This window comes from Ponticoccus sp. (in: a-proteobacteria), from assembly GCF_048381735.1.
In genome coordinates this window covers 1-56,081 of record NZ_JBLXGL010000010.1, presented here as the reverse complement: position 1 = coordinate 56,081, position 56,081 = coordinate 1, and the positions used below count along the sequence as shown (strand labels likewise).

Below are 56,081 nucleotides of genomic sequence, written 5' to 3'. Positions count from 1 at the left end.
AGACCCGGTCGCTGCCCTGCTGCCCGCAGGCCATATCGGCCTGCGAGGTCACCAGCGCGTCAAGGTCCAGGTCATCGCCGTCCAGCTGCCGGGGCAGGATGACGCGGCGGGGATGCAGGGGCGCGAACTGGCGCCGCACGCGGGCGACAAGGCGCGGATCGGGGGCATAGTCGGCACGCGGGGTGGCCTCGGCCTCCAGCACGCGGGTGTGATCCGGCATGTAGGTGCCGGTGCGGCGGTTCCATTCGGGATAGGTGAACCGGCCCGCCAGCCGTTCGTGATCGGCATCCTGCGGCGACAGGTCCAGCGACAGGCGCAGGCGCGTGGCGGCGCGTTTGACGTTTTGCGACAGGGTCAGGTGGTCCTGATCCTCGGCGGCCTTGGCGGCATTGTCCTGATCGTCGTCATCGACCATGCGGTTGATGTTCAGGCTTTCGGCCCAGGACATGATCGACTCGAACCGGTGCACGATGAAGCTGTCGTTGCGGTTGGCCTGATCGCGATCCTCGCGGCGGGCTTCCTTGCGGGTCGGCAGGGCCATGGCCGGGGCGGTGGCCTCGTCGCTTGCGCTTGCCGCCTGATCGCTGCGGATCCGCTTCCGCAGGCGCGGCCAGATCGGCAGGGGGGCAAAGGTCCGGTAGCCGCGCGGGGCAGGGCAGCTCAGGCACTCGCGCTGCGAGGCCTGCCCGCAGAGCTGATCCAGCAGCATCCGCTCGATCCCGGCCTCGCAACGGGGCAGACCCCTGCGGTGGCGGTGCAGCAGGATGTGGGTGCAGAACTGTGCCAGCGCGTCACGCAGACCGGGGCAGGCGGCATAGGCGCGGTCCGAGGCCTGCGCCAGCGCGGCGATCTCGGCCCGGTCGGCGATCAGCGGGTCGGCCTGCGCCCCGGGCAGCGCGACAAACGCGGCCAGGGCGGTCAGCCACAAGTAGCAGGCACGATTCAGCGCGCGCGTCGGAAAGGCGTCGATCACCGGCGGCAGGCGCAGGCGGTCGCCGTCGAAATCCGCCACGTGCAGCCGGTCGCGCGGGGTGCCGATGCGGCGCAGCCGGTCGGGGCGGTGGTCCGAGGTGGCCAGCGGGGCCGGGGTGATCTCCACCCCCGCCGCGCCGCCAAGCGCCCGGAACAGCGCCAGCAGGGAAGGGCGCATGGTATCGAAGCGCACCGCGCGCTCTGCGTCCGTCTCCGTGGCGCCCCAGCGCGATGCCATATCGTGCCAAAGATTGCCGACCGTCTCTTCGGGCTCCATCAGGTCGAGAAGGTGGATCATGGGCTCACCCGTAGACCACGGCGGCCAGATCGCGCAGCGCCTGCTGCACGTCCGGCTCGTCCGAGAGCGGTTCGATGATGGCGGCCTCGATGGCGCGCTCCACGGCCATGCCGCCCGCGATCATCGTGGCGGCATAGATCAGCAGGCGGGTCGAGACGCCTTCCTCGAGATCCATGCCCGACAGCGCCCGGATCTTGCCCGCCAGCCGCACCAGCGCAGCGGCGCGCCCCTCATCCAGCCCGCTTTCCCGCATGACCACCGGGGTCTCGGCCTCCGGGGTCGGGAAATCGAAGCCGATGGAGACAAACCGCTGCCGTGTCGAGGGTTTGAGTTTCTTCAGAACGTTCTGGTAGCCGGGGTTGTAGCTGGCAACCAGCATGAAGGTTCCGGGCGCCTGCAACTCTTCGCCGGTGCGGTCGATGACCAGCCTGCGCCGGTCATCGGTCAGCGGATGCAGGACGACGGTGACATCCTTGCGGGCCTCGACCACCTCGTCGAGATAGCAGATGCCGCCCTCGCGCACGGCCCGGGTCAGCGGGCCGTCGACCCAGACGGTTTCCCCCCCTTTCAGCAGGTAGCGGCCGATCAGGTCCGCCGCCGACAGGTCGTCGTGACAGGCGACGGTGTGAAGCGGCAGGTCCAGCCGCGCGGCCATGTGTTCGACGAAGCGGGTCTTGCCGCAGCCTGTCGGCCCCTTCAGCAGAAGGGGCAGGCAGTTTTCGTGGGCCGTCTGGAACACCGCGCATTCATCGGATTGTTCATGGTAGAACGGCAGGTCGGGGTTGGTCAGGTCTTTCATGGTTCACTCTCCCGGGACGGCCACGGGGCCGGGTTTCACCACCTCGCGGCGCACCACGAGCATCGAGTAGATGAACAGCAGGGCACCCAGCACCACGGCGACGCCGGACCCGAAGCGCATCAGGTAGAACAGGCCCAGCTGGTCCTGCACGTCCATGTAGTAATCGCCCACGATGCGCTGCATGTGCGTCTGGATCGTGCCGGCGAAGGTCAGGGTGAAGGTCATGAAGGCCATGCCGCCGGTCATCAGCCAGAAGCTCGCCATGTTCAGCACCTGGTTATAGGGATCGCGGCCCCGCAGCATCGGCATCGCATAGGTGAACATCGCAAGGTTCAGAGCCACATAGGCGCCGTAGAAGGCAAGGTGCCCGTGCGCGGCGGTGATCTGCGTGCCGTGGGTGTAGAAGTTCACCCCGTGCAGCGTATGCAGGAAGCCCCAGACGCCGGCCCCGAAGAAGGCGACGGTGGAGGACCCCAGAGACCACAGCAGCGCGGCCTTGTTGGGATGGTTCTTGCGGCCCTTCCAGACCATGACGAAGGCAAAGGACATCATGGCAAAGAAGGGGATCACCTCGAAGGTCGAGAAGATCGAGCCGATCCACTGCCAGTAGCCCGGCGCGCCGATCCAGTAGAAATGGTGCCCGGTGCCGAGGATGCCGGAAAACAGCGCGGTGGCGACGATGACATAGAGCCACTTCTCGATGACCTCGCGGTCCACGCCGGTCAGCTTCAGCATCAGGAAGCCGAGAATTGCGGCCATGACCAGTTCCCAGGTCGCTTCGACCCAGAGGTGCACGACCATCCACCAGTACATCTTGTCGAGGCTCAGGTTGTCGGGGTTGATGAAGGCGAAGACCCACAGCAGGCACAAGAGCCACAGGCCCATGAGCAGAATGTTGGTGATCGCTGTCTTGCGCCCGGCAAGGAAGGTCAGCGAGACGTTCACAAGGAAGATGACCGCCGCGACGAGGATGCCGACCTTGACCCACAACGGCTGTTCGAGGAATTCGCGCCCGCCATGGATGCCGACAAGGTAAGAGCCCACCGCGCCCAGCGTGCCGACCACGAGGATCGCGAGCTGGATATAGGCAAGCCTGACCGAGAAGATCTCGCGCTCGCTTTCCTCGGGGACAAGGTAGTAGGCCGCCCCGAAGAAGCCCAGCAGCAGCCAGACGATCAGCGCGTTGGTGTGGATCATGCGCACGATGTTGAAGGGCAGCACCTCGGACAGCGTGTTGGGCGAGACATAGATCCAGCCCAGCAGCAACCCGCCCAGCACCTGAATGCCGAACAGCGCCATCGCCGCGAGGAAGTAGGCGTAAGCCACTTTCTGAGATTGGTATTTCATGGTTCTGTCTCCCTCAGCCCGCGTCGTTCGGCGGCCAGTTCTGGGTGTCGGTCTGATCGGCCCAGCGGAGGAATTCAGCGAGTCCGCGCATCTCCTCTTCGGTGATCTCGAAATGGGGCATCTGGCGGCGGCCCTCGATCCCGGAGGGCTGCGCGGCCATCCAGCCGTCTAGCATCTCGTAGGCGCCTTCGGGGTCGTCGGCGACGCCCCATCGGGTCATCACGTTGCCGACCTCGGGGGCGAAATAGGCGCCTTCGCCGTGCAGGGTGTGGCAATTGATGCAGGAGTTGCGCTCCCACACATGTTTGCCGAGCACGACCTCGTCGGTCAGGGGCATCCCGGCGGTCGCGGTGTCGACGATGTGCCGGTGGCTTTGCGCCGTCAGGGCGACGAACACGACGACGAAGAATATGGATCCCCCGTAAAACACGTTCCTCGCCCGCGATTTTGTTAGGAATTCAGACATGTCGCGGTCCTGTCGAATTGTTTTGGACAACCGCTGTCTAGCCGGGCTCGCCGGGCCGCTTGTTGTGCAAACGCAAAGAAGCCGACGAAAGGGGCGGGCACCATGTGCCTTTGAAAGGACCGCCCATGTCACAGCCTGACTTCGACGACCCGGACCTGCCGCTGGCCGAACTGTTCGCCGCCTGGCCGGAGATGGCAGGCGCTTTCATGGACAGGCGCATGCTGTGCCCCGGCTGCCTGATCGCGCCGTTTCACGCCATTACGGATGCTTGCCTGGAATACGATCTGGACGAAGACGCGTTTCGCGCGGAAGTGCAGGCCCGGCTGAAGTCCTAGGGGTCAGGCCTCGCTCAGCAGCACCAGGGCATGGGGGTCGGTGACCACGATATGCTTGCGGGTCGATTCGACGATGCCCGCCTTTTGCCAGGCCGACAGCAGCCGGCTGACGGTGTGCAATGTCGTCCCCGTCATGTCCGAGATATTCTGCCGCGTGACCGGAAAGGCGATTTCGACCCCCTTGTCGGACTTGCGCCCGCTTTGGTGAACCATCCGCAGCAGCGCACAGGCGACGCGTTTCTCCACCGCCTGCGTCGCCATTTCCGTCAGCGTGTCGTGAATCTGGCCAAGGCGCTGACCAAGCGTCTTGTAGCTTTCGGTGGCGAACCCGGGATAGCGCGTGGTGAAGTCGTCCCAAAGCCGCACGGGCCATGACAGTGCAATCGCCTCGGCAGCGGCGATGGCCGTCGCGGGATAGGTGTCGCGCTGCAGGGCAGGGGCGATGCCGAACAACTGCCCCGGGGAAATGTGCAGCACGATGATCTGATCGCCCCCCGGGGTCGAGCGGACCACCCGCAGGTAGCCGTCGAGCAGAAGGTAGAAGCGCTCGGCGTCATGCCCTTCGCGGAAGATCGCCGTGCCTTCATCGAAGCGGCGTGACACCGCCTGATCGAGGATCTCGCGGATCTGCGCCCGCTGCAGCAGGCAAAAGGGCGGCAGGCCGGTCAACAGGCTTTCGTCGAGCTTCGGCACGGTTTTGTTTCCGGAGTTTGTGCAAGGGCAACGTTCGGGTCGACCTTCTACGGCAAATCACGGGCAAGCGAAACAGACGGAAACGTAGAAAGGATGTTCCGATGTTCAAATCCCTGATGATGACTGCCGCCTTTGCCGTGATCGCCACCGCGGCCACTGCCGAGACCTTCGAGGTCAAGATGCTGAACAGGGGCGAGGCGGGTGTGATGGTCTTCGAGCCCGCTTTCGTGAAGGCCGAGCCGGGCGACGTGATCCACTTCCTGCCAACTGACAAGGGCCACAACGTCGAAAGCATCGACGGCATGCTTCCCGACGGCGTCGAGGGCTTCAAGACCAAGTTCAATGACGCGTTCGAGCTGACCGTGGATGCGCAGGGTATCTATGGCATCAAGTGCACACCGCATTACGCCATGGGCATGGTCGCGGTGATCCAGGTCGGCGACGCGGTGAACCTCGATCGTGCGGCAGAGGTCAAGCAGAAGGGAAAGGCCAAAGCCCGCATGGCGGAGCTTCTGACACAGGTCGAATGACGCATCGTCCCGCGTCAAACGACCTGTTCGGGCGACACGCGAGGGTCGCCCGAACTTTCCTGAAGGAGTTGACCCATGTCTTCGCGTGCAGCTTTTGACGGACCGGCCCTGCTGTCCTACGGCTTCAGACCCTTCTTCCTGGCCGCAACCCTGTTTGCATTGCTGGTACTGCCGCTGTGGTGGTCGGTCTGGCGCGGCGGCGTCGTGCTGGGCGGGCCATTCGCGCCGACCGACTGGCATGCCCACGAGATGATTTTCGGCTATGGCGCAGCCGTGGTCGCGGGTTTTCTCTTCACGGCGGTCCCGAACTGGACAGGCCGCCTGCCCACGCAAGGCTGGCCGCTGGCTGTCCTTCTGGCGCTCTGGCTGGCGGGCCGGTTGTCGGTGGCCGGGGGGATGGGCCTGGGGCCAGTGGCGGTCCTGCTTGTGGATCAGGTCTTTCTGCTGGCCGTGGCCGCGATGATCGCGCGCGAGGTTGTGGAGGGCAGGAACTGGCGCAATCTCAAGGTGCTGGTGCCTGTGTCGCTGCTTTGGCTTGCCAATGTCGTTTTCCACGTCGAAGCGATGGTGTCGGGTGACGCCGCCCATGGGCGGCGCTTCGGCATGGCGCTCTTGATCTTCCTGATCATGCTGATCGGCGGGCGTATCGTGCCGAGCTTCAGCAGAAACTGGCTGGTGCAGCGCGGTGCCAAATCCCTGCCAACCGCGTTCAACCGGTTCGATGCGCTTGGCCTTGTTGTCGGCGCCGTCGCCTTGGTCAGCTGGGTTGCAGCCCCTTCGGGCATGACCGTGGCGGTCTCGGCAGGCCTGGCCGCCATCCTGCATATGGTCCGGCTATTGCGCTGGCGCGGCCATGCAACCTGGCGGTCGCCGCTGCTGTTGATGCTGCATCTTGCCTACCTGATGGTGCCCTTGGGATTGGCGGCGGTGTCGGCAGCGGCGCTGGGGCTGATCGCGCCGAATGTAGGGGCGCATGTGCTGGGCATCGGGGCCGTGACGGCGATGACCGTGGCCGTGATGATGCGGGCGACCATGGGGCACACGGGCCGCGCCCTGATCGCCGGACGCGCTCTGGTCGTCGCATTTGCGCTTGTGCTGATCGCCATGGTGCTGAGGGTCATGGCGGGGCGGGTCGCGATCGGCGCCCTGGATGGTGTCGATCTTGCAGCCGGTGCCTGGACCGCGGCCTTTGCCATCGTGACCTGGCGGCTGGGGCCCTGGCTTCTGCAACCGAAACGCGCGCAGAAAGCGGTTTCCCGCGCTCCGCAATGACCTGTCCCGGACGGACTTGGCCCTGTCGCACAGGCCGGGGTCACTGCGCCGGTCCCCTGTCGCCGCAGGGGGGCTCTGCCAGCGGCAATCCCGCGATTGACGCCGGACGCGGGGCCGCCCCGATCCGCGGAACGGATGGGAAGGCCCGCTTGCGGGATGTCTGTGGCGCATGCAGCAGGGCCTGCGCAGCGCCTTGAATGGGGCGCCCACCCGTCGTTGACCGGCGGATGGGCGGGGTCTCAGTAGGCGTAGCGCTTGTCGAGATCGTCGAAGAGATCCTTGCGCACCACACGCTGGCGTTCGAGGAAGCCCGCAAGAGGGCCGTCTTCGTCCATCCGGCCCTGGTCGCGCAGCTGGGTCAGCGCGGTCTGCATGCCGTAAAGCGCCGACTGCAGCGCGACATTGGCATAAAGGACCAGCGAAAAGCCCATCTCGGTGAATTCGTCCACCGACAGGATCGGCGTCTTGCCCCCGACCACCAGGTTCACCAGCTGCGGCGTGCCCGGCAGCGCCTTGGGGATGGCGCGCAGGTCGTCCACGGTCTGGGGTGCCTCGACGAAGGTGATGTCGGCGCCGTCCTCGATGAAGGCCGCCGCGCGGTCGAGCGCCTCGGTCATGCCATCGGTGGCCGCCGCGTCGGTGCGGGCCACGATCAGCGTGTTCTCGTCCTGCCGGGAATCCACCGCCGCCTTGATGCGCGCGCGCGCCTCGGCCAGCGGCACCACGTCCTTGCCCGAGAAATGCCCGCAGCGCTTGGGGGTCTTCTGGTCCTCGAGCTGGATCGCCGAGGCGCCTGCCCGTTCCAGCGTGCGCACGGTGTGGCGCACGTTCAGCCCGTTGCCGAAACCGTTGTCCGCATCCACCACGATGGGCAGCTCGGTCGCGTCGCGGATGGCGGCGGTGTGTTGCGCGATCTCGGGAAGCGAGACGAAGGCAAGGTCCGGCATCCCGAGGAAGGTATTGGTCAGGCCCGCACCCGAGAGGTACACCGCCTCGAAACCCAGATCTTCGATCACCCGTGCCGCAAGGGCATTGGCCGCGCCGGGCAGCATCAGGGCACCGCCCGAGGCAATGCGATCCTTGAACCGTTTGTTCACTTCGTGATTCAGCATGGGGTTGCTCGCTTATTCTGTTGTCTTGGAAAGGGGTACGTAGACGCGGCCATCCATCAGCCGCCGCTGGGTGCGCAGAATGCGCGCGGCGGTGATCGTGCCGGTCTGCGGATCGCGGGTGGCACCGACCGAGACGATGCCCGACGGCGTGCCGATGCGAAGGGTCTGCGGATCGCCGCCCGGTGCGATCTGGCGCTGCACGACCGACCCGTCGACGGCGGCGGCGCAGGCCAGCGCAAGCGCGCCGGTGACGGGCACCGCGCGGTGGGCCTGCCCGGCAGAGATCATGCGGATCTGCAGATCGTGGCCTTCGGGCGCATGACGGTTGCCCGACAGATCGTCATAGGCGGCGGGCGGCGCGACCATGGCGACCTTGGGCGTGGCGATGCGCGCCTTCGCGGCATCGAGGCTGTCGGTCAGCCCCATGGCGACGGAGGCCTGCTGGCGGATCTCTTCCAGCCGCGCCATCAGCGCCCTGTCGGCGTCGATGGCGGCGGGGTGGGCGCCGGTGTCGCCCGAGACATCCGGGGCCGCCACGAAGACCGAGGGGACGGCGGCGTCGATCATCGTCACCGCGACCTCGGTGCCATCCGCCAGCGTCAGCCGGTCGACCCGCTGCCCGCTGGGCAGGGCGCCCTTGCCGTTGGTGTCCGTGGGGTCGAGGAAATCCAGCGCCACCGGCGCGCCGCTGCCATGGACGCCGGGGATGTGCAGATCGCCGCTGACCTCGGCGCGCCCGCCCGATACTGCGAAGCGCGCGGCGATGACCTTGCCGGAATTGGTGTTGTGGATGCGCACGACCGTCTCGCCGTCGCGGGGGCCGCCGACCAGCCCCTCGTCATAGGCAAAGGGCCCCATGGCCGAGCTCATGTTGCCGCAATTGCCGGAGAAATCCACGCTGTCATCGACCACGCCCACCTGCGCGAAGGTGTAGTCGATGTCGGCGTCGGGGCGCGTCGCGGGGCCGATGATGCAGATCTTGGACAGCGACGAGATGCCGCCGCCCATGCCGTCGAGCTGGCGCAGGTTGGGATCGGGCGAGCCGAGCATGGCCGCGAACAGCGCGGGCCAGCGGGTTTCGTCCGCAGGCAGGTCGCGGCGATGCAGCACAAGCGCCTTCGAGGTGCCGCCGCGCATGAAGACGGCGGGGATGGCGAGTTGGGTCACGGGGCGGGCTCCTCCGGGGTCGTGGTCAGCTGCGCCTCTAGCGCGTTCCAGCTGGCAAGGATGTGGCGGCGCATCAGCAGCGCGGCGACCTCGCCGTCACCGGCGGCGATGGCCTCGGCGATGCGGTGATGTTCCGACAGCGCCGCCTGACCGCGCCCGGTGACGTTGCGATGCTTGACGCGCAGCAGCGACAGCTGGGGGTACAGTTCGCGGGTAAGATAGCGCAGGATGATCGGGTTCCCGGCCATGCGGGCGATGACCATGTGGAAATCGCGGTCGCCGGGGGGTTGCAGGTAGGCACCCTGCGGATGGGCCGAGATCTCGCCCGCATGGTGCCCCAGCAGGCGGTCGAGCGCCTCTCTTGTCCCGGCCTCGGCATGGTTCGCGGCCAGCCGGGCTGCCTCTGATTCCAATGCGGCGCGCACCTCGTAAAGCGCGCGGGCGTCGTCGCGGCTCAGCTCGCGCACCCGTGCGCCGCTGTTGGGCACGATGGACACGGTGCCGGATTCGGCCAGATGGCCAAGCGCCGTGCGGACCGGGCCACGGCTGACGTCGAAGCGTTCGGCGATGGCGACCTCGCCCAGACGGGTGCCCGGAAGAAGCGCGCCGGACAGGATTTCCTCTTGCAGTGCACGGGCGATCCGCTCTGCGGCGATGCCTCGTGCCTCATCCTGTTTTGTTGACAAAATAAGGCCCCCCTCTGCCCAGTCGCTGCCATGAATTGTTAGCAATGACTCGCCTTAAACGCTGATATTGCGGCTAAATAGGCGGCAATCTCGTCTGATTGTCAAGAATTCTTACCATCTTGACAGTCGGGACTGGCCGGGCGTAAGTCTTGCCATCGGCCTTATTGTAGTACAATAACGCCAGAACATGAGACATTAGGGGAGGACTCGATGAAGCTCACCAAACGCGCCTTTTCCGCCGCCACGCTGGCTGCACTGCTGACCACCGCCGTTTCGCCGCTTGCGGTGTCGGCGGCAGAGAGCTGGCCGCCGCGCCAGATCACCTTCGTCGTGGCGCTCGGGCCGGGCGGCTCGGCCGACCGCACCGCACGCGCCCTCGCGCAGCGCCTGTCGGACGAGCTTGAGACCCCGATTACCGTCATCAACCAGGAAGGTGGCGGCGGCCACGTCGGGCACACCTATTTCATGAACATGCCCGATGACGGCAGCTACTTCCTTGCGACCTCGATCCACCCCTATGTGTCGAACGCGGTCCTGAACTTCGACGCGACCTACAGCCTCGAGGATTTCGCCTTCATCAACGGCCAGTGGAACGACTTCGACATCTTCGCGGTCAACGCCGAGACCCCCTATGAATCGCTGGCCGATTTCATGGCGGCGGCCAAGGAAAACCCCGGCAGCCTCAGCGTGTCGGTGGTGCCGAACTCCTCCGGTGCGATCAACCTCAGCCTCGCGCTCGAGGCCTTCGGCCTGACCGAGGACGACGTCAACGTGGTGACCTACGAATCCGGCGGCGCGGCGCGGACCGCCGTTGCGGGCGGGCAGGTCGACATGACCGTGCTTGCCGCCGACGGCACGCTGTCCATTGCCGAATACGTCCGCCCGCTGGCCTATGCCGCGGACGAGCGTTCGGACGACTGGGATGCACCGACCCTCGACGAGGCGCTGCAAGCTTCGGGCCACGATCCGGTGACCACCCTTGCCGGTTCCATGCGTGGCCTCGCGGCGCATGCAACCTTCAAGGAAAACCATCCCGAGGCCTTCCAGAAGATGGTCGATGCCTATCAGACCGTGATGCAGGACGAAGAGTTCGTCGCCAGCCTGAAGGCCCAGGACATGGGCGCGGAATGGCTTGGACCCGAGCGCACCACCGAGATCATCCTGTCCAACTTCGAGATCCTCAAGCGCTTCGCGGACAAGTGATCCTTTCGAACTGACCGGACGGGGCGCCGCGGCGCCCCGTCTTCGCAGGCGGCGCGTCCCGCCCTTGCCCGAGGGCACTGGGATCGGACGCGCGCCGCCCGCTTCCCCGCCCGCGCCCCACATCCCAAGAACGGCAGCCAAGACCGCAGGAGACCCTCGTGACAGGCAAATTCCAGGCCACCCACGCCGCGCTGATCGGCATCATCCTCGCCGTCTCCGCCTATATCACCCAAAGCGCGGTCCGCGCGCGGGCCAGCATGGACAACCTGATCGTCGTCGCCCCTGTGGCGGCGCTGATCGCGCTGATCTGCATCGTGCTGATCGTCGCCCCGCTGCTGAAGGCGCGCGATCCCGAGGCAAAGGCCAAGCCTGCGCCCGACACCGCCCTCTGGGGCGACATCCTTCTGCTCGCCGGCTTCGCGGCGTTCTGCTACGCGCTGACCCATATCGGCTTCGATCTTGCCACCTTCCTCTTCGTCTGGGGCGGCGTGGTGATGAGCGGGGGCCGGGGCTGGTGGCAGCCGCCGGTCTTCGCCGCGATCTTCACCGCGCTGCTGGTCTACGGGTTTGGCAGCCTCTTCCCCTATCCCATGCTGACGCTGGTGCTTTGAGATGATCGATCAATTCGCCCTCTCGCAGGCCTTCGACCTGCTGTTTTCCGGCTTCACGCCGTGGCTCTGGGTCATCCCCGGCCTGCTCATCGGCCTTGTCTTCGGCTCTATCCCCGGCCTTCAGATCTCCATGGCCATGGCGGTGTTCCTGCCGGTGACCTTCGGCATGGACTTCCTTCAGGCCATGCTGTTCCTCACCGCGATCTTCACCGGCGGCGCCTATGGCGGCGGGGTGACGGCGATCCTGATGAACATCCCGGGCTCGTCCTCCTCGATCGCCACCGCCTTCGACGGCTACCCCATGGCCCGGCAGGGCAAGCACAACGAGGCGCTTGGCATCGGGCTTGCGGCCTCGGTCGTGGGGGCCTTCGTGGGCTATATCCTGTTGATGCTGCTGATCCAGCCGCTGGCGGCCTTCGTGCTCAAGATCGGCCCGCTCGAGATGGTGGTGGTCGTGCTCTGGGGGCTGACGCTGATCGCGACGCTGAATGACAGCAAGATGTCCAAGGGGCTGCTGGCCGGGTTCTTCGGCCTGATGCTGAGCCAGATCGGCATGTCGACCACCGGCGTTATGCGGACGCAGGTGGGCATGCCCTACCTCATCGACGGCCTGCCGGTGGTGCCCGCGATGATCGGCATCTTCGCGGCCTCGGAACTGCTGCGTCTGCGCGGCGAGACCTATCTGGTGCGCGACGATGCGCAGCGTGACATCTCTTTCGGGCGTATCCTCAAGGGCGCGGGCGAGACCTTCAAGTACCCCGGCGTTCTGATCCGCGGCAGCCTTCTGGGTGCAGTGATCGGGGCGATCCCCGGCGTCGGCTCGTCGGTGGCGAACCTGGTGTCCTACGGCGAGGCCAAGCGCACCTCGAAGACCCCCGAGCGTTTCGGCAATGGCGCGCCCGAGGGTGTGGTCGCCGCCGAAAGCGCCAACTCCTCGTCCGAGGGGGGCTCGATGACGGCGCTGCTGGCGCTTGGTATCCCCGGCGGCGCGGCAACGGCGGTGCTGCTGGCAGCCTTCTCGTTCCACAATATCATCGGCGGACCCAGCTTCATCCGCAACCAGACCGACATTGTCTATTCGATCATCCTCGGCAACCTCGGGCAGGTTCTGCTGCTGGCGGTGCTGGGCCTGCTGAGCCTGCGCCTGCTGGGGCTGGTGGTGCGGGTGCCGCTGTCCTACCTGGTGCCCTCGGTCCTCGCCATGTGCGCCTGGGGCGGCTACGGCATCACCGGCACCATCGCGGGGCCGCTGACCGTGGCGGGCTTCGCGGCACTTGGCTGGCTGATGCGGCGCCACGACTACCCGGTGGCGGCGACCGTGATCGGCCTGTTGCTGGGCCGGATGATGGAAGGCGAGCTGGTGCGCACCATGCAGATCTCGCGCGGGAACCCGCTGGGCTACATGCTCGAACGTCCCATCGCGCTGGCGCTCTTTGCCGTCATGTTGCTGGTGCTCGTCTGCGCACCGCTGTTGAAGGCGCTGCGCAAGCGCCGGTTGGTTCAGGCCTGACCTGACCACCGCCTGATCGAGGCCATGCCCCGGCGCGTCGCGGCCTGATGACCCTTGTCATCGGTGCCGCGCGCTGCCGCCGCCGCGACATCTCCGATCTCCATTTCGTCGAAAATCAGCGGACTGCAAATCCTGGCCTTTGCCGGTGTTCGAATGCCGGGGTGTAGCTTGGCTGCGCAGACCGCCCCCGCCTAGGTGGCAACGACCGAGGGGGGTGGTTCATTGAAGGGGCGCAATGAATCCCCCCGTTGCGATACGCTTGTCGAACTGTTGCCCGTGGCAAAAGCGGGTGCCCCACTGGCCGCTCAGCACCAAGGCCCGTTTGAGGTAGAGATGGACATCGGTTTCCCAGGAATAGCCCATTGCGCCATGAACCTGCACCGCCACACGCGTCGCCCTGTCTGCAACATCGATGGCGCGCAGCCAGGCGTGTGAGATCTGCCCGCGGGAGAAATCGTCCTCGCGAGAGATCAGCGCGGCTGCGGCATAGACAACAGGTTTGAGAAAGGCGACCTGCACCTGCACCTCCGCCAGCATGTGTTTCACCGCCTGGTTGCTGCCGATGGGGCGGCCGAACTGCTGGCGGTCCCCGGCATAGTCAACGGCCAGATCAAGCGCCGCCTGCGCCACGCCGAGCAATTGGGCGGCGGCGAAAAGCGCGCCCCGCGCATTGGCACGGGCAAGCGCCGCCTCGGTCCGGGGAGAGGCGGCGAGCCGTCTGCTACCGCCGGTCACCTGGCAGGAATGCAGCAGGGTCAGCGGATCGGCCGTGGGCTGGGCCGTCAGATCAAAGGTCTCTGCCGGGCCGATCGAGATCTGTCCTTGGGTCGGTGCATGAATGACAATTCGGGCGGTATCCGCAGCCACCGCAAAGGGCTGCACGGGGGAAAACAACACCGTATGCCCATCCCCCTGCGCCATATCCGAGACCGGTTGAAGCAGGTCCGGCGCGGCGCAGGACCGGGCCAGTTCGGCCAGGAGGGGCAGCGCGACGCCGGCATGGTCCACCAATGGTTCGGGCAGCAGGGCCGCGCCGCAGGCCTGTGCCACCCGGCACATTGTCACCTCGTCCAGCGCCAGACCGCCCTGGGCCTCGGGCAAGAGAATGCCATTCAGCCCCAGATCCGCAAGCGCGGCCCATCGGTCGGCGTCATAGGTCTGGCCCGCCTTGTGCATCGCCCGCAGCTGCGCGGTAGAACAAAGATCCCGCAGGGCGTCCTGCACGGTCTCGGCGATCATGTCCTGCTCTTCGGTAAATCGAAAGTCCATCGCGGTGATCCTAGTTGCGAGGCAGGCCGAGCACGCGCTCGGCGATGATGTTTTTCTGGATCTCGTTGGAGCCGGCGTAGATCGGCCCGGCCAGCGCAAAGAAAAACCCGTCGAGCCAGGCGCCGGAGGCGTCTGCCGCGGGGGCGGCCCCGGTCAGGGCCGCGCGCGGTCCCAGCAGATCCAGCGCCGTGCGGTGCAGCGCAATATCCAGCTCTGACCAGAAAATCTTGTTGATCGAGGCTTCCGCGCCGATCGTGGCGCCCGCGTCCAGCAGCGATGCCGTATGGTAAATCGACAGGGCATAGGCATCTGCATCCATCGTGGCGCGCTGGACCGCCTCGCGCAGGCCGCCGGTCACTGTCGGCCCCTGTTGCTTGCACAGTGCGGCCAATCGTGCGGCGGCGGTCTGGTAGCGCGCCGGGCTGCGCAGCATGAGCCCGCGTTCGAAACCCGCGGTGGTCATGCAGATCTTCCAGCCCTCGCCCTCGGCGCCAAGCCGGTTGAAGGCGGGCACGCGCACCGCATCCAGCATGATCTCGGCAAATCCGGTGCGCCCGTCAATTTGCGCAATCGGCTGGACCGTGACACCGGGCGCATCCAGCGGGAAGAAAATCAAGGACAGCCCATGGTGCCGGCTCGACCCGGGATCGCTGCGGAAAAGACCAAAGCCCCAGTCGGCAAAAACCGCCCGGGACGACCAGATCTTGTGCCCTTTCAGGACATAGTCGTCGCCGTCACGTTGCGCGGTGGCCTTGACCGCGGCCAGGTCAGAGCCGGCCTGTGGCTCGGACCAGGCCTGCGCCCAGATTTCCTCGCCCGATGCCATGGGCGGCAGAAAGCGCGCCTTTTGCTCTGGCGTGCCGTAGTCCATCAACGTCGGCCCCAGCAGGAAGATACCGTTCTGGTTCACCCGGCCCGGCGCGCCGGCGCGGAAGTATTCTTCCTCGAAAATCAGCCATTGGATCAGGCTCAGCCCCCGGCCGCCATAGGCTTCGGGCCAGGTCACCATGCCCCAACGGCCCTGGTTCAGCGTGGTTTCCCAGGCGCGGTGGGCTTCAAACCCTTCTCGGGAGGCGTCAAAGGACGGCAGCGGGTCGGTCGGCACATTGGCGTTCATCCAGTCGCGCACCTCGGCGCGGAAGGCCTGGTCTTCGGGACGATAGGTGAGGTCCATCTTGTCTAGTCCTTTCGTCAGCCCGCGCGGGCCGCGATCAGGTCGGCGCGCAGGTTCTTCTTGCGAATTTTGCCGCTGTCCTCGCGGGGAAGCTGGTCGAACAATTGAAAGACGCGGGGGATCTTGAACCGTGCGACACGGCTCTCCAGCCCGGCGCGCAGGGTGGTCTCGTCCAGATCGGTCTCGACACAGGCGGCGATCACTTCCCCGAACTCGGCATCGGGCAGGCCAAAGACCGCGGCATCGCGCACGCCCGGAATGTCGACAAGCGCGGCTTCGATGTCATTGGGGTACACATTGACGCCGCCGCTGATGATCATATCCGTCTTGCGGTCGCGCAGGTGCAGATAGCCCTCGGCGTCCAGAAAGCCGATGTCGCCGGCGCTGACCAGATCGCCCCGGCGCATCCTGTCCGCTTCTCCGGGGCGGTTGCGGTATTCAAAGGCCGGGTAGTTGTCGATCTTCAGATAGATCTCGCCAACATAGCCGGTGTCACAGGGCGTGCCGTCGCGGTCGATGATCTCAAGCTGGGTCCAGGGCGTGGGGCGGCCCACGCTGCCGGGGTGATCGGGCGCTTCTTCGGGGGTGAGCACGACCCCGGGGCCGGTTTCCGATGCGCCGTAATATTCGCCAATGACCGGGCCGAACCAGTCGATCATCGCCTGGCGCACCTCTGGCGGGCAGGGGGCCGCCCCATGCACGACATGCCGCAGCGATGAAATGTCATAGGCCTCGCGCACCGCTTTCGGAAGCCGCAGCAGCCTGACCATCATTGTCGGAACCAGATGCAGATGGGTGATGGCGTGGCGCTCGATCAGCTGCAACAGCGCTTCTGCGTCGAAACGCGGCTGCAGCGTGACCAGGGCCCCGGGGGTGCGCACCGCATGCAGCGCATAGACGTTGGGGACGGAATGGTACATCGGCCCGGTGATCACGGTGCGGATCACCCGACCGGGGGCGATACCGTAGGCCAGCGCGACAACCTCGCGCACGCGGTCGGCCATCGCGCCCCGGGCCGGTTCGCGCACCACGCCCTTGGGGTTGCCGGTGGTGCCGGAGGTATAAACGATATTCGACCGCGGCGCGGCGGCGGGGCCGTCGTAAGGCGCGGCATCCGCGCACCATCTGTCCCAGTCCTGATCCGGGTTTGCGGCAACCGGGGCGAAGCCGTAGGCCTCGGCGATTTCCGGAGGCGTCGAGACCTGTCGCACCGCCACATCTGCCGAGAACCCGGGGGCGAACCGCGAAACAAGATCGGCATGGATGACGATCAGCCGCGCCCCGCTGTCCTTCAGGATATGCGCGGCCTCCTCGGCGGTCGCGTGCCAGTTGACCGGCGCGACATAGGCGCCGATCAGCGCGGCCCCCAGCATGACCTCCAGAAAAGCGACGTCGTTGCGCATGATCACCGCAACGCTGTCGCCTTCGCCAATGCCGATCGATTTCATCGCCGTGGCCGCGCGCGCCGCGCGCCGCGTCATCTCAGTTTGCGAGATCTGCCGCTCTCCGGCCAGGATCATGCCTTCGCGGGTCTGGGCATCGAGCGCCTTCATGCCTTGTCGCTCCGGTTCAGCCGCGCCATGTCGCGGCCGCTCAGCCCGGCGATATTGTCCCCTTTGGTCAGGCTGTTGTGGGCATGGGCAAGGTGGTGCAGCCCAAAGGCCATGTCCATGGCCGCGCGCTTGCCCTGAAGGTCTTCGGTGTTGTTGAACGCCTGACGCGTCAAGGTCAGCCCAAAGCCGGGCATCGAGGCAATCCGCGCAGCGACGCGCGTCGTTTCGGCCTGAAGGGCATCGCGGGCGACGACCTTGTTCACCATGCCCAGCGAATGGGCCCGCTCGGCGCCGATCGGCTCGCCCAGGAGAACCATCTCGCGGGCCACGCGGGGGGGAAGCTCGAAGGCGTGGGCAAAGTATTCCACCCCCGGAAAGCCCATATGCAGCACCGGGTCACCAAAGCGCGCATCCTCCGACGCGATGATCAGGTCACAGACCCAGGCCAGCATCAGCCCGCCCGCGATACAGGCGCCCTGGACCATCGCGACCATCGGTTTCGGTCCTTCGCGCCAGCGGCGACACATGCCGAGGTAGACTTCCATCTCGCGGACATATTGCATCTCGGCCCCCGGCTGGCCGACGTGATCGTGCCAATTGCTCTTGCGCTCGAAACTGACATGCGCATCGCGGCCCGGGCTGCCGATGTCATGCCCGGCCGAGAAATGCTTGCCCGCCCCGCGCAGGACGATCACCTTGATCGCCGGGTCCGCGTTCGCCTTGGCGATGGCCGCATCAAGCGCATAGGTCATCTGCGAATTCTGCGCGTTGCCGTAACGCGGGCGGTTCATGGTCAGCCAGGCTATCCCGTCGGAGGTCTCTGAAAGAACGGCGCTGTCGGTTTCATAGATGGGATCGGTCATGCGGGGCGTTCCTTATTCATCAGATGCCAGAGCATTATGGGTGTGAGACAGGCCAGCGCGGCGCTGAACAGATAGAGCGGCGGAAGGCCGGTCAGCGCGCCGCCCGGCAGGGCAAAGGCCAGCCCCGAGCAAAGGGTGGACAGGCGTAATAGGACGCCCAGGACCCCGCGGGGATAGCCGCCCAGCCCGATCAGCCAGCCCTGCGCCGCGCAGGAGATCAGGTAGACGCCGAGCAGGGCCGAGCCGAAGGTCAGCGCGACCTCCGCCGCCGGGCCGCGCATCAACAAGGCGGGGGCCACGACGAAGAAAAACGGCAGCAGATAGATCACGCCGCCCATGCGCATCGCTTCGATCCCGGTTTGCATCGGGTTGGCCTTGGCGATTGTCGCGGCGGCAAAGGCGCCGATGGCCACCGGCGGGGTGATGTAGCTGAGCATGCTCCAATACAGGATGAAGAGATGCACGGCGAGTGGCTCTAGCCCTGCCTCGATCAGCGCAGGGGCCAGGGCCACGGCCAGGAAGATATAGGCTGCGGTAACGGTCATGCCGATGCCGAGGACAAAGGCCGTGGCCGCCCCCATGAGCAAAAGCAGATAGAGGTTGCCGCCCGCAAAACCCAGCAGGTCGCTTGCGATATTGCCGATCTTGCCGGTCACAACCAGCGCACCGACGATCAGGCCGACAGCCGCGAGCAGCCCCGCCATCTCGGCAAAAAGACGGCCAACGTCTTCGAGAAAGGCGCCGAAGTCCGCCCAGCCCCATCGATGGGCCGGCAAGATCTGATTGATCGCCAGCAGCAGGCCGGTGGCAAACCAGGGGGCCCAGGATTCACGGTTGAGCACCAGAAGCATCCAGATCAGCAGGATGAAAACAGCAAGATACCACCAGCCATCGCGCATCACGGCGCGCAGCTTGGGCAATTCGGCTTCGGGCAGGCCGGACAGCCCCTGCCGCGCCGCCAGCGCGTCGATCTGGAAAAACAGGCCCAGGAAGTAAAGCAATGTCGGCAGGATCGCGGCCAAGGCGATGTCCTGGTAGGGGACGTTCAAAAAGGTCGCCATGACAAAGGCCGTCGCCCCCATCACCGGCGGGGCCAGCACCCCACCGGTCGAGGCACAGGCCTCGATCCCGCCCGCCGCCGCCGGGCGAATGCCGGTGCGTTTCATCGTCGGGATGGTCAAGGTTCCGGTGGTCAGGACATTGGTGATGACGCTGCCCGACATGGATCCCATCAACCCGGACGACAGGATCGCAACCTTCGCGGGGCCGCCGCGCACATGGCCGAGGGCCGCGAAGGCGAGGTCGAGGAAGAACTTCCCGCCGCCGGTCTTTTGCAGCGCCACGCCAAACACCAGAAAGCCCAGCACGAGGTTGATGAAGGCGCGCATCGGCACCCCGAGAATGCCTTCGCTGCTCATCGCATAGAACACGGCCGTATCGCGCAGCGGCATGGAAAACCCGTTGAAGATCGCCGGAAGCCGATCCGCGACCAGCGGGTAAAGAGAAAGCGGCGCGACCACCAGGATCATGGCCGTCCCCCCGATTCGCCGCCCCGCCTCCAGGGTCAGCGCCCAAAGCAGCAGCGCCATGGTCTGCGCCAGCCCCGGCGCGCCATACTCCCAGCCCTCCATGACGATCCGTTCCGAGACGAAAGCGAAATAGCAGCCCGCGGCAAAGGCCAGTGCCGCCAGCGGCAGGTCCAGCAGGCGCCAGCGCGGCCACAGCAGAAAGGCAAAGGGCAAAAGAACCGCGATGGCGCCGTAGATGAACTGGTTCGTCAGTGGCACAAAGCCCGTCAGATTGCCCAGATTGAACGTCTGATAGGCAGAGCCCGCCAGCATCAGCGCCGCCGCGACGCGCAGCAGAAAGGGGACAGAGGTCATGCGGAATTTCCCGGATTGGCGACAGGACGCGCCCGTGCGGACAGGCACGGGCGCGGGCGGTTTATCGGTCAGTCAAAGACAACCGGTTCACCGGCGGCCTTCAGCGCTTCGGCCCGGGCCTGCATCCAGGCCGCGCTGAAGTCCCCGTCGATGGCCCCACGGTCGAGCGCCTCCCAGGCTTCGGCCAGCACCTTCTGTCGGTCGATCAAGGCATTGTTGTGCGCCTCGATCTCATCCGTCCAAACGTTCGCTTCCTTGAAATAGCGGATCGCACCGGCGTGGTAGGGGATCACCCATTGCAGGTCCTGCACCTCAAGCGCCCAGCCGTCGGCCCCCGGTGCCGCGTCCTTGTAGCTGTCGAGGTTCTCGATCATGGCTTTCGTCAGCGCATAGGCTTCGTCTTCATCCTGTGCAGCGGTGGTCACGAGGAAGGGGTAGGGATAGCCTGCCCCTTCAAAGCTGTCGCCCTCGGCCAGACCGGAGGCCTGTGTCACGACCCGTTTCGCGATATAGGGGGCCGTGGCCTTCAGCCGCGCCCAGCCTTCGCTGTCGTCATGGGGCAGGGGGATCCAGTGGATCCCGTGATTGCTAGAGGCAAGCTGCGCAGAATTGGGCGTGAGGGTCGTGGCAAAGGCGACATCGGACTGACCGTTGATGACGCCTTCCCAACTTGCCGAAAAGCCGGAATATTCAACCGTTTCCACATCGTCGCGGGTGAGGTCGCCAAAGGCCAGCACAGAGTTCAGCGGCACATTGAGAGAGGCCGCGGCGCGCACGGAGGGCACCCGTTTGCCGCGCAGGTCGGCGGCGGTCTCGATGCCTGCATCGCCGCGTGTGGCGAAACCGACGCCCGATCCGTCGATCTTGGCCAGGATCATGCGAAGCGGTTGCGGCCCCCAGTCTTCGCCGGCAAATTCAGTGACGCCTTCGGTGCTGAAATAGGCCGCGACCCCGCACATGCAGTAGCCCGCCGCGCCCATCTTCAGGGGGGTCAGGCGGGCCACGTCGTTCTGACCCGGCAAAACAGCAACCCGCGTCCCGGTTTTCTCTTTGAGCATGTTTCCCACCGCGATGGCCTGGGCATAGCCCGAACTGTCGGTGGGGTAGGCCATCCATTTCATCTGGGCCGGCAGCCCCTCGGACAGAGACGGGCCTGCCAGCGCGGCAAGCGCGCCGCCCAAGAGCATGGTTCTCTTGATCATTTTATTCCTCCTCTAGCGACGAGCTCCCCCGTCATGAAAAACCTATGACGGTGCATTCGCGTATGGTACTGACTGATTTGGCATGAGGGGCATAGAACTATTGCATGGCAAAATGGAACGGCTACCTTGATTTCCTCACCATCGCCGAGGCCGGCAGCATCACCGCAGCCGCGCGCCGCCTTGGGCAGACTCAGCCCACGCTAAGCCGGCGCCTAAGCCAGCTGGAGGCAGAGATGGGCGTGCAGCTCATGGCCCGGACGCCCGCCGGGCTTTCGCCCACGCCCGCAGGCGAGCAGATGCTGGAGACGCTGCAAAAGGTTCGGGAACATCTCGAACAGATGGAGCGGAAGTTGCACCACAGCGACGTGGCGCTGAAAGGGGCGGTGCGGATCACGGTGACCGAAACACTGGGTATCCAGTGGCTGGCCCCGTTGATGGGTGAATTCTACGAAGCCTATCCGAATATTCGCGTTGAACTGGTCATCGACAACGCGATGATCAACCTGCTCAGCCGCGAAGCCCATATCGCCATTCGGCTGCTGCGGCCGGTCCAGCCGGACTTGATCACCAAACAGGTGGGTCACCTGGATATCTCCCTGTTCGCCGCGCGGGGCTATGCCGATCGCTATGGGCTGCCGCGCACCGCAGAAGAGGCCCGGCGCCATCGCGCGGTCGGGCTGCTGGGGATCACCCCCACGGCGGTCTTGACCGACAAGCTGTTCTCGGCGGACCGGCATGTCTTCTTGTCCAACAGCCTGCTTGCAGTGCAGCAGACCATTCACGCCGGCATGGGCATTGGCCCGGTGGTCAACCGGATCGGAAACTCCGATGACAGGCTGGTTCCCTGTCTGCCGGAGGCGCGGCTGTGCAAGGAGATCTGGCTGACGGCGGTTCCCGAAATCAGGGAGAATGCACGGTATCGGGCGGTTTTCGACTTTCTGGAACAGCAGTTGAAAGCGTAAGCCCGCCACGGCTGGCAGCGACATTGACCGGGCCAAGGGGAAAGCACCGCTTCAGGGTCGGCTTTCTCGCCGAAGGACCGGCGCCAGCCGGTCGCGGTGTCGTTCCACGCCGGACTTGCACGGGCAATTCCTGCGGGGTTCAGCGCCGGGAAGGAGGCTGACGTCGACGTTGGAGCAAGCGCAAGCGCTGCGAACCACGCCTGCCGGACGGATTTGCAGCAAGGGTGGAGGCTGGGGCTAGACTGCCTCGATCATCATTGGGCCGGCGAGGATCAGGGCGACGAGATCGGTCTGCCGGTTCGTGCCCGTCTTCTGGAAAAGGTTGCGCATGTGAAAGGCGATGGTGGTCTGGGAGACGCCCAGCTCGACCGCGGCATCCGCCGGGCGTGCACCGGAGGCAAGGGCGGCGGCGACCCGGGTTTCGGTGGGCGTCAGCCCGAAGAGATCGGCCAGCAGCGGCGCCGAGATCCGCCGCTGCCGGGCCGGGGGCGACAGGAACACGGCGACATGGGGCTGGGTCTCCGGGGTTCCGAAGGTCTTGGGCAAGGGGCAGACCAGCGCCGAGGCGGTCAGGGCGTCTTCGGCGCGCTCAAGCATCACCCCGGTCAGCTTTCCCAGGCCGGCGCGGGCCGCAGCCAGAGCTTCGGTTATCGCGTCGCGCAGCGCGCGGTCGCCGGGGGTATCGGTCGCGCCGACGGCCCCCTTCTGCAGGGTCACGAACTCGCCCGTCTCGATCATGCTGCGCGCCGCGCAATTGGCATGAAGCACGCGCCCGCCGCCGTCCAGCAGCACGACCCCCAGCGCGATCAGGTCCAGCGCGCGTTCGGCGCCGTCCTGCGACAGGGCGGACAGCGTCTGGCGCAGGCGGGCGATCTCGCCGCCGTCGCTTTCGCGGATGCGCGCGACCTGGCGCAGCCGGGCGGCGACCGTGGCCAGCATGAGGTCGTAGTCGACCGGTTTCACGAGGTAATCGTCAGCGCCCATGAGCTTGCCCTCGACCATGTCGCGCGGCTCGGACAGCGCGGACAGAAAGACGAAGGGCGTTGCGGCAAGCTCTGGCCGGTCCGCGCGCAGCGCCGATAGCAGCCCGTAACCGTCGAGTTCCGGCATGGTGATGTCGCAGAGCACCAGATCGGGGGCCGCATCCGCAAGCAGTGCCAGCGCCGCCGCGCCGTCGGCGGCGGCAAGGGTGCGGTAACCGGCCTCTTGAAGCTCCTCGACGATATCGGCACGCAACGCGGCCTCGTCCTCGACCACAAGAACCAGGGCGGGGGCGGTCATGACGTGGCGCCTTCGGCCTGCGGCAGCGTCAGGCGGAAGACCGTCTGGCCGCCGCCCGGCAGCAGCACGAGGTCGCCGCCCTGCATCCGTGCCAGCGTGCGGGCGATGAACAGCCCCACGCCGGTGCCGGGCGCGCCGGTGCTGTTGGCGCCACGGAAGTTGCGCTCGAAAAGACGGTCCCGGTCCGACGGCGGGATGGGCGGGCCGCCATTCGCGACCTCGCAGTGCAGGCTCTGGCACTGCAGGTCCAGCGTGACCGATATCTCAGAGCCGCCGGGCGCATAGGTCACGGCATTCGAGACCAGGTTCTTCAGAACCTGTTCGACGTAAGCCGGGTCACAGAGCGCCTGAGCGTGGTTGCGCACGATCACGCGGATGCGTGCGTCGGGGGTGGCCTCGCGCTGCTCGTCGCAGACCTCGGCGAGGATCGGCGCGAGATCGCAGCGTTCGCGCCTGGTGCCGACCTCTCCGGCTTCGATCCGCGCGGCGTCGAGCGTGCTTTCGACCAGCCGCGTCAGCCCCGAAATGGCGCCGCGCGCGCGGGTGGCGCGGTCGGTTATTTCCTGCGCATCCGCACGATTGCCGCGCCGGATCAGCCGTTGCAGGGCGGAATCGGCAATCGCCAGCGGCGTGCGGAACTGATGCGAGATCATTGCGGCGAAGTTCCGATAGAGATCGGCGGCCGATCGTTCGCGGCTGAGCGCGTCATCCAGTTCGCGCGTGCGCTCGACGACCAGCTGTTCCAGCCGCTCGCGCGATTCGGCGTCCCGGCGCTCGGCCGCATGGCGGTCGCTGGCGTCCTGCATGAACACAATCGCGCCGACGATGCCGGTCTCGTCGCGCATCGGGAAGGCCCGCAGATCGACGTGGATCGGCGCCTCTGCGCCATTGCGGAACAGGGGGCGCAGCTGCAGGTGTCCCGGCGTTCCGGCCAGCGCTTCGGCCAGCCTTTCGCGGACAGTGGCCGCGGCGAAGAAGCCCGCCACCTCGGACAGCGCGCGCCCGACGGCCTGCTGCGCCGACTGTCCCACCAGATGGGCCATCGCTTCGTTCCACAATGTGCAGCGCCCGGAGGCATCGATTGCGGCGATGCCCTCGCCGCTTGACGCGATCAGCAGCCCCGAGAAATCGCGTTCGCGCCGCAGCATCCGGTTGTGTTGGCGCGATTTGCGCAGGGCGAGCACAAGGGCCGCTGTCAGTACCGCACCTGCGGCCATGACCCCGATCAGCGCGAGGATGGTTTTCCGCAGCTGTCCGCGATAGCTTTCCAGCCGCCCGCCGAGTTCGTCCCATTCCGCAATCATGGTCTTGTTGGCCGCTTTCGAGAAAAAGGCCGGAAAAGGAGCCAGCGCCGCTTGCAGGCTGGCCGGGGTCATCTGCAGCGGTGCGAGTGTGTCGAGTTGCGCGGTCAACTGGTTCAGTTCCTCGCCAAGGCCGATGTGTTCGACGAAGCGGCGCTGTGGGCCGTCGTTCAAAAGCGCGACCCGACTGCGCAGGATATCAAGATGCAGGGCGATGTCGGCCTCCTGCGCCCTGCCCAGCTCGGCCAGCAGGGCGGTTTCCTTCAGGCGCCGGGCCGCCGCCTCGCTTTCGTGCATGACCCAAAGCATGTTCTGTTCGGCGTCGACGCGCATGTCGGACTCGATCCGGACCATCCGTTGCAGCGAGACGGTCAACAGCAGCGTGAATACGATCACGGTAACGAGCGGCAGTGCCAGCCAAGGAGCAGAGCCACCCGGGCGCGTCATCGGACCTCGAGCCCGGAAAGCTGCCAGACCCAGCGGTAGTCGAAGCGGATATCCTGCAATTCGCTGTGATCGTCGCGGGGGTAGACGATCCAGAGCGGACCCTTGTCGGCCCGTTCGAGCGGTTTGCCGTCCATCTCATAGGCGACGACCACGTCGTAGTTGTGGAAATCCGAGATGGGAATGTCGACGATGTATTCGTTGAGCGCCGTGGCCGTCACGGTTTCACCCCGGGCCTCGACCTTTTCCAGCAGGTCGCGCATCAGAAAGCCGGTAAAAAGATGCGTTCCGTCTGTCACCACCGTCGAGGTTTCCAGTCTGGCCTGCGGCAGGCTGCGCAGCGCTTCCAGATCCAACCCCACGGTGCCCCCGGCAATGGCCCCGGTGATGCGCAGGGTTGGCGGGACATCGCCAGCCGCAAGCAGGCTTGTCGCAAGGCAGATCGCTATCCGGCTTCGCATGTAGATCTCCGGCTTCCAAAGTCCGTTTCGCAGCGCGTAGTTAATCAGCAAAAGTAATATTGAACAAATAATCGTGCCGCCCCGTGCAAACGAACGGGGCGGCGCTGGAACGGTCCCTGTAGTTTTCCGTCGAATGCAGGGGATCGGGGGCAGGATGCACATTCCGGGATGGTCGGGCGCCGCAAAAGCGGCCTGTGCCGCGACGGTCTGCACCGGCAAATGCAAGAGATTACGCCCGGCATCGATCGGGTCATGAAATTTTAAAAGGACTTTTCAATGTGGGATTTTAGCATAGGCGGTGCGCTGGGGATGATGGGGCGCACGCTTCCATTCATCCTTATGCGCATCGCCGTCTATTTCGGCATCGCGCTGGGGTATATCCTTCTGACCGGAACGGGGGCCGGCATCGGTTGGGGCATCGGCGGTTTCGGGGACGAGGAATTCCGCGCCACGACGACGATGTGGGGCGGGTTCGCCGGTTTCGGCGTCTTCGGGGCGCTCATGTACTGGGCGCGCGAATACATCCTCTATATCGTCAAGGCGGGCCATATCGCGGTTCTGGTCGAGATGATTGACGGCCAGCCATTGCCCGAGGGGCGCGGCCAGATCGGCCATGCCACCGCGGTGGTCAAGGCGCGGTTTCCGCAGGCCAGCCTGTTGTTCCTGATGGATCAGCTGGTCAAGGGGGTGATCCGTGCGATTTCGGGGCTGGCACGCGGCCTGCTGACCGTGCTGCCGGTGCCGGGCGCGCAGCAACTGGCGGCGATCCTGTCGGCCTTCCTGCGCGTCGCGGTCGGGTTCGTGGACGAGGTGATCCTTGCCCACGCGATCCGCACGCGGTCGGACAATGCCTGGGGGTCGGCGCGCGAGGCGCTGGTGCTGTACGGGCAGAACTGGAAGGTGATGCTGAAGAACGCGGCCTGGCTGGCGATTATCGTCTATGGGCTGGGCTTTCTGGTGTTCCTGCTCATGCTCGCACCGGCGGCGCTTGTGGTCTACCTGATGCCCGGGGCCTGGGCTGCCGGGGGCGTGGTGTTTGCGCTGCTCTTCGCCTGGGCGGTCAAGGCCGCGCTGCTCGAACCTTTCGCAATTGCCTGCATGATGCAGGTCTTCTTCCGCACCATAGAAGGCCAGCAGCCCAACCCCGAATGGGACGCTCGGCTTGAACAGATGTCGGGCAAGTTCCGCAAGCTGAAGGAGCGCGCCCTTGGCGCGGGCGGGCAGACGGCGCCCGGGATGTCTCCGCGCCCAGCGGTTTAGGAAGGGGCGCGGACGATCCCATGCGTTTCCCCGGTTTCGCCATGGTCGGGGAGGGGGCGCATCGCTGGCTGCCGCCGAAAGCCCTGTCACCGGCCAAGGGTTCGAGGGCAGGGCAAGGGCGGCAGCGCATGTCCAATGCATGTCGCGGCGCGTAGCCCGGCCATGTCATGGGCTGGCCGGCTCGCGCAGGGCGGCCAGCGCTGCCCTGGCCTGACGTCATCCACGGCCCGCCGGGTCCCCTGAGCCAGGCAACCTGAACGCAGCAGCCCGCAGGCCACCACGCAGAGCGTCAGCCCGCCGCATCAAGGCGCGCGCGCGCCCAGGTGGTCGGCTCGGGGTCCTGCTCTGCAAGGCCGTTGACCAGGAAGGTTGCGCGCTCGGCTATGTAGCTTTGCACTTCGCGCACCCAATGCTCGGCGTTGGGGTCCATCGCGATGATCTCCTCCACCGCCTGTGGCAAATGCGTCAGGGTCGCCTTGCAAAGCACGTCGACGCGCCGCAGCGCGGCTGTGGGGTTCAGGCCGCAGAGTGCGGCCTCGCGCTGCCAGTGGCGTCCCTTGAAGTAATCGCCTTCCCACTTCGTCGCGAGCGACATCGCCTGCTTGCTGGTGATGCCGGGCCAGAGCTTGGCGCACATCACGTCATAGATCGGCGCCAGCCTGGCGCCGGTGGCCGTGACCATGACCGAATAGTTCTTCGCATGGGCGTCGGTATTGCAGGTGATGGCGTTGAAAATCACGTAGTCGAAGATCGAAAGCACCCCGCGGAGCGGATCGAGCCTGCGCATCACGCCGACAATGTCGCGGACCATGGGGCCCCGCTGCCCGGCCTCGTTGCGTTCATATTTCGCGCTCGGCAGGCGGCCCAGGGCCTGGCACATGTCTTCCTGGTGCAGGCGGCGCCAACTGTCGCCCTGCTGACGGCGGTCGTAGCGCTTTACCAGAAGATAGCGGCGCGCGCCGGCGCGCCCCACGCGCACCTCCGGTGCGGAGAGGCCGATGAGCGCCGCCAGGCGCAGGCACAGCGCCTCGTTATAGACCCCGCCAGGCAGGGGCGCGGCATCCGGCTTCAGGATCCAGGTCGACGGCGCGCCCTCGACCGGGATCGAGATCGCCCCGTCAGCATCGACATGGACGCCGATCTTGGACTGGACGCCGGCCAGTGACATGGAGACACCGTCTTCGCCGACGAGGAAGGGTTTCTTCGGCAGTTCCTGGATGATCCGCTCTAGCGCCGCCTCGTCGGGCACCGCCCGAGTGGTCATTCGCGCGAAGCCGCGCTCGGCAAAGGACATTGCTCCGGAGGTATCCCGCCCGATGCTGGCCAGCAGCGCGAGGGGGTCGGCCTGCGAGGCGCCGGTGGCGCGAGCCACCATTTCGAGCTGCTGGCTTTCCGGCAGAAGGTTTGCCACCCAGGGCAGCACATCGCCCGCGCCATGGCGCGCAACCGCCAGAGGCATCCTTGTCGACACCGGGAAGGCGCCCCGGGTCCTCTGCCAGTCGGCGTTGTAGGTCAGCGTTGCCGCACCGTCCTTGCCGGGCGCGATTTCGGCCACTTCGCGGCTTTCGTAGAAGACCTTCACCTCAGTCCTCCAGTGGCGGCAAATCGTCGGGCAGATCCTCGGGGATCATGTCGGGCGGATCACTGTCTTGCGGCGTGTTCGGCGCGTGCTCGACCATCGGCACGATGCCGAGGAAGCGCGCAATCATCAGGGCCGGGCCGATCCTCAGCGTCGGTTTCCCGTTTTCCATGTCCACGATGTAGCGCCGGCCCACGCCGGTCGCGCTGGCCACATCCTCCTGGCGCAGCCCCTGTGCCTTGCGCCTGGCGCGGACCATCCGTCCGAAACGGCGCGCATCTTCGGCACCGGGCAGATCCGGGTGCGATATGGCGGACGGTTGATCGTCGTTGCGCATGGCAACACCTCGACGGATTGGCCAGGGGGCGATGTTCCTGATCGGTAACATAGGGTGCTGTGGACCCGATGCAAGGCTATATGTTCCCGGTCGGGAACATTTTTACGAAGGAGATGTGAACCCCTTGAAAAGATACCGATCGGTAACATCGTGGCGGCGAGGGGCGCGGGAAGCTGACATGCCACCGTCAGGCGGACAGAGGGGACGGGCGATGGTCCGGACGACAAGACGCCGCCGACGAGCCGAGCGCGGCAAAAAACAGCGCCAGCGGCTGGCGTCTTCGACACCACCGGCCCTTAGCCGCCGTTCACACGACGTTGAGACCAAGTTGCCCCAGAAGGTCACCCGCCTGCCGTTTGGAAATGATGGCGCCTTTGAAGCGGCGCGCGTCTGTCAGCCTGACCCCTCCCAGATCGGCGCCCCGAAGGTCCGCCCCCTGAAATCGACAATCGGCAATATTTGCCTCCCTCAGCGAGCAGTCGACGAAAACCGCTTCCCGGAAGTCGCATTGCCGTAGATCCGCATCGCTGAAATCAATCCCGAGCAGCTGTGCCTTGCGAAACGAGAATTTTGGCAGCAGGCCCAGGACCAGGAGAGTGTCCGCGAATGTCACATCCAGGGCGCGCACTTCGCTGAGGTTGATCCCGGTCATCTTGCATTTGGTGAATTGAACTGTGGACAATCTGGCGCCCAAGAAATTGGTATTTCCGAAATCTCCGCCATCCACGGCGGTATCTGACAATGTAGACCCTGCGAAACTGGCGGCGGGGGCCCGGCAATTGACGAACGTTACATCTTCCAGTCGGGCGCCTGTCAGACTCGATTTGGACAGGTTGCATTTCTCGAACCGCCAGTTGACGATATCAAGCTGGCTCATGTCGAGGCCTTCGAAGTTGCAGTTCCTGAAAACAACGCCCTTGGCCTCTTGGGCGAGACGTTCGAGTTCGGTCCGGGTCGGGGTTCCGTCTTCGAAGAGGGTTTCGGTATTCATGTCAGCATTCTCCACATCGCGATTCAAATGGGCCGGTTGCACAGCGCAGGATCGCTGCCTTCCCTTGGCGGAATCGCATCGTTTTTATATTCCGTGCCAGAGGGTTGAGCGCTTTCTCGGCATGAGAGAGCAGGGATCCTCTGCGACTGGGGGCTCCGGTCACGCCGGTAGCCGCAAACCCATTTTCGCCATGGGATGCGGGGGCACTGTCGGCGGTTGAGTTTCCGAAGGTCTTTTGCACGGCATTGGATCGGGAGATTTCCCCGGTGCAGTTGATCAAGTGTCCGCCGATGTTCTTGCCGCGCCGGACGCGATCGGCAAACGGGCTTTCAATGGGGTCCGAGTTGGCCAATTCATCGCAGTTGGCCAAAAGGCGTCGAATGAAAGGCTGGTCGTTCCGAGCGTCAGGGGTGGTCTTGCCGCCGGACAACCCGAGCGTGCTCTTTGATTTCGTGGCAGTGTCGCTATCGTTCGGCAGCGCCCGGTGGCAATGTCGATCCACCCCATCAGGCGATGCGTGTCTTCCGGGGTCGCAAGCGGTATGCACGATATGCATCGTTAACCTCTAATTGGATTGTTTAGGGGTCTTAGACGCGCGGATCGCGCGTCCTCGTTCGCCGGGCTCGAAGTCGGAACCGGATGCATGCGAACGGACGGTTTTTCTAACAGGACGGGTGCCCGGATGCAATGTGGACCGGCTGCTTTCGCCGTGCCGCCGCTCTTGCTGGCCGGCGCGCGCGGCGCGGCATTGGCGCAAGCCACATCGGCCTTCCCGAGGCTGGCAGGCCCCCCGGGTCGAGGCTGGCTCATGCCCCTTCTTGAAACAGTCCTTGACAGATCGATCAGTGAAGTGAGAGAAATTTCACCAACTGCAAGATTCGTCAGATTCGTCAAATCCGACAATCTCTGCGGTCGGGAGGAGCGGGCCGCATGGCCCCAATGATCCAACAAGGGAGGAGAAGACTATGCCAACCAAAAGACAATTTCTGGCGACAACATTTCTGGCTGTGACGTTGACCGCGACCGCGGGATGGGCCCAGGACGGCAAGCGGATTGCTTTCTTCGTTTCGGACCTGTCAAACGTGTTCCACCAGTCGCAGGCTGTCGAGGCGCAGCGCTACGGCAAGGAGAAATACGGCGCCGAAGTGGTGGTGTTCGACGGGCAGGCCGACAGTGCCGTGATGACCCAGAATATCGACCAGGTGCTGGCCGGCGGGTTCGACGGGGCGACGCTTCACATCTGGGACGCCGAAGCGGCGACCCCGGGCATCGAGGACGCGCTGGCCGAGAAGGTTGTCATGACCTCGTTCTTCAACCCCATCGGCGACACGGGCATTCCCACCGCGCGCAGCAACGAAGCCGAGGTGTCCTTCGAGATGGGCGCGCAGATGGCCAAGGCCTGGCAGGAGGCGCATCCCGACAAGCCCGTCGTCATGGTGCAGCTTGGCTGGCCGAACCACACCGAGGTCAACTCGGGCCGGACCGAGCCCTTTGTCGAGGGCGTGCTGTCCGTCGCACCGGATGCCACCAACCTGGGCGCGCTAGATGCCAGCCAGGGTCAGGAGGCCGCGAAGCAGATCGTCGTCGACCTGCTGACCCAGCGTCCCGAAGTCAACCTGATCTATTCCGAGGCGTCGAACCTGACGGTCGGAACCATGGCGGGGCTGGCGCAGCTGGGCCGTGGCAAGTTCGAGGACGGCAAGCCCCTTACCGAGATCGTGGCCAGCGTCGATTTCGACAGCGTCGAGTTCGACCAGGTCTACGACCCGAATTCCAGCCTCAAGGTCTCGATGGGCCTGCCGCCGGTGGAAACCGCGCGCGGACGTGTCGACCTGGTGATGGATGTCCTGAACGAAGACGTTGCCATGACATCCGACCCGGCCGAGGAATTCTTCTACAAGGCGTATACGATCTCTTACTGGACGATGCCCGAGGAAGAGGCGCAGAGCTGGCTGGACACGCAGTTCGGCAACTAAGGCTGCCGGGGGCGGCCGTTCGGGGGGCGAGACATCCCCCGGGCGGCCGCCGCCGCATCGTCGGGGATGACATCCCCGGCATCTTGTACCGCTCGACCAGGGAGACGACATTTGTCTGTTCAACCACACCCATCCGCCCTGTCAGTCACCGGGCTGACCAAGGACTATCCCGGTGTCCGGGCCGTGGATGACGTGACCTTCGCGATCGAAAAAGGGGCCGTGCATTGCCTGATGGGCGAAAACGGCGCCGGTAAATCCACCCTCGTCAAGATGATCACCGGCGCCTTGATGCCGACCCGGGGAGAGATGTCGGTCGCGGGGCGCAGCCACTGCCCGAAAAACACGCAGGAGGCGCGCGATAACGGCATCGCCACGCTGTTCCAGGAACTGAACGTCGTCGACGAGCTGACCGTTCTGGAAAACCTCACCCTGGGCATGGAGCGCAGCCGCTTCGGCATCCTGATGAACTCCGGGGTCGAGGCCCAGGCGATGCAGACCCTTTCGGTAATCGAGCCTGCCATCGACCCCGCGGCGCGGGTGTCTTCGCTCAGCGTGGCGCAGAAGCAGATCGTGGAAATAGCGCGGGCGGCCTCGTCCGGGGCCGATATCATCATCATGGACGAACCCACCGCGGCGCTGTCCGAACGCGAGGTAGAGCGCCTATTCGGCGTCATCCGTCGGTTGCGCGAGGGGGGTGTGACGGTGATCTACATCTCGCACAAGCTGGAGGAAATCTTTGCGCTTGGCGATCACGTCACCGTTCTGCGCGACGGAAGGCATATCCGCACCTGCCCGCTGTCCGAGATTGACGGGCGCGCGCATCTGATCGAGCTGATGATCGGACGCTCGGTGCTGCACGACTACCATCCCCGGGACACGGTCGGGCAGGAGCCGATCCTTGTCGCCGAGGGGCTGAACAACAGGTTGCTCAAGAACGTCTCTTTCGACGTGAAGAAAGGCGAGATCGTCGGGTTCTACGGTCTTGTGGGTGCTGGAAAGACCGAGATCGCGCGCGCACTCTTCGGGGCTGACAAGTTCAGTGGCCGGGTCTCCTTCAAGGGCCGCGAGATCGGCGGGTCACCGAAAAAGGCGATTGCGGCGGGGGTCGCCCTGGTGCCCGAAGAGCGGCGCACCCAGGGCTTGTTCACTGCGCTGACGATCCGCGAAAACGTCTCGGTGATGAACCTGGGCAAGCTGTCGAAAGGCGGCGTGTTCCAGCCGCAGGTCGAACGCGCGGCAGCCGAGGAATACGTCGACCGGCTCAGGATCGCGACGCATTCCATCGAGAAGCATGTCGAGAAACTCTCGGGCGGCAACCAGCAGAAGGTGGTCTTTGCCAAGTGCCTTTTCGCCGATGCCGAGCTTCTGCTGCTGGACGAACCGACGCGCGGCGTCGATGTCGGCGCCAAATCCGAGATCTATGACATCATCCGCGACCTCGCCGACGCGGGCAATGCGGTGGCGGTCTTCTCCTCGGAACTCGAAGAGGTGCTGGGGCTCTGCGACCGGGTCTTCCTGTTGTTCGACGGCGCCGTGCAGGACGAAATCGTCAACGGGCCAGAGGTCGATGTCGCGCATATTCTCAATGTCGTGACCGGCGGGCAGGAAGGAGCGGTGCAATGACAATGGCAAAGATCTCGACAGGTGGCGACGGCGGGACGCAGCCCCGTGCGCGAAGGCCGCTGAGCGACGAGGCCCTGATTACCTCCATGGTGGCCTGCGCCGCCGCGGTGCTCTTCGTGCTGGCCGCGCTGCTGGTGCCGAATTTCCACCAGCCGCTCAACGTGCTCAACCTTGTCACCAACAACTGGCCGGTGATTTCCCTGGGCATCGGCGTCACCTTCCTGCTGGTGTCGGGCAACTTCGACCTGTCGGTTGGCGGCATCGTCGCGCTGTCCGGTGTACTGGCGGTCTGGTTCGCGCAATCGGCCGAGGGCGGCAATGCGCTTTCGTCCGGGTGGGGGATGCCGACCTGGCTGGCGATGGGCTGCGCGCTGTTGGGCGCCCTGTCGATCGGCGCGCTGAACGCGCTTTTCGTGGTGCGCCTGCGCATTCCCTCCATCATCGTCACGCTGGGCACGATGATGCTGGCGCGGGGGATCGCCCAGGTCATCACCCAGGGCTCTCAGCGCAATACCAATCTGCCGGCGGATTTCGGGTTTCTGGGCAATCTTTCGGTGATCGGAAACTCGGTCAAGCTTCCGGTGGTGGTCATGGCGGTCTTGCTTCTGGTGGCGATCTTCATCGAGCGGCGCACGGTCTTCGGCCGGCTGACCTTCTGGACCGGAGCCAATCCCGTGGCCGCGCGCCTGTCGGGGATCGACCGGGCACGGCACGTGACCCTGCTTTACCTGCTCAGCGCCGGTGTCGCGGGGATCGTGGGCATCCTGCTCGCCTCGGAATTCAAGTCGGGCTTTTCCAACCGCGGCCTGCTGATGGAGTTCGACGCGCTGGTTATCGCCCTTCTGGGCGGGGTCGCCATCGCTGGCGGGTTCGGATCGGTGATCGGCATGTTCTTCGGGGCCATCATCCTGGCCATCGTCACCTCTGCCGCGACCGGGCTGGTGCTGTCGCCGGACTGGCAGTTCATTCTCAAGGCGCTGGCGGTCTTTCTGGCCATCGTCGCGCAGTCATGGGCCCTGGCCCGCAGGAACAAGTGAAGCAGATGACAGATCTCTCCAACCATCCGCCTTCGTCGCGCCCGCTACGCGCAGGGTTTTCCGGGTTCCTGCGCACCTATTACATCTACTTCGTTCTGGTGGCCGTGGTCGCAGTGCTGAGCCTTGCCAATCTCGATCAGTTCGCGCTGTTCGAACGGGGCAACTTCCTCAACAAGCGCAATATCATCAACATCCTGCGCGTTTCGGCGCCGCTGCTGATGCTTGCCGGGGCCTTCACGCTGCTGATGGTCTCGGGCTATATCGACCTGTCGGTCGGCAGCACCATGAGCCTGAGCGCTGTGGTCTATGCGCTTCTGGCGATCAACGGTGTGCCCTTCCTGGCGTGCTTCGGCCTGACCGTGCTTGCCGGCATCGGGCTGGGCGCGGTGAACGGTTTCCTCGTCGTGCGGCTGAAGATAACGCCGGTGATCGCCACGCTGATCACGCTGAGCCTGTTCAAGGGTATCGCGCTGCTGCTGGTGCAGGACGGGGTCTCTGCGATCAAGTCGATCGGAGAGCAGCGCATGCCCGGCTGGTTCAACGACTACGGCCGCGATGCGGTGCTGCTTGGCCTGCCGATGGCCTTCTGGGTGGCGGTCGGCGTGACGCTGGCGCTGATCTTCGCGCAGAACAGGACGCTTCTGGGCAAGTATGCCGCGGCGACCGGCGGCAACCCGGTGGCGGCCAGGCTATCGGGGATCAACACCAGCCGCGTGGTCTTTGGCCTTTACATGCTGGTCGGTGCGGCCGCAGCCCTTGCCGGTATCGCGCGGTCCAGCTTCATGTCGCTTGGCGATCCGCTTTCCGGCGACGGGATGGAACTGAGCGCCATCCTTGTGGTGCTGATCGGCGGAACCGCCTTCAGCGGCGGGGAGGGGCGCGTGCTGCGGTCTTTCGTGGGGGCGCTTATCATCATGGCCTTGACCGTGGGAATGCTGACCCTGGTGCCGGCCTATTACCAGACGCTGGTGATCGGCGCCGCGCTCTTGGCGGCGGCGGCATCCAATCACCTTATCAGCCGAAAGGAGGGCATGGCATGACCGTTCCCAACGCCGATCCCGAGCTGTACCGGCTGATCGCCCAGGTCTTGACGCTGCATTACAAGGACGATCTGCCGCAATCCGAAATCGCAAATCAGCTGGGCCTGTCCTCGGCCAAGGTGAACCGTCTGATCAAGCGCGGCCGCGCGCTTGGCATGATCAAGATCACCATCGAAAGCCCGTTCCTGCACCAGATCGAACTGGAACGCGCCCTGTGCGAGAAATGGAGCCTGAAGAAGGCCATCGTGGTCCCGACCGTGGACGGCAACCCGGGCATGACGCTCGACCAGGTGGGGGCAGCGGTGGCGCGGCTGCTGACCGACACGCTGCGCGACAGCGACACGATCGCCATATCCGGCGGCAAAACGCTGAGCGCGCTGATCCAGAACCTGACCGGCGATCATGACTTCGATGTCGAGGTGGTGCCGATGACCGGCTGCGTGCAGGGCCACCACTATACCGACGTCAACCACATCGCCACCGAGCTTGCCAACCGCCTGTCGGGCCATGCCACGCTGATCCACGCGCCGCTGCACGCCGAAACGCCAGAGGAGCGCGCGCTGATCATGGCGATGAGATCGGTGCGCGACGTGATGGAAATCGTGCGCGTCGCCGATGTGGCGGTATTCGGGCTGGGCGCCGTAATCGGCACGGATTCGACCTATTACGACGCCCACCCCGTCAGCCCGGACGAACGGGCGAGGCTTTACGACCAGGGCGTGCGCGGCGAACTGCTGGGCCACCTGATCGACCGCGCGGGCCAGCTTTCGGACAATGCGCTGAATTCGCGCCTGGTGGCCCTGCCGCCCGATGAGCTTGCCAAGATCCCCGTCCGCATCGGCACCGCCACCGGCCCCGACAAGGTCGAGCCGGTCACCGCGGCGCTGAATGGCGGATATCTCAATTACCTCGTGACGGACGAAGACACCGCCGCCGCGATCCTTGACCAGGAGGTTCAGAAAATTGCTTGAAACCAATGTAGACCAGATCACCCGCGAGATCGGAAAATCGGGCATCCGGGCCTCGGCCGTCGGACTGGGAACCTGGGCCATCGGCGGCTGGATGTGGGGCGGCACCGATGAGTCCCGTTCGATCCGCGCCGTGCAGGCCACGATCGATGCCGGCATCACGCTGATCGACACGGCGCCGATGTATGGCTCGGGCGTTGCCGAGGAAATCGTCGGCAAGGCGCTCAAGGGGCGGCGCGACAAGGTTGTTCTGGCCACCAAATGCGGGCTTGTCTGGCACACGCGGAAGGGCAACCATTTCTTCGATACCGGCGACACGCCGGTGCATCGCTACCTTGGCAGGGATGCGATCATCTACGAGGTGGAACAAAGCCTGAAACGCCTCGGCACCGATGTCATCGACCACTACATCACGCATTGGCAGGATCCGACAACGCCGATCGACGAAACCATGGAGGCGCTGGAGAGCCTCAGGGCGGCTGGCAAGATCCGCTCCATCGGGGCCAGCAATACCGCGCCCGAGGACATTCGCGCCTATGTCGCCGCGGGTCAGCTGGATGCGGTGCAGGAGGAATACTCGATGGTAAAGCGCGACATCGAGCAAAGCCACCTGCCGCTGTGCCGCGACCACGGGGTATCGGTGCTCAGCTATTCCTCGCTCGCGCTCGGGCTGCTCAGCGGCAAGATGGGGCCGGACCGCGTCTTCGAGGGCGACGACCTGCGCAGGAACAACCCGCGCTTCTCGCAGGCGAACCGCGAAAAGGTTGCGCGCCTGATGGCCCAGATCGACCCCGTCGCCGAAACGCATGGCGCGACGCGGGCCCAGATCGTCATCGCCTGGACCCTGCACCAGCCGGGGATCACCTTCTCGCTCTGCGGGGCGCGTGACGAAAGGCAGGCAGCGGAGAACGCCGCGGCGGGCCGAATCCGGCTGTCGCAGGACGAACTGGCCTGCATCAGCGGCGCGGTGGACACCCACCTGACCAACCTAGACGGCTGACCTCAGCCACATCCGAAACGCGTGAACGCCGGCCCTGCCGCCGGCGAAAGGGGAAGCCATGTCCGCAAGGCGGTCCGAGCAATGGTCCAGGGTGGAAAGCGACAGCGCGTTCGACGTGCTGGTCGTCGGCGGTGGCGTCAACGGCATCGGCGTGTACCGCGATCTGGCGATGCAGGGGCTGCGCGTGCTTCTGGTCGAGCGCGAGGATTTCGCCTCGGGGTGCAGCGCGGCGCCTTCGCGGATGATCCACGGCGGCTTGCGCTACCTGGAGAACGGCGAGTTCGACCTGGTGCGCGAGTCGCTGCGCGAGCGCGATCTGCTGTTGGCCAACGCTCCGCACATGGTGCGCCCACTGCCGACGCTGATCCCCATTTCCTCGGTCTTTTCCGGGTTGCTCAACGGCGCGGCAAGCTTTCTGGGCCGGTCTGGAAAACCGGCGAACCGCGGTGCCCTGCCGATCAAGCTGGGGCTTTCCCTGTACGACTGGGTGACGCGCAAGCGGCGCGTCATGCCGCGCCACAGGTTCAACTCCGGGCGCGGCACCCGCCAGCGCTGGCCGGACCTGACGCCCGAGGCGCGCTTCTCGGCTGTCTATTACGACGCCTGGATCAGCCATCCCGAACGGCTCTGCGTCGAGATGCTGAGGGATGTGGCGCGGGATCATTCGCAGGCGGTGGCGCTGAACTATGCCGAAATTGCCAGTACGGGCAGCGGCTTCGAGCTCAGGTGCACCCGAACCGGTGCCCGCCGCCCGGTGCAGGCCCGCGCCATCGTCAATGCCACCGGCGCTTGGCTTGACGCCACCGCCGAAAGCCTCGGCAAGCCTGCGGGCGAACGGATGGTCTCGGGCACCAAGGGGTCGCATCTGATCCTCGACAACGCGGCGCTCCATGCCGCGCTGGACGGTCACCTCGTCTATTTTGAGAACGCCGACGGGCGTATCTGCATCGTCTTTCCCTACCTGGGGCAGGTCTTGGCGGGTTCCACCGACATCCGGGTCGCTGAAACCACGAAGGTCCGCTGCGAAGATGCCGAGCGCGACTATATCCTGGCCTCGCTGCGGCTGGTCTTTCCCGAGATTGCCGTCACCGCCGAAGAGGTGGTCTTCAGCTACAGCGGCATCCGCCCGCTGCCGAAAAGCGATCACGATTTTACCGGGCGGATCTCGCGGGGGCATTTCGTCCGGCGGCTGCCGGGGACGTCGCCGCAATTCTGCATGGTGGGCGGCAAGTGGACGACCTTCCGCGCCTTTGCAGAGCAGACCGCCGATGCGGTGCTGGCCGAGCTTGGCCGCCCGAGACTGTGCGACACCGCCGGGTGCAAGATCGGCGGCGGCGCAGAGTTCCCCGCCACAGCGGCCGACGTCGCGAACCGGCTGACAGAGCGGTTCGCAATAGACGCGCCCCGCGCGGCCCACCTTGCCGACCACTACGGCTGCCAGGCCTTCGATGTGATGGCCTTCTGTGCCGCGCAGGGCGACGATGCGCCGCTGGCCCGCGATTTGCCGCACAGCACCGCCGAGGTCGACTGGCTGATCGCCAACGAATTCGTGGAAACCCTGTCCGATATCGTCCTGCGCCGCACCTCGCTGGCGATCACCGGCAGGATCAGTGCCGATATCATCGCGCATATTGCCGAAAGGCTGGCGAAGGCCCGCGGCCTGACGGCCGAGCAGATCGCCCGGCAGACCGCCGCACTTATCGAAACCCTGTCCGACTATCACGGCGTCACGCCGGAAGTCCTGAAACACCGCAATCACGAACGGAGAGACAAATGCGCCTGAGCCCCAAAGCCAGAATGAACCGGATGTTTACCAATGGCGGCTGCCTCGATGTGGCCATCGATCACGGTGTCTGCAACGAACCCAGCTTTCTGAACGGGCTGGAGGACATGCCCAGGGTGATGGACGCGCTGATCGCGGCGCGCCCGGATGCCATCCAATGCGCCTACGGTCAGGCGGACCTGCTGCAATCGCGTCCCGAAAAGGACAAGCCCGCGCTGGTGATGCGCATCGACATGGGCAACCCCTACAACGATCAGCGCCACCGCGTGATGTGGTCGATGCTGCAGAACGCCGACGAACCCATCATCGGCGCGCTGGAAATGGATGCGGCCTGCGTCGTCGTGAACCTGTTCATGCTGCCCGACGAGCCGGAGCTGTTCCGCCAATGCGTCGAGAACATCTCGCGCGTGCGCGCAGCCTGCAGCAAGTACGGGATGCCGCTGATGATCGAACCGCTTGTCATGCTGCCCAACGACGTGCGCGGCGGCTACCAGGTCGACGGCGACGCCGAGAAGATCGTGACGCTGACGCGACTGGCCTCGGAAATGGGCGCCGATATCATCAAGGCAGACCCGACCGACGACGCGGAAGACTTCCACCGTGTCGTCGAGGCCGCCCGCGTGCCGGTGCTGGTGCGCGGCGGGGGCAAGGCCGATCTGAAGACGGTGCTGGCGAAATCGGCGGCGCTGATGGCCCAGGGGGCCAAGGGGATGGTCTATGGCCGCAACATCTATCAGCATGACAACCCCAGGGCCGTGGTTGCCGCGCTGATGGCGCAGATTCACCAGGGCGCCAGCGGCGAAGAAGCCTGGGAGATCTACAATGGCGGCTGAGGCGGGCGAATACCTTTTGGGGTTGGACGCGGGCAATACGATCATCAAGGCGGTTCTCTTCGACCTCGAAGGCCGCCAGGTGGCGATGCACGCGCTCGACGGGCAATCCGCCACCCCCGCGCCGGGGCATGTGGAACGCGACCTCGACGAGCTGTGGCGCAACGCGGGCACCGCGATCTCGACCTGTATCGCGCGCGCCGGGATCGACCCGGGCCAGATTGTCGCCGTCGGCTGCGCGGGCCACGGCAACGGGCTTTATCTTCTGGACGCCGGGGGCGCGCCGCTGGTGGGCATCCAGTCGCTCGACAGCCGGGCGGCGGATCTGGCTGCGGAACTGGCCGCCACCTCGGGCGATGCGCTGCACGCTTTGTGCCTTCAGAAACCCTGGCCGTCGCAGACGCCGGTTCTGCTGGCCTGGATCAAGCGGCATCGCCCCGATATCTATGACCGCGCCAGGACCCTTTTGCTGTGCAAGGATGTCCTGACCTACAAGCTGACCGGAGAACGGGTCAGCGAGTACTCGGACATGTCGGGCTGCGGGCTGACGCGGATGCCGGACTGCGCCTATGACGACGCGCTTCTGGCGCTCTACGGGTTGGAGGATGCGCGCCCGCTGCTGCCCCGGCTGATCGACCCGGCCGAGATTGCCGGGCGGATCACGCCCGAGGCCGCCGCCGTCACCGGGCTGGCCGCGGGCACGCCGGTCATCGGCGGCTATTTCGACGTGGTGTCCAGCGCGATGGGCTCGGGCGTGGTGGCGCCGGGCGAGGCCTCGATCATCGCCGGAACCTGGAGCATCAACCAGGTCTTTTCCGAAACCCCGGTGGTGGACGACAGCGTCTTCATGGTTGCCGGGTTCGGGCCGGGCCGCTTCGTCAATATCGAATCCAGCGCCACCTCGGCGGCCAACCTGGAATGGTATGTGCGCGAACTGGTGGAGCGGGGCGGGCATCACGACGACCCCTTCGGGCTCTGCAACGATCGGCTGGGCTCGGTGACGCCCGCGCGGGACGATCCCTTCTTTCACCCCTTCCTCTACGGATCGGGGCAGGGGGCGGACTACCGGGCCGGTTTCTTCGGGCTGGCGGGCTGGCACGGCGAAGGCCATCTGCTTCGGGCGCTTTTCGAGGGTGTCACCTTCGAGCATCTGCGCCACATCGAAGTCTTGCGTGCAGCCGGGGTCGCGTTCGGCAATGCGGTCCTGTCGGGCGGCGGGTCGCGCAGTCCGCATTGGCCGCAGATCTTCGCGGACGTGCTGGGCGTGCCGATCTCGGTCGCCGAAGCGCGCGAGACCGGCGCGCTTGGTGCGGCGATCGGCGCGGCCCTGGCGACCGGCAGGGTGGACAGCTACGAAGAAGGCGTGGCGCGGATGACGCGGATCCGCCAGGGCTACGAGCCGCGCACCGAAATGACAGCGCATTACGCCGAGCGATACCAGGCCTACCAGGCGCTTGCCGAGGCGATGTGCTCTTTCTGGCAGAGGCAGCATGCGGCACGGGCCAGTGCCCGACATTGACCGCGAAAGGGAACGATCATGACCGACCCGGCCCGTCCTGACGGGGAATACGATTATATCATCGTCGGCGGCGGCACCGCGGGATGCGTGCTGGCCAACCGTCTGAGCGCCGATCCGAAGACGCGTGTCCTGCTGCTCGAAGCGGGCGGCAGCGACAATTACCACTGGGTGCATATCCCGGTCGGCTATCTCTATTGCATCGGAAATCCGCGCACCGACTGGATGATGAAGACGGCGCCCGAGCCGGGGCTGAACGGGCGCAGCCTTGTCTATCCGCGCGGCAAGGTGCTGGGCGGCTGCTCGTCGGTCAACGGCATGATCTACATGCGCGGGCAGGCGGCGGATTACGATCACTGGCGTCAGCTAGGCAATACCGGCTGGGGTTGGGACGACGTCCTGCCCTATTTCCTGAAATCCGAGGATCATCACGGCGGCGACAGCGCCCTGCATCGCAGCGGCGGGCCCTGGAAGGTTTCGAAACAGCGGCTGAGTTGGGACATTCTCGAAGCGGTGCAGGAGGGTGCCAAGGAATTCGGCATCATGCCGCGCGCCGATTTCAACGATGGCAACAACGAGGGGTCCGGCTTTTTCGAGGTCAACCAGAAGAACGGTGTGCGCTGGAACACGGCGAAGGGGTTCCTGCGCCCGGCCATGAAACGACCGAACCTGCGGGTGCTGACCGGCGCGTGCAGCGACCGGCTGATCATGGAGGGCCGCCGGGTGCAGGGCGTCCGGTATCGCCGCAAGGGGCGGGTCTTCGAGGCGCGCGCCCGCGCCGAGGTCCTGCTGGCGGCAGGGGCGATCAATTCGCCCAGACTGCTGGAGCTGTCGGGGATCGGACGGCCCGATGTGCTGTCGGCCCATGGCATCGACGTGCTGCACGAGATGCCGGGCGTGGGCGAAAACCTGCAGGATCACCTGCAAATCCGCACGGTGTTCAAGGTTCGCAACGCGCAGACGCTGAACACGATGGCAAACAGCCTTGCCGGGAAGGCCCGGATCGCGCTGCAATACGGGCTGGCGCGGTCGGGTCCGATGTCGATGGCCCCCAGCCAGTTCGGCATGTTCACGCGGTCGGATCCTTCCCGGATCACCCCGGACCTCGAATACCATGTGCAGCCGCTGTCGACGGACCGGCTGGGCGATCCGCTGCACCCCTTTCCGGCGATCACCCTGTCGGTCTGCAACCTGCGACCCGACAGCGTCGGCGCGACTCATATCGCTTCGCCGGACGTCGACAGGCAGTCCGAGATCCGGCTGAACTACCTGTCCGCCGAGAGCGACCGCCGCATCGCGGTCCAGTCCATCCGCCAGGCCCGAAAGATCATGTCGGCGCGTGCCCTGGCGCCCTACCAGCCCGAGGAACTGCTGCCCGGTGCCCCCTGCACGGACGAGCAGGACCTGCTTCGCGTGGTGGGTGACATTGCCACGACGATTTTCCATCCCGTCGGAACTTGCCGGATGGGCAACGATCCTGATGCGGTTGTCGACCCGGCGCTGCGCGTGCGCGGACTGGAGGGTCTGCGCGTGATCGACGCGTCGATCATGCCCAGGATCGTTTCCGGCAACACCGCTTCTCCGGTGGTCATGATCGCCGAAAAGGCTGCGGACATGATACTGCGGCCGAGCGCTTCTGTCCGGGGTCCGTCCGACCGGTCTTGTCAGAACAGGTCCGCCTGAGGCGGGCAGGGCGGCTCTGCGGGTCCGGTTCCCCCGGTTTCTCACGACGCAGGAGTGGACCGTGCGCATGGTCCGCCCGGCGCGCCAAGGCCGCTCTGCCCGATCGGACCGGCCTGCAAGGGCGGAGGCGTTTGGCCTTTCCACCGCCCAGGCCGCCGTTCGGATCGCCCGTAACCGGCGATGCGGGTCGCGGCGCTCGGGGCCGGGCAACGTGACAAAGCCACTTGGACTCCCTGCGCTCTGAAGGCATAGAACACGCAACCGCAAGGCCGGGCGTGGCCCGCAGAGGGAGGAAGCACCATGAAGATCCTCGGGCGGCTCGCCGCCGTCATCTGCACGATCAACACCGTGCTCGGGACAATCCTGTCCTGGCTCTCGGTCGGCATCGTGCTTGTCTGCTTCACCGTGGTGGTGCAGCGCTATTTCTTTGCCGTCAGCCACGTCTGGATGCAGGATCTCTACATCTGGCTCAACGGGGCCATGTTCACCGGCGTCGCGGGTTTTGCGCTGCTGCGTGACAACCATGTCCGCGTCGACATCTTCTACCGCCCGGCCTCGCTGCGGAAAAAGGCGGTGATCGACCTGATGGGCGTGCTGCTTTTCCTGATGCCGTCGATGTATGTGGTCTGGATCTATGCGCTGCCCTTCGTGCAGCGGTCCTGGCGCTACGGCGAGGGCTCGGCCAATGTCGGCGGCATGCCCGGCCTTTACGTGCTGAAGACCTTCATCCTGGCCTTCGCCCTGCTGATCGCCCTGCAGGGGCTGGCCATGGTGCTGCGCTCGGTCCTGATGCTGGCGGGCCGCGAAGACCTGGTCCCCGAGCGGCTGCGCTATTCCCGCGCCGAAGATCCCACCCACCCCACGGAGGCCGTCTGATGGATCCCGTCCTCATCGGAGAAATCCTCGCCGGCCTGATGTTCTTCGGCATCATCGCCTTCCTGCTGCTGGGCTTCCCGGTGGCCTTCACCCTCGCGGGCACCTCGCTGCTCTTCGGTGCGGTGGGCATGTACTACGGCGTCTTCGACCCCTCGAACTTCGGCTCTCTGCCGAACCGCTACATAGGCTACATGACCAACGAGGTGCTGGTGGCGGTGCCGCTTTTCGTCTTCATGGGGGTGATGCTGGAGCGCTCGCAGATCGCCGAGCAGCTGCTGCTGACCATGGGCAAGCTGTTTGGCAACATGCGCGGCGGCCTGGCGATCTCGGTCGTCATCGTGGGCGCCATGCTGGCCGCCTCGACCGGCGTCGTGGGCGCCACGGTGGTCACCATGGGGCTGATCTCGCTGCCCGCGATGATGCGGGCGGGCTACAAGCCGACGCTGGCGACCGGTGTGATCTGCGCCTCGGGCACGCTGGGCCAGATCATTCCGCCCTCGACGGTGCTGATCTTCATGGGCGACATGCTGTCGGGCATCAACGCTCAGGTGCAGATGGCCAAGGGCAACTTCGCCCCCACCCCGGTGTCCGTGGGCGACCTCTTCGCGGGCGCCATGCTGCCGGGCGTGATGCTGGTGCTGCTTTACATCGGCTGGGTGATCTTCAAGGCGATCACCGACCCCGAAAGCTGCCCCGCCACCCCCGTCCCGCCCGAGGAAAAGGCCCATCTGAAGCGCGAGGTCTTCACCGCGCTGCTGCCGCCGCTGCTGCTGATCCTGGCGGTTCTGGGCTCGATCCTGGGTGGCATCGCCACGCCCACCGAGGCGGCCTCGGTCGGTGCCGTGGGTGCCACGCTGCTGGCCGCCTTCCGCTGGAAGCTGTCGGGCAGGATCCTGCACGAGACGGCGGTGCAGACCGCCACCATCACCAGCATGGTCTTCATCATCCTCTTCGGCGCCGCGGTCTTCTCGGTGGTGTTCCGGATGATGGGCGGCGACAATCTGGTGCATGAGTTCCTGACCGGCCTGCCCGGCGGCCCGCTGATGGCGGTCGCGGTGGTCATGGCGATCATGTTCGTGCTGGGCTTCATCCTCGATACCTTCGAGATCATCTTCATCGTCATCCCGATCACCGCGCCGGTCCTGCTGGCCATGGACATCAGCCCGGTCTGGCTGGGGGTCATGGTGGGGGTGAACCTGCAGACCTCCTTCCTGACGCCGCCCTTCGGCTTCGCGCTGTTCTACCTGCGCGGCGTGGCCCCCGACAGCGTGCCGACCTCGGCCATCTATCGGGGCATCCTGCCCTTCGTGGTGCTGCAGATCCTGGCCATCGCGCTGCTTTTCGCCTTCCCGGGCGTCGTCACCTGGCTGCCCTCGGTGATCGCGGGCTGACGGGGAGGGTTGGCGGAAAAAGCGGGGCGCTGCCCCCGCCCGCCTGCGGCGGGTTCCCCCGGTGAGATGTCTTGCCAAGGTTGCGGCGCCCTGTTCATCCGCTGGCCTGAAAGCCTCCTGCCAGAGGCCCGGGCGGCCCGGAAGCCCGGCGGAAACGAAAAAGGCCCGGACGACTGTCCGGGCCTTTCGCATCTCTGATGACGGAAAAATCAGAGCGTGAAGTACTGGCTCCGCGCCTGCAGGTAGCCCCGTTCGTTGCCTTCCGAGCGGGTGCGCATCAGGTTCAGCGCGCTGATGAAATGCTCGGTGACCTTCTTGGTCATTTCGTCGCCGCCATCGCGCAGCTCGGCGATCACTTCCATCGCCGCCTTGGCGCCGGCCTCGACGATCTCTTCGGGGAAGGCGCGGACCTGAACGCCGTGGTCGTTGACCAGGGTCTGCAGCGCGCGCGGGTCGTTGGCCATGAAGTCCGCGGTGACGGTGTCGTACTCGGACTGGCAGACCGCGCGCACGATTTCCTGCAGGTCGGCGGGCAGTTCCTGGAACTTCGCCTTGTCGACCACCAGTTCGGTCGCCAGGCCCGGCTCGGTAAAGGAGGGCGTGTAGTAGTTCTTCGCCACTTGGTAGAAGCCAAGCGCGAGGTCGTTGTAGGGGCCGACAAACTCGGCAGCGTCCAGCGCGCCCGATTGCAGCGCCTGGAAGATCTCGCCCGCGGCCAGGTTGGTCACGGTGGCGCCCATCTTCTCCCACACGCGACCGCCAAGGCCGGGGGTGCGGAAGCGCAGGCCCTTCAGGCTGTCGAGGCCGGTCAGTTCGTCGCGGAACCAGCCGCCCGCCTGCACGCCGGTGTTGCCCGACAGGAAGCCCTGAACGCCGAACTGGTCATAGACCTCGTCCCACAGCTCCTGGCCGCCCATGTGCACGACCCAGGCCGCCAGCTCCTGCGAGGTCATGCCGTAGGGCACGCCGGTGAAGAAGTTCAGCGCGGTGGACTTGTTCTGCCAGTAGTATGCGGCCCCGTGGCTCATCTCGGCGGTGCCGTCGATCACGGCATCCAGCGATTGCAGCGGCGGCACCATTTCGCCGGCGGCATAGACCTGCACGGTCAGTCGGCCGCCCGAGGCGGTGGTGATCCGGTCGGCCAGGCGTTGCGCGCCCACACCCAGACCGGGGAAATTCTTGGGCCAGGTGGTGACCATGCGCCAGGTGATGCGCTCCTGGGCAACGGCAGGGCTGGCCAGAGCGGCGGCGCCGGCGCCCGCCAGGGCGCCACGGCGAATGAATGTACGACGGTCCATGTTTACTCCCACGAGGTAGTGATCTTGTGCCTCGGCCAGACTTCCCGGCCCAAGCGTCGGCATCAGTACATTCCCTGCACCCATAGTCCAGTCGGAATGGCGTCGGCGGGTCCTTGGCAGGCTGCCCGGCCCCGGGGGTCGCGAACCGCATCGCCGCATGTCCGGGATCGGATCGGCGGGACGGTCGGGCGCAAGGCCGAACGCGGTCGTCCTTGCCGCGCGGTCTGACCGGGCAGAGAGGCTGTCGGCGCGTCGGCCTGACCCGGCGGGCGGTCTGATCGCGCGTCAGGCGAAGCCGGGGCGCCCGGAGCTGGGGCTTGCGGCGCCCGAGGCGTTTATTGCGGTCGAGGGCTGTGCCGATGCGCGGCCCCGGCCTGATTTGTGCTGGCGCTGTCCGATCCCGGGGCGATCCCGGCTTTGGCCGCTGCGCGGGACCGGAGTTTGCCGGTGATCCGCACGCCCGGCAGGCCCCTCAGCGGTGGCGCGGAGCCTCCAACCCGGTGGGGAAACTGGCGGAGAGGGGCAGGGCGACCGGCGTGTCGCCCACGCCCCGGGACCGAACAGGGGCGCTTCAGGCCCCCGCGCCTTCGCGTGACCGGCCCAAAGGCCAGCGGACCCATTAGCCGCGGCGCCGGAACAGCCCCTTGAGGACCGACAGGGCCACGGCCATGAAGCTGACGCCCCGGCTCTCGCGCACCGCGCCGCCGGACAGGACCGCGTTGCAGTTGGCCACGAATTCCCCAAGGATGTAGTCCACGAGGCCATTGACCAGTTCGGGGCGGTTGAACTGGCCGAGAACGCCCTCGATGCGAAAGCGAAAGGCCACGTCGACTGTCGATTTCGTGGCCATCTCGCCTTGATTGACCGTGAAGCTCAGTTCGCCCTCGACACCCGACTGGCCGCCGCGATCCTTGCCGCGGCCGCTGACCTTGCCTTCGCGGGTGGCATCGTCGGCGGCAAAGCGGCCCTCGCCCTCGAAGCGGGCCGAGATCGGGCCGAAGCGCACGCCGACATGACCGGAGAACCGGTCGCCGTCGGTTTCAGACAGGTCTGCGCCGGGCAGGCATCGCGCCACTGCGGGCAAATCGCGGAAATGCGCCCAGACCGCTTCGGGGGGATGGTCCAGCACCACATTGCGGCGCACGACGGTCCAGCCGTCCTCGACCCGGCTTTCGCCGGACATCGCCGGGGTGACCTCGGCGGTGGTGTCCGGGCGGGCGGTGAAGGGGGCGAAACCGGGTGCCTGGCGTGGTGCCATCGGCGCCGTCGGGCGGGCGGGAATGCCTGCGGCGTCGCGTTCCTCGATCACCTCGCGGATCGCGCCGACAATGCCGACATAGCCGGTGCAGCGGCACAGGTTGCCGGACAGCTCGTTGCGGATGCGGGTCTCATCGGCATTGTCCAGCCGCTCTACGAGGTCGCGGGCGGTGGTCATCATGCCCGGCGTGCAGAAGCCGCATTGCAGCGCGTGGTTGCGCTGGAAGGCATCGCGCAGCCGGTCCATCAGCTGGTCGCCCTGCCAGCCTTCCAGGGTATCGACCCGGCTGCCGTCGCAATCGCGGGCGAAGGTCAGGCAGGCGCGGACCGGGCGCCCGTCCACCATCACCGTGCAGGCGCCGCAGACCCCCTGTTCACAGGCCAGATGCGTGGCGGTCAGGTTCAGCTCGTCGCGCAGGATCTCGGCCAGCTGGGTGCGCGGGGCGACCCGCACGGCGCTGTCGCTGCCGTTCACGGTCAGGCGGATGTCCAGCGGTTCGGGCACGGTTTGTTGCGTGGCGAGGTGAGTGGTGTGCATGGTCATGCGGGCAGTACCTTTTCGATCGCGCGGCACAGGGCCGTGGTCAGCAGATGCAGCTTCACGTCATCGGCATCGGTCAGTCGGGCGGAAAGCGCGGCGCGCACCGCGTTGCGACCGGGATGCCTGGCGCTGGCGGCGATCTCCGCGCCAAGCTCGGTCAGGATCAGCGGCGGGCCGCCGGTGGCCCCGGCGACAAGCCGGATGAAGCCGCTGTCGGGATGGACCACGAGGGCGCCGATGGCATCGGCAAATTCACCCACCTTGCGGCAGGCCTTGTCGTAGCCCCAGAGCGCGACGCGCATCCGGGGGTGGATTTCGATGCCGGTCAGGATGTCCTCGGGGGCCAGAACGGTGCGATAGGCCCCCAGCATGAAGCCCGCGATCGGCACCCGCCGGTCCTTGCCGGTCGCGTCCTGAAGGACCAGCCCGGCATCCAGTGCGGTCAGGCAGCTCAGCCAGTCGGCGGCGGGGTCCGCATGGGCCAGCGACCCGCCGATGGTGCCCTTGTTGCGCACCGCGCGATAGGCGATGCCGCGTGCCACGTGGCGCATCATCGGCGGCAGCGCGATGGCGTCGGCGCCATCCTCGATCCGGGCATGGGTGACGCCCGCCCCGATGACGATACGGTCCCTGGCCTCGCGGATCTCGGACAGTCCGGGCAGGCGCGAGACGCCGACAAGCGCCTCGGGGCGGGCCAGCCTGAGGTTCAGCATGGGGCCAAGCGACTGGCCTCCGGCGAGGATCTTGGCGCCCTGGCCCAGTGCCTTGGCTGCGGCCTCGGCGGTGTCGGCGCGCAGATGCGAGAATGCGACGGGTTTCATTGTGCGGCCTCTTTCCTGGATTGCGCGGCGAAGATCGCCGAAAGGACGCGGTGCGGGGTTGCGGGCACCTGGTTCAGCTCGACCCCGAGCGGGGCCAGGGCATTGTTGATCGCGTTGACGATGGCGCCCGCGGGCGCAATGGCCGCGCCTTCCCCGACGCCCTTGATCCCGTGCCTCGAATAGGGGGACAGGGTTTCGCTGTGCCCCAGCCGGAAATGCGGCAGCTCGGCAGGCCCCGGCATGATGTAGTCGGCCAGGGTCGAGGTCACCGGCTGGCCTGCACCGTCGTAAAGGGTTTCCTCGAACAGCGCGGTGCCGATCCCCTGCGCCGCGCCGCCATAGGATTGCCCGTCCAGGATCAGCGGGTTCACCCGGCGCCCGCAATCCTCGAAAATGACGTAATCGAGGATCTCGGTGCGGCCGGTGTCCGGGTCGACCTCGACGATGGCCGCATGGGTGGCATAGGTGAACACGCCGGTGTCGATATCGGGCTTGTAGCCCTCGGTGACTTCCAGCCCGGTGGTTTCGACGGTCTCGGGCAGCAGGTCCGGGCGCAGATACCAGGTGCGGGCGATCTCGGCAAAGCTGACCGAGGCCTGATCGTTCCAGGCGGCGCCGTCGCGCAGGACCACCCCCTCGGGCTGGCATTGCAGCAGATGTGCGGCATGCAGCCGAATGCGGCGCGCCAGTTCCTCGGCGGCCTTGGACACGGCGCCGCCGGCCATCACCATCCCGCGCGAGGCGAAGGCCCCGAAAGAGTTCGGCGTCCGCCCGGTGTCGCCCATCAGCACGCGCACGCGCGAGATGTCGACGCTCAGCCATTCGCAGGCAACCTGCGCGATCGTGGTCTCCAGCCCCTGGCCGAAGGAGTGGTTGCCCGACAGCACCTCGACCGCGCCCGAGGGGTTCAGCTTGACGGTGGCCTGTTCGTATCCCGGCACCACCGACAGCCCCCATGACCCGAAGACCTTGGCCCCATGGGCGGATTGCTCGGTGAAGCTGGCAAAGCCAAGGCCGATGAACCGGCCCTCGGCCGCGGCGGCGCGTTGGCGCTCGCGGAACTGGTCCGCGTCGATCATCCGCGCGGCCTCGCGGGCGGCGGCGGGATAATCGCCGGAGTCGTAGAACTTGCCGGTGATATTGGTATAGGGCATCGCGCTGCCCTGCACGAGGTTGAGACAGCGCACGTCCAGCGGGTCGCGGTCGACCGCGCGGGCGATGGCATCCATGATCAGCTCGATCACGAAGCAGACCCCGGGGCGCGCCACCCCGCGGTAGGGCGTGAAGGCGGGCTTGTTGGTGGCCACAGAGTAGGTCCGGCAGGCATAGGCCGGAAGGTCGTAGGGGCCGGGCAGGTTGCCACCGGCCTGTGCCGCTTCGAGGCAGGCGGTGAAGGGCCAGACCGAATAGGCGCCGACGTCTACCCAGATATCCGCATCCAGCCCCAGAAGCCGCCCGCTGTCGTCGGCATAGGCGGTGACCTTGTAGCTGTGTTCGCGGGTGTTGGCCCCGGCAGTCAGGTGTTCGCGCCGGTCCTCGGTCCAGCGGATCGGGCGGTCGGTCTTGCGGGCAACCCAGGAGACCGAGAGCTCTTCGGGTTGAAGGACGCATTTGTAGCCGAAACCGCCGCCCACGTCGGGCGCGATCACCCGAACATTGGCCTGATCCAGCCCGAGGCATTCGGCAATGCCGGTGCGGATCACATGCGGCACCTGGGTCGAGGTATGGACCTGAAGCTGGTCGGCCTTGTGGTCCCAATGCGCCAGCACGCCCTTGCCCTCCATCGGGTTCATCGCCTGGCGGGCGGTTTTGAACTCGCGTTCCAGCACGACGGTCGCCTTGGCCTTGGCCTCGCTCAGGTCGCTGTCATATGCGGTAGTCAGGAAAAGATTGTCGCCCCAGTCCTCGTGCAGCAGCGGCGCGCCCTCCTGCAGCGCGGTCACCACGTCGGTCACCGGAGGCAGGGGCGTCAGGTCGACCTCGACGGCTTCGGCGAGGTCTTCGGCCTCGGCGCGGGTGGGGGCGATGCAGATGGCAATGCATTCTCCCACGTAGCGCACCTTGTCGCGGGCCAGCGCCGGGTAATCCGAAAGCTTGTAGCCGGGCAGGGTCGAGACAGTGCGAATGGGCGCCAGGTCGCTCATGTCCTCGGCGGTGAACACGCGACCTTCCGCGCCCGCAGGCTTGGTGATCCGGCCAAGCGTCGCATGGGCCAGCGGGCTGCGGACGAAGGCCGCCTCCCACAGGCCCGGAAGCTTGATGTCGCCGACGAACTCTGCCTTGCCCTTCAGATGCCGACTGTCCTCTTTGCGCGCCACGCGCGCTCCGATGCCTGTGCCCAATCTCGCCTCCATTCCCTGCTGCGCTAGACCGACGTGTGATAGTTGTGGAAGGTGTGGGTCTAGTACCTTGACAACAATGATCAGTATACCCCTTAATTTGCGTCAGGCAATGAAATTGTTACAAGGGCAGTGCGCCAGCCATCCGGCGTGACGCGCCTGGCCCAGTAGAGAAGGTTAAACCGTGATGAAGAACAACGTGGTGAACGAGCAGGCCGCCATCGAGAGCAAGAACGCCGAGAAATACGCGGATCTTTGGGACCGGCCCGGTTATCTCGTGCGGCGTCTGCATCAGATTCACATCGGCCTGTTCACCCAGGCCTGCGAGGGGCTGGACCTGACCGCCGTGCAGTTTGCGGTGCTTTCGGTGCTGTGCTCGGATGCCGAGATGGATCAGCTGTCGATCTCCAAGATCGTCGGCATCGACCGGACCAGCGGCGCTGATGTCATCAAGCGGCTGGTCAATCGCGGTCTTGCCTCGCGGGAGCGGTCCAAGCAGGATCGGCGGGCGCTGATCGTGCATATCACCGAGGCGGGCCGCCGCATGGTGCGCGAGGTGCAGCCGCTGATGGAAGATGCCCAGGACCGGATGGTGTCGCCGCTGACGCCCGAGGAGTACAAGGTCTTCATGCGCGCTTTGCGCAAGATGATCGACGCGAATAACGATGCCTCCCGCGCGCCGATGAGCCAGCGGATCTAGACCGCGCGGAAGGCCCGCCGGAATCGGTCGCCATGTTGCCTGGCGCCACCGATTCCGGCTCTGCCGGTTCAGCGTGATGACGATGCGGTTTGCCGCATTGCCGGTGCGACATTCTGGCCGGTTCCTTTTCCTGTCGAGCATTCAATGAGTTGAAAATAAACGATTTATTCCTGAACATGTATTCTTGACACATCGTTCAGTGTACTGCATGTTATTTGTACAGCATACATTGTATCGCAGGTTGAGGAGCCTGCGGCCAAAGGGAGGATACCGAATGAAAAGACGCAATTTCCTGACAGCCACGGCCACGGCGGCGGCAACCGGGGCCGGCCTGATGGCCGCCCCCTCTGTTTCCCGCGCCCAGGATGTCGTCCGCTGGCGCATGTCGACCAGCTGGCCGAACACCCTGGACGTGATGTACGGCTCTGCCGAACTTCTGTGCGAACGGGTCAAGGAACTGTCCGGCGGCCGGTTCGAGATCCGGGTCTTCCCGGGCGGCGAGATCGTGCCCGCTCCGCAGAACCTCGAGGCGGTCGGGCAGGGCTCTGTCGAGTGCTGCCACACGCTGGCCTCGTTCCACGTCGGCCGCGAGCCGGCCTTTGCCTTCGATGCCGGTATGGCCTTCGGTCTCAATGCCCGCCAGCAGCTGGCCTGGCTGGTGCAGGGCGGCGGTCAGGAACTGCTGCGCAAGCTCTACAGCGACTTCAATGTGGTGAACTTCAACGTCGGCAACACCGGCGTGCAGATGGGCGGCTGGTTCCGCAAGGAGATCAACTCGCTCGAAGACGTCAAGGGCCTGACCATGCGGATCGGCGGTATTGGCGGCAAGGTGCTGTCGAAACTGGGCGCCGTGCCGCAGCAGATCGCCCCCGGCGACATCTATCCGTCGCTGGAGAAGGGCGCGATCGACGCCGCCGAATGGATCGGCCCGCATGACGATTACCGCCTCGGTCTGCACCGGGTCGCGCCCTACTACTATTCGCCGGGCTGGTGGGAAGGCAGTGCCGCGATTACCTGTCTTGTCGGGCAAGAGGCCTGGGCCAACCTGCCTGCCGATCTTCAGGCAGTCTTCGCGACCGCCTGTGCCGAGCAGTCGCGCGACATGCTGGCGCGGTATGACGCGCTGAACCCTATCGCCATCCGCAAGCTGATCGCGGAAGGCGCGAAAGTGGCCTATTTCCCGCGCGAGGTCATGGAAGCGGCCTATGCGGCGGCGCAGGAGGTCTGGCAGGAACTTTCCGACGAAAGCCCGCGCTTCGCCGAGATCTATCCGCAGTGGAAGAAATTCCAGCAGGACGAGGCGGCCTGGTTCCGTATCGCCGAGAACGCCCTGGACGGCTTCACCACCGGCGCCGTGACCCGCAACCAGTAACTCCAGCCAGTTTCGACACGATGATCCGGCGCCGCCGCCCGCGGCGCCGGGGCGCTGCCCCGTGTCCGAAAGGAAGCCAATGACCGCATTACTCCATTTCTCGCGCGCCATTGACGGCATGAGCCTGGTTCTGGGGCGTATCCTGCCCTGGGCCGTCATCATCGCCGTCCTGGTCAGCGCGGGCAACGCGCTGAGCCGCAAGTTTTTTCAGGTCAGCTCGAACGCCTGGCTGGAAGCCCAGCTTTATCTCTTCGGCGTGATCTTTCTGCTGCCGGCCGGATACACGCTTTTGAAAAACGGCCATGTCAGGGTCGATATCCTGGCCTCGAAACTTCCGCGGCGCGTTCAGCTTTGGATCGAGATCCTTGGGGTCGTGTTCCTGATGTTTCCGGCGGTTCTGCTGATCGTCTGGTACGGCGTTCCCAATTTTCTGGCGTCTTTCGAAAGCGGTGAAACATCGCCCAATGCCGGGGGGCTGATCCGCTGGCCGGCCAAGCTTCTGGTGCCGCTCGGTTTCGGATTTCTGCTGCTGGCGGGGCTGTCTCACCTGATCAAATGCCTCGGGTTCCTGATGGGCCGGTGCCCGGATCCGATGCAGCCTGCCGGTCCGAGCGAGGAAGAGGAATTGATGCAGGAACTGAAGGCCGAGCTGGACAAGGCCGACGACGAGGGACGGGGCGACAAATGACCGCTTTTCTGATCGAAAACATCGCGCCGATCATGTTCTTCAGCCTGATCGTGCTGATGCTGCTGGGCTTCCCGGTGGCCTTCTCGCTGGCCGCCTGCGGCATCATCTTCGCCTTCGTCGGCATCGAGCTGGGGCTTCTGTCGTCCTCTCTGCTTCAGGTCCTGCCGCAGCGCGTCTTCGGCATCATGATGAACGACGTGCTGCTGGCGCTGCCATTCTTCACCTTCATGGGGCTTCTGCTGGAACGCTCCGGTATGGCCGAGGACCTGCTGGAGACGGTCGGCCAGCTTTTCGGGCCGGTCCGCGGCGGGCTGGCTTTCGCGGTGATCGCGGTCGGCGCGCTGCTGGCAGCTACCACCGGCGTGGTGTCGGCCTCGGTGATCTCGATGGGGCTGATCTCGCTGCCGATCATGTTGCGCTACGGCTATGACCGCAGCGTCGCCACCGGCGTGATCGCGGCCTCGGGCACGCTTTCGCAGATCATTCCGCCCTCGCTCACCCTGATCATCCTGGCCGACCAGCTGGGCCGTCCGGTCGGGGACATGTATCAGGGCGCGATCATCCCGGGCCTCGTGCTGACCGGCGCCTACATGCTTTATGTGGCCTACATTGCGCTGTTCCGGCCGCGCAAGACGCCCTCGCTGCCCGCCGAGGTGATGGCCGGGCGCACGGAGAAGGGGCGCTCGGGCGCACTGTCGCTGTTGGTCGCCTTTGCCGTCGGTGGCGTGGTGACCTGGATCGGCATGTCCCTGCTGGTCGACCCGGAAGCAACGCGCGGCGCGCGGACCGTGCTGGCCCTGTCCGGCTGGAGCCTCGTGGTCTTTGCCATAGCCTGTGTCGACCGGCTGCTGTCGTTGTCCCTGCTGTCGCAGATCGCGCAGCGCACGATCTTTGCCATGGTGCCGCCGCTGACCCTGATCTTCCTCGTGCTCGGCACGATCTTCATCGGCGTCGCCACCCCGACCGAAGGCGGCGCAATGGGCGCCTTGGGCGCGCTGGTGCTTGCGCTGGCCAAGAAACGGCTCAGCCTCGCGCGGTTCTACCAGGCGATGGAGGCGACGATGCGCCTGACCAGCTTCGCGATCTTCATCCTGGTGGGCTCCACCGTCTTTGCACTCACCTTTCGGGCGGTGAATGGCGACCTCTGGGTCGAACACCTGCTGCTGAACCTGCCGGGCGGAGAGCTGGGATTTCTGATCTTCGTGTCGGTTTTCGTCTTCATCGCCGCCTTCTTCCTCGATTTCTTCGAGCTGGCCTTCATCGTCATTCCGCTGATCGGCCCGGTTGCCGAGACCTTCGGGATCGACATGGTCTGGTTCGGCGTCCTGATCGCGGTGAACATGCAGACCTCGTTCATGCATCCGCCCTTCGGCCTTGCGCTGTTCTACCTGCGCTCGGTGGCGCCATCCCGGGATTATGCCGACAAGGTGACCGGCCAGAGTGTCGCTAGGGTGACCACCGGGCAAATCTATCGCGGCTCGATCCCCTTCATCTGTATCCAGCTGGCCATGGTGATCCTGGTGCTGATGTTTCCGCAGATGGTGACGCACTACAAAGCCGCGCATGTCGACGATGTCGATCCGGCCAGTGTCGAGATCAGCGTGGGCGGCGCGGATTACGGATCGGCCAGCCCCTTCGACTGAGCCTCGCGGCCCGCCCGGGACGCCGGGCGGGCCAGACCAGGCCGGGAGGGGCAGGACCCTGTCCGGATAAATGAGAAGCATACTGCACAAATACGCGTCCGATCGGGCAGCGCCCGTCACGGCGGCACAAAGGAGAAA

Annotated in this window: 49 protein-coding genes (1 of these 49 running past the window's edge); 24 read left to right on the top strand and 25 right to left on the bottom strand. The window is 65.8% G+C overall.

Going from position 1 to position 56,081, the window contains the following annotated elements:
- The 4 genes in view from ACN5KJ_RS15900 to ACN5KJ_RS15885 are tightly spaced (at most 13 nt apart) and all read right to left on the bottom strand, a layout consistent with a single transcriptional unit that may run on beyond the window.
- Window positions 1-1,270 carry the 5' portion of a nitric oxide reductase activation protein NorD gene (locus ACN5KJ_RS15900; protein WP_418594969.1) on the bottom strand. The gene continues 608 nt to the left of window position 1, outside the view, so 1,270 of the gene's 1,878 nt are visible here — the first part of the coding sequence; its start codon is at window positions 1,268-1,270; the stop codon falls past the left edge of the window.
- Between the two features lie 4 nt (window positions 1,271-1,274).
- Window positions 1,275-2,069: a CbbQ/NirQ/NorQ/GpvN family protein gene (locus ACN5KJ_RS15895; RefSeq protein WP_418594968.1), complete on the bottom strand. Its 795-nt coding sequence runs from the start codon at window positions 2,067-2,069 to the stop codon at window positions 1,275-1,277.
- 3 nt (window positions 2,070-2,072) lie between these two features.
- Window positions 2,073-3,416 (bottom strand): cbb3-type cytochrome c oxidase subunit I, encoded by a 1,344-nt coding sequence (locus tag ACN5KJ_RS15890; protein ID WP_206565741.1) that lies wholly within the window; start codon window positions 3,414-3,416, stop codon window positions 2,073-2,075.
- 13 nt (window positions 3,417-3,429) lie between these two features.
- Window positions 3,430-3,882 (bottom strand): c-type cytochrome, encoded by a 453-nt coding sequence (locus ACN5KJ_RS15885; RefSeq protein ID WP_418594967.1) that lies wholly within the window; start codon window positions 3,880-3,882, stop codon window positions 3,430-3,432.
- Between the two features lie 125 nt (window positions 3,883-4,007).
- Here ACN5KJ_RS15885 and ACN5KJ_RS15880 point away from each other — a divergent pair, with 125 nt between their 5' ends.
- On the top strand, window positions 4,008-4,217 hold the full coding sequence (locus tag ACN5KJ_RS15880) for a DUF1858 domain-containing protein (protein WP_418594966.1): 210 nt from the start codon (window positions 4,008-4,010) through the stop codon (window positions 4,215-4,217).
- A gap of 3 nt (window positions 4,218-4,220) precedes the next feature.
- On the opposite strand, the gene ACN5KJ_RS15875 is transcribed toward ACN5KJ_RS15880, so the two are convergent.
- Entirely contained in the window at window positions 4,221-4,910 is a 690-nt protein-coding gene (locus tag ACN5KJ_RS15875) for a Crp/Fnr family transcriptional regulator (RefSeq protein ID WP_418594965.1), read from the bottom strand.
- A 101-nt stretch (window positions 4,911-5,011) separates the two neighbouring features.
- Between ACN5KJ_RS15875 and ACN5KJ_RS15870 the strand changes: the two genes are divergently transcribed.
- Complete coding sequence (locus ACN5KJ_RS15870; RefSeq protein WP_418594964.1) at window positions 5,012-5,440, top strand: pseudoazurin; 429 nt, start codon at window positions 5,012-5,014, stop codon at window positions 5,438-5,440.
- Window positions 5,441-5,515: 75 nt separating this feature from the next.
- Entirely contained in the window at window positions 5,516-6,712 is a 1,197-nt protein-coding gene (locus ACN5KJ_RS15865; protein WP_418594963.1) for an NnrS family protein, read from the top strand.
- Between the two features lie 239 nt (window positions 6,713-6,951).
- Here the strand turns inward: ACN5KJ_RS15865 and ACN5KJ_RS15860 are convergent, their stop codons facing one another.
- Genes ACN5KJ_RS15860 through ACN5KJ_RS15850 form a run of 3 tightly spaced genes read right to left on the bottom strand, consistent with a single transcriptional unit; the run spans window position 6,952 to window position 9,677 of the window.
- Window positions 6,952-7,824: an isocitrate lyase/PEP mutase family protein gene (locus ACN5KJ_RS15860; protein ID WP_347168496.1), complete on the bottom strand. Its 873-nt coding sequence runs from the start codon at window positions 7,822-7,824 to the stop codon at window positions 6,952-6,954.
- Window positions 7,825-7,836: 12 nt separating this feature from the next.
- Window positions 7,837-8,991 carry a 2-methylaconitate cis-trans isomerase PrpF family protein gene (locus tag ACN5KJ_RS15855; protein WP_418594962.1) on the bottom strand — a complete coding sequence of 385 codons (1,155 nt, stop codon included), beginning with the start codon at window positions 8,989-8,991 and terminating at the stop codon, window positions 7,837-7,839.
- A complete protein-coding gene (locus ACN5KJ_RS15850) occupies window positions 8,988-9,677 on the bottom strand; it encodes a GntR family transcriptional regulator (RefSeq protein ID WP_418594961.1) in 690 nt (229 codons plus the stop codon). Before ACN5KJ_RS15850 ends, ACN5KJ_RS15855 begins: the two co-directional genes overlap by 4 nt.
- A gap of 210 nt (window positions 9,678-9,887) precedes the next feature.
- Here ACN5KJ_RS15850 and ACN5KJ_RS15845 point away from each other — a divergent pair, with 210 nt between their 5' ends.
- The 3 genes from ACN5KJ_RS15845 (at window position 9,888) to ACN5KJ_RS15835 (ending at window position 13,001) form a co-directional block, all read left to right on the top strand.
- Complete coding sequence (locus ACN5KJ_RS15845) at window positions 9,888-10,880, top strand: tripartite tricarboxylate transporter substrate binding protein (RefSeq protein ID WP_347168494.1); 993 nt, start codon at window positions 9,888-9,890, stop codon at window positions 10,878-10,880.
- A 158-nt stretch (window positions 10,881-11,038) separates the two neighbouring features.
- Window positions 11,039-11,491 carry a tripartite tricarboxylate transporter TctB family protein gene (locus ACN5KJ_RS15840; RefSeq protein WP_418594960.1) on the top strand — a complete coding sequence of 151 codons (453 nt, stop codon included), beginning with the start codon at window positions 11,039-11,041 and terminating at the stop codon, window positions 11,489-11,491.
- Between the two features lies 1 nt (window position 11,492).
- Window positions 11,493-13,001, top strand: a complete 1,509-nt coding sequence (locus tag ACN5KJ_RS15835; RefSeq protein ID WP_418594959.1) for a tripartite tricarboxylate transporter permease — start codon at window positions 11,493-11,495, stop codon at window positions 12,999-13,001.
- 219 nt (window positions 13,002-13,220) lie between these two features.
- Here ACN5KJ_RS15835 and ACN5KJ_RS15830 read toward each other — a convergent pair whose 3' ends face one another.
- From ACN5KJ_RS15830 to ACN5KJ_RS15805, 6 genes are all read right to left on the bottom strand, one after another.
- On the bottom strand, window positions 13,221-14,270 hold the full coding sequence (locus ACN5KJ_RS15830) for an acyl-CoA dehydrogenase family protein (RefSeq protein WP_418594958.1): 1,050 nt from the start codon (window positions 14,268-14,270) through the stop codon (window positions 13,221-13,223).
- Window positions 14,271-14,280: 10 nt separating this feature from the next.
- Window positions 14,281-15,444: an acyl-CoA dehydrogenase family protein gene (locus ACN5KJ_RS15825; protein WP_418594957.1), complete on the bottom strand. Its 1,164-nt coding sequence runs from the start codon at window positions 15,442-15,444 to the stop codon at window positions 14,281-14,283.
- Window positions 15,445-15,461: 17 nt separating this feature from the next.
- Window positions 15,462-16,997 carry an AMP-binding protein gene (locus ACN5KJ_RS15820; protein WP_418594956.1) on the bottom strand — a complete coding sequence of 512 codons (1,536 nt, stop codon included), beginning with the start codon at window positions 16,995-16,997 and terminating at the stop codon, window positions 15,462-15,464.
- On the bottom strand, window positions 16,994-17,860 hold the full coding sequence (locus ACN5KJ_RS15815; protein WP_418594955.1) for an enoyl-CoA hydratase: 867 nt from the start codon (window positions 17,858-17,860) through the stop codon (window positions 16,994-16,996). Before ACN5KJ_RS15815 ends, ACN5KJ_RS15820 begins: the two co-directional genes overlap by 4 nt.
- A complete protein-coding gene (locus tag ACN5KJ_RS15810) occupies window positions 17,857-19,743 on the bottom strand; it encodes a TRAP transporter permease (protein ID WP_418594954.1) in 1,887 nt (628 codons plus the stop codon). Before ACN5KJ_RS15810 ends, ACN5KJ_RS15815 begins: the two co-directional genes overlap by 4 nt.
- Window positions 19,744-19,811: 68 nt before the next feature.
- Window positions 19,812-20,945 (bottom strand): TAXI family TRAP transporter solute-binding subunit, encoded by a 1,134-nt coding sequence (locus ACN5KJ_RS15805; RefSeq protein ID WP_418594953.1) that lies wholly within the window; start codon window positions 20,943-20,945, stop codon window positions 19,812-19,814.
- Between the two features lie 104 nt (window positions 20,946-21,049).
- On the opposite strand from ACN5KJ_RS15805, the gene ACN5KJ_RS15800 reads away from it, so the two are divergent.
- Window positions 21,050-21,907 (top strand): LysR family transcriptional regulator, encoded by an 858-nt coding sequence (locus ACN5KJ_RS15800; protein WP_418594952.1) that lies wholly within the window; start codon window positions 21,050-21,052, stop codon window positions 21,905-21,907.
- Between the two features lie 237 nt (window positions 21,908-22,144).
- Here ACN5KJ_RS15800 and ACN5KJ_RS15795 read toward each other — a convergent pair whose 3' ends face one another.
- Genes ACN5KJ_RS15795 through ACN5KJ_RS15785 form a run of 3 tightly spaced genes read right to left on the bottom strand, consistent with a single transcriptional unit; the run spans window position 22,145 to window position 25,394 of the window.
- Window positions 22,145-23,188, bottom strand: a complete 1,044-nt coding sequence (locus ACN5KJ_RS15795) for a response regulator (RefSeq protein WP_418594951.1) — start codon at window positions 23,186-23,188, stop codon at window positions 22,145-22,147.
- Window positions 23,185-24,936 carry a PAS domain-containing sensor histidine kinase gene (locus tag ACN5KJ_RS15790; protein WP_418594950.1) on the bottom strand — a complete coding sequence of 584 codons (1,752 nt, stop codon included), beginning with the start codon at window positions 24,934-24,936 and terminating at the stop codon, window positions 23,185-23,187. Before ACN5KJ_RS15790 ends, ACN5KJ_RS15795 begins: the two co-directional genes overlap by 4 nt.
- Window positions 24,933-25,394, bottom strand: a complete 462-nt coding sequence (locus tag ACN5KJ_RS15785; RefSeq protein WP_418594949.1) for a molybdopterin-dependent oxidoreductase — start codon at window positions 25,392-25,394, stop codon at window positions 24,933-24,935. Before ACN5KJ_RS15785 ends, ACN5KJ_RS15790 begins: the two co-directional genes overlap by 4 nt.
- Before the next feature lie 276 nt (window positions 25,395-25,670).
- Here ACN5KJ_RS15785 and ACN5KJ_RS15780 point away from each other — a divergent pair, with 276 nt between their 5' ends.
- A complete protein-coding gene (locus tag ACN5KJ_RS15780) occupies window positions 25,671-26,654 on the top strand; it encodes a hypothetical protein (protein WP_418594948.1) in 984 nt (327 codons plus the stop codon).
- Window positions 26,655-26,943: 289 nt separating this feature from the next.
- Here the strand turns inward: ACN5KJ_RS15780 and ACN5KJ_RS15775 are convergent, their stop codons facing one another.
- The 4 genes from ACN5KJ_RS15775 to ACN5KJ_RS15760 form a co-directional block, all read right to left on the bottom strand.
- Complete coding sequence (locus ACN5KJ_RS15775; RefSeq protein WP_418594947.1) at window positions 26,944-28,236, bottom strand: HipA domain-containing protein; 1,293 nt, start codon at window positions 28,234-28,236, stop codon at window positions 26,944-26,946.
- Window position 28,237: 1 nt separating this feature from the next.
- Window positions 28,238-28,570: a helix-turn-helix transcriptional regulator gene (locus tag ACN5KJ_RS15770; protein ID WP_418594946.1), complete on the bottom strand. Its 333-nt coding sequence runs from the start codon at window positions 28,568-28,570 to the stop codon at window positions 28,238-28,240.
- A 307-nt stretch (window positions 28,571-28,877) separates the two neighbouring features.
- On the bottom strand, window positions 28,878-29,561 hold the full coding sequence (locus ACN5KJ_RS15765) for a pentapeptide repeat-containing protein (RefSeq protein WP_347168473.1): 684 nt from the start codon (window positions 29,559-29,561) through the stop codon (window positions 28,878-28,880).
- A gap of 1 nt (window position 29,562) precedes the next feature.
- Window positions 29,563-30,117 carry a hypothetical protein gene (locus ACN5KJ_RS15760; protein ID WP_418594945.1) on the bottom strand — a complete coding sequence of 185 codons (555 nt, stop codon included), beginning with the start codon at window positions 30,115-30,117 and terminating at the stop codon, window positions 29,563-29,565.
- A 409-nt stretch (window positions 30,118-30,526) separates the two neighbouring features.
- Between ACN5KJ_RS15760 and ACN5KJ_RS15755 the strand changes: the two genes are divergently transcribed.
- The 12 genes from ACN5KJ_RS15755 to ACN5KJ_RS15700 all read left to right on the top strand — a co-directional run bounded on the left by ACN5KJ_RS15755 (window position 30,527) and on the right by ACN5KJ_RS15700 (window position 45,284).
- On the top strand, window positions 30,527-31,537 hold the full coding sequence (locus ACN5KJ_RS15755) for a sugar ABC transporter substrate-binding protein (RefSeq protein ID WP_347168471.1): 1,011 nt from the start codon (window positions 30,527-30,529) through the stop codon (window positions 31,535-31,537).
- Between the two features lie 111 nt (window positions 31,538-31,648).
- On the top strand, window positions 31,649-33,160 hold the full coding sequence (locus ACN5KJ_RS15750) for a sugar ABC transporter ATP-binding protein (RefSeq protein ID WP_418594944.1): 1,512 nt from the start codon (window positions 31,649-31,651) through the stop codon (window positions 33,158-33,160).
- The gene (locus ACN5KJ_RS15745) at window positions 33,157-34,197 is read left to right on the top strand and encodes an ABC transporter permease (RefSeq protein ID WP_418594943.1); all 1,041 of its coding nucleotides are present in this window, start codon (window positions 33,157-33,159) and stop codon (window positions 34,195-34,197) included. Before ACN5KJ_RS15750 ends, ACN5KJ_RS15745 begins: the two co-directional genes overlap by 4 nt.
- 5 nt (window positions 34,198-34,202) lie before the next feature.
- Window positions 34,203-35,237, top strand: a complete 1,035-nt coding sequence (locus ACN5KJ_RS15740; RefSeq protein WP_418594942.1) for an ABC transporter permease — start codon at window positions 34,203-34,205, stop codon at window positions 35,235-35,237.
- Window positions 35,234-36,208, top strand: a complete 975-nt coding sequence (locus ACN5KJ_RS15735; RefSeq protein ID WP_347168466.1) for a sugar-binding transcriptional regulator — start codon at window positions 35,234-35,236, stop codon at window positions 36,206-36,208. The genes ACN5KJ_RS15740 and ACN5KJ_RS15735 overlap by 4 nt, the downstream gene beginning before the upstream one ends.
- On the top strand, window positions 36,201-37,205 hold the full coding sequence (locus tag ACN5KJ_RS15730) for an aldo/keto reductase (protein WP_418594941.1): 1,005 nt from the start codon (window positions 36,201-36,203) through the stop codon (window positions 37,203-37,205). Before ACN5KJ_RS15735 ends, ACN5KJ_RS15730 begins: the two co-directional genes overlap by 8 nt.
- A 58-nt stretch (window positions 37,206-37,263) precedes the next feature.
- Window positions 37,264-38,988: a glycerol-3-phosphate dehydrogenase/oxidase gene (locus tag ACN5KJ_RS15725; RefSeq protein WP_418594940.1), complete on the top strand. Its 1,725-nt coding sequence runs from the start codon at window positions 37,264-37,266 to the stop codon at window positions 38,986-38,988.
- Between the two features lie 14 nt (window positions 38,989-39,002).
- Window positions 39,003-39,821: a class I fructose-bisphosphate aldolase gene (locus ACN5KJ_RS15720; protein ID WP_418594939.1), complete on the top strand. Its 819-nt coding sequence runs from the start codon at window positions 39,003-39,005 to the stop codon at window positions 39,819-39,821.
- A complete protein-coding gene (locus ACN5KJ_RS15715) occupies window positions 39,811-41,337 on the top strand; it encodes an FGGY-family carbohydrate kinase (RefSeq protein WP_418594938.1) in 1,527 nt (508 codons plus the stop codon). The genes ACN5KJ_RS15720 and ACN5KJ_RS15715 overlap by 11 nt, the downstream gene beginning before the upstream one ends.
- A gap of 18 nt (window positions 41,338-41,355) precedes the next feature.
- On the top strand, window positions 41,356-43,017 hold the full coding sequence (locus ACN5KJ_RS15710) for a GMC family oxidoreductase (protein WP_418594937.1): 1,662 nt from the start codon (window positions 41,356-41,358) through the stop codon (window positions 43,015-43,017).
- 300 nt (window positions 43,018-43,317) lie between these two features.
- Complete coding sequence (locus ACN5KJ_RS15705; protein ID WP_347168462.1) at window positions 43,318-43,893, top strand: TRAP transporter small permease subunit; 576 nt, start codon at window positions 43,318-43,320, stop codon at window positions 43,891-43,893.
- Complete coding sequence (locus ACN5KJ_RS15700) at window positions 43,893-45,284, top strand: TRAP transporter large permease subunit (RefSeq protein WP_347168461.1); 1,392 nt, start codon at window positions 43,893-43,895, stop codon at window positions 45,282-45,284. Before ACN5KJ_RS15705 ends, ACN5KJ_RS15700 begins: the two co-directional genes overlap by 1 nt.
- Before the next feature lie 209 nt (window positions 45,285-45,493).
- Here the strand turns inward: ACN5KJ_RS15700 and ACN5KJ_RS15695 are convergent, their stop codons facing one another.
- The 4 genes from ACN5KJ_RS15695 to ACN5KJ_RS15680 form a co-directional block, all read right to left on the bottom strand.
- Window positions 45,494-46,582, bottom strand: a complete 1,089-nt coding sequence (locus ACN5KJ_RS15695) for a TRAP transporter substrate-binding protein (RefSeq protein WP_347168460.1) — start codon at window positions 46,580-46,582, stop codon at window positions 45,494-45,496.
- 619 nt (window positions 46,583-47,201) lie between these two features.
- A complete protein-coding gene (locus ACN5KJ_RS15690; RefSeq protein ID WP_418594936.1) occupies window positions 47,202-48,383 on the bottom strand; it encodes a 2Fe-2S iron-sulfur cluster-binding protein in 1,182 nt (393 codons plus the stop codon).
- Window positions 48,380-49,201: an FAD binding domain-containing protein gene (locus ACN5KJ_RS15685; protein WP_418594935.1), complete on the bottom strand. Its 822-nt coding sequence runs from the start codon at window positions 49,199-49,201 to the stop codon at window positions 48,380-48,382. The genes ACN5KJ_RS15690 and ACN5KJ_RS15685 overlap by 4 nt, the downstream gene beginning before the upstream one ends.
- On the bottom strand, window positions 49,198-51,519 hold the full coding sequence (locus ACN5KJ_RS15680; RefSeq protein ID WP_418594934.1) for a xanthine dehydrogenase family protein molybdopterin-binding subunit: 2,322 nt from the start codon (window positions 51,517-51,519) through the stop codon (window positions 49,198-49,200). The genes ACN5KJ_RS15685 and ACN5KJ_RS15680 overlap by 4 nt, the downstream gene beginning before the upstream one ends.
- 208 nt (window positions 51,520-51,727) lie before the next feature.
- Here ACN5KJ_RS15680 and ACN5KJ_RS15675 point away from each other — a divergent pair, with 208 nt between their 5' ends.
- The 4 genes from ACN5KJ_RS15675 (at window position 51,728) to ACN5KJ_RS15660 (ending at window position 55,943) form a co-directional block, all read left to right on the top strand.
- A complete protein-coding gene (locus ACN5KJ_RS15675) occupies window positions 51,728-52,240 on the top strand; it encodes a MarR family winged helix-turn-helix transcriptional regulator (protein ID WP_418595064.1) in 513 nt (170 codons plus the stop codon).
- Between the two features lie 274 nt (window positions 52,241-52,514).
- Window positions 52,515-53,612, top strand: coding sequence for a TRAP transporter substrate-binding protein (locus ACN5KJ_RS15670; protein WP_418594933.1), 1,098 nt, complete (start codon window positions 52,515-52,517; stop codon window positions 53,610-53,612).
- A gap of 61 nt (window positions 53,613-53,673) precedes the next feature.
- A complete protein-coding gene (locus tag ACN5KJ_RS15665; RefSeq protein ID WP_418594932.1) occupies window positions 53,674-54,300 on the top strand; it encodes a TRAP transporter small permease subunit in 627 nt (208 codons plus the stop codon).
- Window positions 54,297-55,943 (top strand): TRAP transporter large permease, encoded by a 1,647-nt coding sequence (locus ACN5KJ_RS15660; protein ID WP_418594931.1) that lies wholly within the window; start codon window positions 54,297-54,299, stop codon window positions 55,941-55,943. Before ACN5KJ_RS15665 ends, ACN5KJ_RS15660 begins: the two co-directional genes overlap by 4 nt.
- The last annotated feature ends 138 nt before the right edge of the window (window positions 55,944-56,081 follow it).

What these genes read in the sequence shown, in the direction of transcription:
- ACN5KJ_RS15670 (WP_418594933.1), top strand. Translation starts at nt 52,515, where the DNA reads ATGAAAAGACGCAATTTCCTGACAGCCACGGCCACGGCGGCGGCAACC.
- ACN5KJ_RS15830 (WP_418594958.1), bottom strand. Translation starts at nt 14,270, where the DNA reads ATGGACTTTCGATTTACCGAAGAGCAGGACATGATCGCCGAGACCGTG.
- ACN5KJ_RS15890 (WP_206565741.1), bottom strand. Translation starts at nt 3,416, where the DNA reads ATGAAATACCAATCTCAGAAAGTGGCTTACGCCTACTTCCTCGCGGCG.
- ACN5KJ_RS15835 (WP_418594959.1), top strand. Translation starts at nt 11,493, where the DNA reads ATGATCGATCAATTCGCCCTCTCGCAGGCCTTCGACCTGCTGTTTTCC.
- ACN5KJ_RS15725 (WP_418594940.1), top strand. Translation starts at nt 37,264, where the DNA reads ATGTCCGCAAGGCGGTCCGAGCAATGGTCCAGGGTGGAAAGCGACAGC.
- ACN5KJ_RS15745 (WP_418594943.1), top strand. Translation starts at nt 33,157, where the DNA reads ATGACAATGGCAAAGATCTCGACAGGTGGCGACGGCGGGACGCAGCCC.
- ACN5KJ_RS15795 (WP_418594951.1), bottom strand. Translation starts at nt 23,188, where the DNA reads ATGACCGCCCCCGCCCTGGTTCTTGTGGTCGAGGACGAGGCCGCGTTG.
- ACN5KJ_RS15690 (WP_418594936.1), bottom strand. Translation starts at nt 48,383, where the DNA reads ATGACCATGCACACCACTCACCTCGCCACGCAACAAACCGTGCCCGAA.
- ACN5KJ_RS15820 (WP_418594956.1), bottom strand. Translation starts at nt 16,997, where the DNA reads ATGAAGGCGCTCGATGCCCAGACCCGCGAAGGCATGATCCTGGCCGGA.
- ACN5KJ_RS15785 (WP_418594949.1), bottom strand. Translation starts at nt 25,394, where the DNA reads ATGCGAAGCCGGATAGCGATCTGCCTTGCGACAAGCCTGCTTGCGGCT.
- ACN5KJ_RS15710 (WP_418594937.1), top strand. Translation starts at nt 41,356, where the DNA reads ATGACCGACCCGGCCCGTCCTGACGGGGAATACGATTATATCATCGTC.
- ACN5KJ_RS15740 (WP_418594942.1), top strand. Translation starts at nt 34,203, where the DNA reads ATGACAGATCTCTCCAACCATCCGCCTTCGTCGCGCCCGCTACGCGCA.
- ACN5KJ_RS15895 (WP_418594968.1), bottom strand. Translation starts at nt 2,069, where the DNA reads ATGAAAGACCTGACCAACCCCGACCTGCCGTTCTACCATGAACAATCC.
- ACN5KJ_RS15845 (WP_347168494.1), top strand. Translation starts at nt 9,888, where the DNA reads ATGAAGCTCACCAAACGCGCCTTTTCCGCCGCCACGCTGGCTGCACTG.
- ACN5KJ_RS15880 (WP_418594966.1), top strand. Translation starts at nt 4,008, where the DNA reads ATGTCACAGCCTGACTTCGACGACCCGGACCTGCCGCTGGCCGAACTG.
- ACN5KJ_RS15675 (WP_418595064.1), top strand. Translation starts at nt 51,728, where the DNA reads ATGAAGAACAACGTGGTGAACGAGCAGGCCGCCATCGAGAGCAAGAAC.
- ACN5KJ_RS15685 (WP_418594935.1), bottom strand. Translation starts at nt 49,201, where the DNA reads ATGAAACCCGTCGCATTCTCGCATCTGCGCGCCGACACCGCCGAGGCC.
- ACN5KJ_RS15860 (WP_347168496.1), bottom strand. Translation starts at nt 7,824, where the DNA reads ATGCTGAATCACGAAGTGAACAAACGGTTCAAGGATCGCATTGCCTCG.
- ACN5KJ_RS15810 (WP_418594954.1), bottom strand. Translation starts at nt 19,743, where the DNA reads ATGACCTCTGTCCCCTTTCTGCTGCGCGTCGCGGCGGCGCTGATGCTG.
- ACN5KJ_RS15705 (WP_347168462.1), top strand. Translation starts at nt 43,318, where the DNA reads ATGAAGATCCTCGGGCGGCTCGCCGCCGTCATCTGCACGATCAACACC.
- ACN5KJ_RS15715 (WP_418594938.1), top strand. Translation starts at nt 39,811, where the DNA reads ATGGCGGCTGAGGCGGGCGAATACCTTTTGGGGTTGGACGCGGGCAAT.
- ACN5KJ_RS15660 (WP_418594931.1), top strand. Translation starts at nt 54,297, where the DNA reads ATGACCGCTTTTCTGATCGAAAACATCGCGCCGATCATGTTCTTCAGC.
- ACN5KJ_RS15815 (WP_418594955.1), bottom strand. Translation starts at nt 17,860, where the DNA reads ATGACCGATCCCATCTATGAAACCGACAGCGCCGTTCTTTCAGAGACC.
- ACN5KJ_RS15870 (WP_418594964.1), top strand. Translation starts at nt 5,012, where the DNA reads ATGTTCAAATCCCTGATGATGACTGCCGCCTTTGCCGTGATCGCCACC.
- ACN5KJ_RS15805 (WP_418594953.1), bottom strand. Translation starts at nt 20,945, where the DNA reads ATGATCAAGAGAACCATGCTCTTGGGCGGCGCGCTTGCCGCGCTGGCA.
- ACN5KJ_RS15780 (WP_418594948.1), top strand. Translation starts at nt 25,671, where the DNA reads ATGTGGGATTTTAGCATAGGCGGTGCGCTGGGGATGATGGGGCGCACG.
- ACN5KJ_RS15735 (WP_347168466.1), top strand. Translation starts at nt 35,234, where the DNA reads ATGACCGTTCCCAACGCCGATCCCGAGCTGTACCGGCTGATCGCCCAG.
- ACN5KJ_RS15790 (WP_418594950.1), bottom strand. Translation starts at nt 24,936, where the DNA reads ATGACGCGCCCGGGTGGCTCTGCTCCTTGGCTGGCACTGCCGCTCGTT.
- ACN5KJ_RS15765 (WP_347168473.1), bottom strand. Translation starts at nt 29,561, where the DNA reads ATGAATACCGAAACCCTCTTCGAAGACGGAACCCCGACCCGGACCGAA.
- ACN5KJ_RS15700 (WP_347168461.1), top strand. Translation starts at nt 43,893, where the DNA reads ATGGATCCCGTCCTCATCGGAGAAATCCTCGCCGGCCTGATGTTCTTC.
- ACN5KJ_RS15720 (WP_418594939.1), top strand. Translation starts at nt 39,003, where the DNA reads ATGAACCGGATGTTTACCAATGGCGGCTGCCTCGATGTGGCCATCGAT.
- ACN5KJ_RS15800 (WP_418594952.1), top strand. Translation starts at nt 21,050, where the DNA reads ATGGCAAAATGGAACGGCTACCTTGATTTCCTCACCATCGCCGAGGCC.
- ACN5KJ_RS15885 (WP_418594967.1), bottom strand. Translation starts at nt 3,882, where the DNA reads ATGTCTGAATTCCTAACAAAATCGCGGGCGAGGAACGTGTTTTACGGG.
- ACN5KJ_RS15825 (WP_418594957.1), bottom strand. Translation starts at nt 15,444, where the DNA reads ATGGACCTCACCTATCGTCCCGAAGACCAGGCCTTCCGCGCCGAGGTG.
- ACN5KJ_RS15695 (WP_347168460.1), bottom strand. Translation starts at nt 46,582, where the DNA reads ATGGACCGTCGTACATTCATTCGCCGTGGCGCCCTGGCGGGCGCCGGC.
- ACN5KJ_RS15770 (WP_418594946.1), bottom strand. Translation starts at nt 28,570, where the DNA reads ATGCGCAACGACGATCAACCGTCCGCCATATCGCACCCGGATCTGCCC.
- ACN5KJ_RS15760 (WP_418594945.1), bottom strand. Translation starts at nt 30,117, where the DNA reads ATGCATATCGTGCATACCGCTTGCGACCCCGGAAGACACGCATCGCCT.
- ACN5KJ_RS15865 (WP_418594963.1), top strand. Translation starts at nt 5,516, where the DNA reads ATGTCTTCGCGTGCAGCTTTTGACGGACCGGCCCTGCTGTCCTACGGC.
- ACN5KJ_RS15755 (WP_347168471.1), top strand. Translation starts at nt 30,527, where the DNA reads ATGCCAACCAAAAGACAATTTCTGGCGACAACATTTCTGGCTGTGACG.